The sequence below is a fragment of the Sphingomonas rosea genome, assembly GCF_039538065.1.
Classification (GTDB): Bacteria; Pseudomonadota; Alphaproteobacteria; order Sphingomonadales; family Sphingomonadaceae; genus Sphingomicrobium; species Sphingomicrobium rosea.
The window spans coordinates 1443379-1498851 of sequence record NZ_BAABBR010000001.1 but is presented as its reverse complement, the minus strand read 5'-3'; the positions used below and the strand labels follow the sequence as shown (position 1 = coordinate 1498851).

At 67.4% G+C, this 55473-nt stretch carries 55 protein-coding genes, 1 tRNA gene and 3 pseudogenes (2 of these 59 cut by a window edge); 30 read left to right on the top strand and 29 right to left on the bottom strand.

Going from position 1 to position 55473, the window contains the following annotated elements:
- A pseudogene (traA, locus tag ABD693_RS07545) lies at positions 1-506 on the bottom strand (Ti-type conjugative transfer relaxase TraA); it reaches 2341 nt to the left of the window's first position.
- A 174-nt stretch (positions 507-680) separates the two neighbouring features.
- Between traA and traD the strand changes: the two are divergent.
- Entirely contained in the window at positions 681-1004 is a 324-nt protein-coding gene (traD, locus tag ABD693_RS07540; protein WP_344696414.1) for a conjugal transfer protein TraD, read from the top strand.
- Between the two features lie 16 nt (positions 1005-1020).
- On the top strand, positions 1021-1242 hold the full coding sequence (locus ABD693_RS07535) for a conjugal transfer protein TraD (protein WP_344696413.1): 222 nt from the start codon (positions 1021-1023) through the stop codon (positions 1240-1242).
- On the opposite strand, the gene ABD693_RS07530 is transcribed toward ABD693_RS07535, so the two are convergent.
- The 3 genes from ABD693_RS07530 to ABD693_RS07520 form a co-directional block, all read right to left on the bottom strand.
- Complete coding sequence (locus tag ABD693_RS07530; protein ID WP_344696412.1) at positions 1232-1546, bottom strand: hypothetical protein; 315 nt, start codon at positions 1544-1546, stop codon at positions 1232-1234. The two genes, ABD693_RS07535 and ABD693_RS07530, sit on opposite strands and share 11 nt — an antisense overlap.
- 64 nt (positions 1547-1610) lie before the next feature.
- Entirely contained in the window at positions 1611-2534 is a 924-nt protein-coding gene (locus tag ABD693_RS07525) for a HEPN domain-containing protein (RefSeq protein WP_344696411.1), read from the bottom strand.
- A 70-nt stretch (positions 2535-2604) separates the two neighbouring features.
- On the bottom strand, positions 2605-2877 hold the full coding sequence (locus ABD693_RS07520; protein WP_344696410.1) for an RNA polymerase sigma factor: 273 nt from the start codon (positions 2875-2877) through the stop codon (positions 2605-2607).
- Between the two features lie 545 nt (positions 2878-3422).
- Between ABD693_RS07520 and ABD693_RS07515 the strand changes: the two genes are divergently transcribed.
- Positions 3423-3614, top strand: a complete 192-nt coding sequence (locus ABD693_RS07515; protein WP_344697593.1) for a helix-turn-helix transcriptional regulator — start codon at positions 3423-3425, stop codon at positions 3612-3614.
- A gap of 102 nt (positions 3615-3716) precedes the next feature.
- On the opposite strand, the gene ABD693_RS07510 is transcribed toward ABD693_RS07515, so the two are convergent.
- Positions 3717-4043 carry a hypothetical protein gene (locus ABD693_RS07510; protein WP_344696409.1) on the bottom strand — a complete coding sequence of 109 codons (327 nt, stop codon included), beginning with the start codon at positions 4041-4043 and terminating at the stop codon, positions 3717-3719.
- A 279-nt stretch (positions 4044-4322) separates the two neighbouring features.
- Between ABD693_RS07510 and ABD693_RS07505 the strand changes: the two genes are divergently transcribed.
- Positions 4323-5660, top strand: a complete 1338-nt coding sequence (locus ABD693_RS07505; RefSeq protein ID WP_344696408.1) for a Shedu immune nuclease family protein — start codon at positions 4323-4325, stop codon at positions 5658-5660.
- Positions 5661-5704: 44 nt separating this feature from the next.
- Here the strand turns inward: ABD693_RS07505 and ABD693_RS13220 are convergent, their stop codons facing one another.
- From ABD693_RS13220 to ABD693_RS07490, 4 genes are all read right to left on the bottom strand, one after another.
- Complete coding sequence (locus ABD693_RS13220) at positions 5705-6079, bottom strand: TIGR02391 family protein (RefSeq protein WP_486387607.1); 375 nt, start codon at positions 6077-6079, stop codon at positions 5705-5707.
- A 701-nt stretch (positions 6080-6780) separates the two neighbouring features.
- Positions 6781-7950, bottom strand: a complete 1170-nt coding sequence (locus ABD693_RS07500; RefSeq protein WP_344696407.1) for a tyrosine-type recombinase/integrase — start codon at positions 7948-7950, stop codon at positions 6781-6783.
- A 216-nt stretch (positions 7951-8166) separates the two neighbouring features.
- Positions 8167-8643 carry a hypothetical protein gene (locus ABD693_RS07495; protein WP_344696406.1) on the bottom strand — a complete coding sequence of 159 codons (477 nt, stop codon included), beginning with the start codon at positions 8641-8643 and terminating at the stop codon, positions 8167-8169.
- A gap of 120 nt (positions 8644-8763) precedes the next feature.
- On the bottom strand, positions 8764-9090 hold the full coding sequence (locus tag ABD693_RS07490) for a TIGR02300 family protein (RefSeq protein WP_344696405.1): 327 nt from the start codon (positions 9088-9090) through the stop codon (positions 8764-8766).
- 100 nt (positions 9091-9190) lie between these two features.
- Between ABD693_RS07490 and cmk the strand changes: the two genes are divergently transcribed.
- The 3 genes from cmk to ABD693_RS07475 are packed head-to-tail and all read left to right on the top strand — an operon-like array spanning position 9191 to position 11932.
- Positions 9191-9829: a (d)CMP kinase gene (gene cmk, locus ABD693_RS07485; protein ID WP_344696404.1), complete on the top strand. Its 639-nt coding sequence runs from the start codon at positions 9191-9193 to the stop codon at positions 9827-9829.
- Between the two features lie 10 nt (positions 9830-9839).
- The gene (locus tag ABD693_RS07480; RefSeq protein WP_344696403.1) at positions 9840-11510 is read left to right on the top strand and encodes a thiamine pyrophosphate-binding protein; all 1671 of its coding nucleotides are present in this window, start codon (positions 9840-9842) and stop codon (positions 11508-11510) included.
- Between the two features lie 5 nt (positions 11511-11515).
- Entirely contained in the window at positions 11516-11932 is a 417-nt protein-coding gene (locus ABD693_RS07475; RefSeq protein ID WP_344696402.1) for a hypothetical protein, read from the top strand.
- Here the strand turns inward: ABD693_RS07475 and thiS are convergent.
- A pseudogene (gene thiS, locus ABD693_RS07470) lies at positions 11929-12939 on the bottom strand (sulfur carrier protein ThiS). The gene ABD693_RS07475 and the pseudogene thiS sit on opposite strands and share 4 nt — an antisense overlap.
- A 93-nt stretch (positions 12940-13032) precedes the next feature.
- Between thiS and aroQ the strand changes: the two are divergent.
- From aroQ to aat, 4 genes are all read left to right on the top strand, one after another.
- On the top strand, positions 13033-13464 hold the full coding sequence (gene aroQ / locus ABD693_RS07465) for a type II 3-dehydroquinate dehydratase (protein WP_344696401.1): 432 nt from the start codon (positions 13033-13035) through the stop codon (positions 13462-13464).
- Positions 13465-13497: 33 nt separating this feature from the next.
- Positions 13498-13971, top strand: a complete 474-nt coding sequence (gene accB, locus ABD693_RS07460) for an acetyl-CoA carboxylase biotin carboxyl carrier protein (RefSeq protein ID WP_344696399.1) — start codon at positions 13498-13500, stop codon at positions 13969-13971.
- Entirely contained in the window at positions 13971-15326 is a 1356-nt protein-coding gene (gene accC / locus ABD693_RS07455; RefSeq protein WP_344696397.1) for an acetyl-CoA carboxylase biotin carboxylase subunit, read from the top strand. The genes accB and accC overlap by 1 nt, the downstream gene beginning before the upstream one ends.
- A gap of 121 nt (positions 15327-15447) precedes the next feature.
- Complete coding sequence (aat, locus tag ABD693_RS07450; RefSeq protein WP_344696395.1) at positions 15448-16137, top strand: leucyl/phenylalanyl-tRNA--protein transferase; 690 nt, start codon at positions 15448-15450, stop codon at positions 16135-16137.
- A 35-nt stretch (positions 16138-16172) separates the two neighbouring features.
- Here aat and ABD693_RS07445 read toward each other — a convergent pair.
- The 5 genes and pseudogenes from ABD693_RS07445 to ABD693_RS07425 all read right to left on the bottom strand — a co-directional run.
- Positions 16173-16406: pseudogene (locus ABD693_RS07445) on the bottom strand (DUF2155 domain-containing protein); the annotation flags it as partial.
- A 151-nt stretch (positions 16407-16557) separates the two neighbouring features.
- The gene (locus ABD693_RS07440) at positions 16558-16941 is read right to left on the bottom strand and encodes an NADH:ubiquinone oxidoreductase subunit NDUFA12 (protein ID WP_344696393.1); all 384 of its coding nucleotides are present in this window, start codon (positions 16939-16941) and stop codon (positions 16558-16560) included.
- 67 nt (positions 16942-17008) lie between these two features.
- Positions 17009-17464, bottom strand: a complete 456-nt coding sequence (locus ABD693_RS07435) for a DUF192 domain-containing protein (protein ID WP_344696391.1) — start codon at positions 17462-17464, stop codon at positions 17009-17011.
- 20 nt (positions 17465-17484) lie between these two features.
- Positions 17485-18084, bottom strand: a complete 600-nt coding sequence (locus ABD693_RS07430) for a cold-shock protein (protein WP_344696390.1) — start codon at positions 18082-18084, stop codon at positions 17485-17487.
- 35 nt (positions 18085-18119) lie between these two features.
- Positions 18120-18647: a regulatory protein RecX gene (locus ABD693_RS07425; protein WP_344696389.1), complete on the bottom strand. Its 528-nt coding sequence runs from the start codon at positions 18645-18647 to the stop codon at positions 18120-18122.
- 143 nt (positions 18648-18790) lie between these two features.
- Between ABD693_RS07425 and ABD693_RS07420 the strand changes: the two genes are divergently transcribed.
- Positions 18791-20566 (top strand): fatty acyl-AMP ligase, encoded by a 1776-nt coding sequence (locus ABD693_RS07420; RefSeq protein WP_344696388.1) that lies wholly within the window; start codon positions 18791-18793, stop codon positions 20564-20566.
- 52 nt (positions 20567-20618) lie between these two features.
- Here the strand turns inward: ABD693_RS07420 and ABD693_RS07415 are convergent, their stop codons facing one another.
- A complete protein-coding gene (locus tag ABD693_RS07415; RefSeq protein ID WP_344696387.1) occupies positions 20619-21146 on the bottom strand; it encodes a hypothetical protein in 528 nt (175 codons plus the stop codon).
- A 221-nt stretch (positions 21147-21367) separates the two neighbouring features.
- Here ABD693_RS07415 and ABD693_RS07410 point away from each other — a divergent pair, with 221 nt between their 5' ends.
- From ABD693_RS07410 to nusG, 4 genes are all read left to right on the top strand, one after another.
- Positions 21368-21517: a hypothetical protein gene (locus tag ABD693_RS07410; protein WP_344696386.1), complete on the top strand. Its 150-nt coding sequence runs from the start codon at positions 21368-21370 to the stop codon at positions 21515-21517.
- A 47-nt stretch (positions 21518-21564) separates the two neighbouring features.
- A tRNA-Trp gene (locus ABD693_RS07405) sits at positions 21565-21640 on the top strand.
- Positions 21641-21825: 185 nt separating this feature from the next.
- Positions 21826-22023, top strand: coding sequence for a preprotein translocase subunit SecE (gene secE, locus ABD693_RS07400; RefSeq protein ID WP_344696385.1), 198 nt, complete (start codon positions 21826-21828; stop codon positions 22021-22023).
- Positions 22024-22034: 11 nt separating this feature from the next.
- A complete protein-coding gene (gene nusG, locus ABD693_RS07395) occupies positions 22035-22574 on the top strand; it encodes a transcription termination/antitermination protein NusG (protein ID WP_344696384.1) in 540 nt (179 codons plus the stop codon).
- 82 nt (positions 22575-22656) lie between these two features.
- Here the strand turns inward: nusG and msrA are convergent, their stop codons facing one another.
- The 7 genes from msrA to ABD693_RS07360 form a co-directional block, all read right to left on the bottom strand.
- Complete coding sequence (gene msrA / locus ABD693_RS07390) at positions 22657-23250, bottom strand: peptide-methionine (S)-S-oxide reductase MsrA (RefSeq protein ID WP_344696383.1); 594 nt, start codon at positions 23248-23250, stop codon at positions 22657-22659.
- Positions 23250-23741 carry a peptide-methionine (R)-S-oxide reductase MsrB gene (msrB, locus tag ABD693_RS07385; protein ID WP_344696382.1) on the bottom strand — a complete coding sequence of 164 codons (492 nt, stop codon included), beginning with the start codon at positions 23739-23741 and terminating at the stop codon, positions 23250-23252. Before msrB ends, msrA begins: the two co-directional genes overlap by 1 nt.
- A 54-nt stretch (positions 23742-23795) precedes the next feature.
- Positions 23796-24509: an anti-sigma factor gene (locus tag ABD693_RS07380; RefSeq protein WP_344696381.1), complete on the bottom strand. Its 714-nt coding sequence runs from the start codon at positions 24507-24509 to the stop codon at positions 23796-23798.
- The gene (locus tag ABD693_RS07375) at positions 24506-25072 is read right to left on the bottom strand and encodes a sigma-70 family RNA polymerase sigma factor (RefSeq protein WP_344696379.1); all 567 of its coding nucleotides are present in this window, start codon (positions 25070-25072) and stop codon (positions 24506-24508) included. Before ABD693_RS07375 ends, ABD693_RS07380 begins: the two co-directional genes overlap by 4 nt.
- Positions 25073-25225: 153 nt before the next feature.
- Positions 25226-25771 (bottom strand): fasciclin domain-containing protein, encoded by a 546-nt coding sequence (locus ABD693_RS07370; RefSeq protein ID WP_344696377.1) that lies wholly within the window; start codon positions 25769-25771, stop codon positions 25226-25228.
- Positions 25772-25860: 89 nt separating this feature from the next.
- Positions 25861-26424 carry a class GN sortase gene (locus ABD693_RS07365; protein WP_344696375.1) on the bottom strand — a complete coding sequence of 188 codons (564 nt, stop codon included), beginning with the start codon at positions 26422-26424 and terminating at the stop codon, positions 25861-25863.
- Complete coding sequence (locus ABD693_RS07360) at positions 26424-28541, bottom strand: marine proteobacterial sortase target protein (RefSeq protein WP_344696374.1); 2118 nt, start codon at positions 28539-28541, stop codon at positions 26424-26426. Before ABD693_RS07360 ends, ABD693_RS07365 begins: the two co-directional genes overlap by 1 nt.
- Before the next feature lie 157 nt (positions 28542-28698).
- Here ABD693_RS07360 and ABD693_RS07355 point away from each other — a divergent pair, with 157 nt between their 5' ends.
- Positions 28699-29436 (top strand): helix-turn-helix domain-containing protein, encoded by a 738-nt coding sequence (locus ABD693_RS07355; RefSeq protein ID WP_344696373.1) that lies wholly within the window; start codon positions 28699-28701, stop codon positions 29434-29436.
- Between the two features lie 10 nt (positions 29437-29446).
- Here ABD693_RS07355 and ABD693_RS07350 read toward each other — a convergent pair whose 3' ends face one another.
- From ABD693_RS07350 to ABD693_RS07340, 3 genes are read right to left on the bottom strand one after another with little or no spacing between them, the layout of a single operon-like run.
- Positions 29447-30127 carry a class I SAM-dependent methyltransferase gene (locus ABD693_RS07350; RefSeq protein WP_344696372.1) on the bottom strand — a complete coding sequence of 227 codons (681 nt, stop codon included), beginning with the start codon at positions 30125-30127 and terminating at the stop codon, positions 29447-29449.
- On the bottom strand, positions 30124-31257 hold the full coding sequence (locus ABD693_RS07345; protein WP_344696371.1) for a glycosyltransferase family 4 protein: 1134 nt from the start codon (positions 31255-31257) through the stop codon (positions 30124-30126). Before ABD693_RS07345 ends, ABD693_RS07350 begins: the two co-directional genes overlap by 4 nt.
- Positions 31254-32687, bottom strand: a complete 1434-nt coding sequence (locus ABD693_RS07340) for a glucosamine inositolphosphorylceramide transferase family protein (protein ID WP_344696370.1) — start codon at positions 32685-32687, stop codon at positions 31254-31256. The genes ABD693_RS07345 and ABD693_RS07340 overlap by 4 nt, the downstream gene beginning before the upstream one ends.
- Positions 32688-32974: 287 nt before the next feature.
- On the opposite strand from ABD693_RS07340, the gene rplK reads away from it, so the two are divergent.
- The 4 genes from rplK (at position 32975) to ABD693_RS07320 (ending at position 35630) form a co-directional block, all read left to right on the top strand.
- Positions 32975-33406, top strand: a complete 432-nt coding sequence (rplK, locus tag ABD693_RS07335; protein ID WP_168068142.1) for a 50S ribosomal protein L11 — start codon at positions 32975-32977, stop codon at positions 33404-33406.
- Positions 33407-33410: 4 nt separating this feature from the next.
- On the top strand, positions 33411-34106 hold the full coding sequence (rplA, locus tag ABD693_RS07330) for a 50S ribosomal protein L1 (protein WP_344696368.1): 696 nt from the start codon (positions 33411-33413) through the stop codon (positions 34104-34106).
- Positions 34107-34194: 88 nt separating this feature from the next.
- On the top strand, positions 34195-34425 hold the full coding sequence (locus ABD693_RS07325) for a hypothetical protein (RefSeq protein WP_344696367.1): 231 nt from the start codon (positions 34195-34197) through the stop codon (positions 34423-34425).
- Positions 34426-34448: 23 nt separating this feature from the next.
- The gene (locus ABD693_RS07320) at positions 34449-35630 is read left to right on the top strand and encodes a BaiN/RdsA family NAD(P)/FAD-dependent oxidoreductase (RefSeq protein WP_344696366.1); all 1182 of its coding nucleotides are present in this window, start codon (positions 34449-34451) and stop codon (positions 35628-35630) included.
- A gap of 6 nt (positions 35631-35636) precedes the next feature.
- Here ABD693_RS07320 and ABD693_RS07315 read toward each other — a convergent pair whose 3' ends face one another.
- The gene (locus ABD693_RS07315; RefSeq protein ID WP_344696364.1) at positions 35637-38459 is read right to left on the bottom strand and encodes a M16 family metallopeptidase; all 2823 of its coding nucleotides are present in this window, start codon (positions 38457-38459) and stop codon (positions 35637-35639) included.
- A gap of 319 nt (positions 38460-38778) precedes the next feature.
- Between ABD693_RS07315 and ABD693_RS07310 the strand changes: the two genes are divergently transcribed.
- From ABD693_RS07310 to ABD693_RS07295, 4 genes are all read left to right on the top strand, one after another.
- Positions 38779-39192, top strand: coding sequence for a UrcA family protein (locus ABD693_RS07310; protein WP_344696363.1), 414 nt, complete (start codon positions 38779-38781; stop codon positions 39190-39192).
- Between the two features lie 298 nt (positions 39193-39490).
- Complete coding sequence (gene aroF / locus ABD693_RS07305) at positions 39491-40504, top strand: 3-deoxy-7-phosphoheptulonate synthase (protein WP_344696362.1); 1014 nt, start codon at positions 39491-39493, stop codon at positions 40502-40504.
- A 5-nt stretch (positions 40505-40509) separates the two neighbouring features.
- A complete protein-coding gene (locus ABD693_RS07300; RefSeq protein ID WP_344696361.1) occupies positions 40510-42003 on the top strand; it encodes a chorismate-binding protein in 1494 nt (497 codons plus the stop codon).
- Positions 42000-42572: an anthranilate synthase component II gene (locus ABD693_RS07295; RefSeq protein ID WP_344696360.1), complete on the top strand. Its 573-nt coding sequence runs from the start codon at positions 42000-42002 to the stop codon at positions 42570-42572. Before ABD693_RS07300 ends, ABD693_RS07295 begins: the two co-directional genes overlap by 4 nt.
- Here ABD693_RS07295 and ABD693_RS07290 read toward each other — a convergent pair.
- Complete coding sequence (locus tag ABD693_RS07290; RefSeq protein ID WP_344696359.1) at positions 42569-42928, bottom strand: hypothetical protein; 360 nt, start codon at positions 42926-42928, stop codon at positions 42569-42571. The genes ABD693_RS07295 and ABD693_RS07290 overlap by 4 nt on opposite strands.
- 354 nt (positions 42929-43282) lie before the next feature.
- Between ABD693_RS07290 and rplJ the strand changes: the two genes are divergently transcribed.
- Positions 43283-43798, top strand: coding sequence for a 50S ribosomal protein L10 (rplJ, locus tag ABD693_RS07285; RefSeq protein ID WP_344697592.1), 516 nt, complete (start codon positions 43283-43285; stop codon positions 43796-43798).
- A gap of 69 nt (positions 43799-43867) precedes the next feature.
- Positions 43868-44239, top strand: coding sequence for a 50S ribosomal protein L7/L12 (rplL, locus tag ABD693_RS07280; RefSeq protein WP_344696358.1), 372 nt, complete (start codon positions 43868-43870; stop codon positions 44237-44239).
- Positions 44240-44330: 91 nt separating this feature from the next.
- Here rplL and ABD693_RS07275 read toward each other — a convergent pair whose 3' ends face one another.
- Positions 44331-45800 (bottom strand): hypothetical protein, encoded by a 1470-nt coding sequence (locus tag ABD693_RS07275; protein ID WP_344696357.1) that lies wholly within the window; start codon positions 45798-45800, stop codon positions 44331-44333.
- Between the two features lie 389 nt (positions 45801-46189).
- Here ABD693_RS07275 and rpoB point away from each other — a divergent pair, with 389 nt between their 5' ends.
- The 3 genes from rpoB to ABD693_RS07260 form a co-directional block, all read left to right on the top strand.
- Positions 46190-50359, top strand: coding sequence for a DNA-directed RNA polymerase subunit beta (gene rpoB / locus ABD693_RS07270; RefSeq protein WP_344696356.1), 4170 nt, complete (start codon positions 46190-46192; stop codon positions 50357-50359).
- 68 nt (positions 50360-50427) lie between these two features.
- Complete coding sequence (rpoC, locus tag ABD693_RS07265) at positions 50428-54699, top strand: DNA-directed RNA polymerase subunit beta' (RefSeq protein ID WP_344696355.1); 4272 nt, start codon at positions 50428-50430, stop codon at positions 54697-54699.
- A 130-nt stretch (positions 54700-54829) separates the two neighbouring features.
- A protein-coding gene (locus tag ABD693_RS07260; protein ID WP_344696354.1) for a DUF5691 domain-containing protein crosses the window boundary here: on the top strand, positions 54830-55473 show its 5' portion. The gene runs 640 nt beyond the window's last position; only the first 644 of its 1284 coding nucleotides appear in the window; its start codon is at positions 54830-54832; its stop codon lies beyond the right edge, outside the window.

The following is a 55473-nucleotide window of genomic DNA, read 5'->3' as shown; positions in this document are numbered from 1 at the left end:
CGCCATCGCTCGAGCAGTTCGGTCCGGTTCCACTCACGGACCTTCTTGCCGAAGCCGTCCTCGCCAATCTCGCGCATGGTGAGCATGACATGGGCGTGCGGCTTCGGCTCGCCGTCCGGGCCGATGTCGCGATGAACATTGAGGTCGGCGACCATGCCGACACCGACGAACTCGCGTGCCACGAACTCTCGGGCAAGCTCTATCCCGATTTCTGGGGATAGCTCGCGCGGCAAAGCAAACTCCACCTCGCGCGCGAGCTGCGCGTCGACCCTCTTCTCGGCCGCGTCGACCTCGTTCCACAGGCGCTCGCGGTCTGAGAGATGCTGCGGCGCTCCGTCGGGCAGCATGACTTCCGAATGGATGACTCCGGCCTTGCTGGTGAAATCGTGATGACGCCCGAGCCGCTTGTCATGGAGCCGTGAAGCGGAGCGATAGGCCGCGGCAGCAAGTGCGCTGGCCCCGGTCGCGCGGGAGATTACTTTGGCCGAGAAGTGATAGATCGCCATGAGCGACAGACCACTTACGCTTTAAGCAGCCACGTCGGTACGACGTATAAGCGCGCCCTCGACGCAACTTCGTGCATCTCGGGACCGGGCCTGTCCCATACGATGCCAGGCTGTTGGCCGGCGGCGATCCCGGCGATAGCTGGAGTGCCGTCACCAGCAAAGGACGGCGAACACATGCGCAAACCCAAGGACTACGATGCCGAGCTGAAGGCGCTAGATGAGCGTGCTCGGGAGCTCAGGTCACGCAAGCTCCAGCAGCTCGGCGAGCTAGTGCTTGCGACCAGTGCCGACGCCCTGTCAATCGAGCTACTCGCCGGAGCCCTGCTTGCCGCCGCTGCAAGCAAGGACGCCGCGGAACGGGAGGGCTGGCACGCGAAGGGCGCGGCCTTCTTTCAGCGCGCATCGAGGGCTCGCGGACGCGCTGGCCAAAGTGCGAGCGGCGCTACGCCGAGCAGCGACGGCACGCTGCCATTTGCTGGCGGCGCGGGCTCGCGCTGACACGCGGGATTGGGTGGTGAACCGGCGCGAACGGACGAAACAGCTGATCGAGCTTGGCGGCCTGGTCGCCAAGGCCAAACTTGTCGACCTGACGGATGACGATCGCGCGGTGATCTATGGAGCTCTGCTCAATGTCGCTGCGAAATTGCGAGGCGAAGAACGCGACCAGGCACTGACGCTGTGGCGTCGGAGCGGCAAGCGCGCGTTCGCCAACGACACGGACGAGCCTAGCCGATGATACCCCAGAGGCGCTTGGGGCTCAGCCCTTGCTCAGCCCTGCACACCCGGCCGGCGAGCTTCGTCATCTCACGATAAGCGACCCTGGACCTTGGGAATGGAAGCAGGTTCTCGAGCAGCCATGGGTCGGTGAGCCCAAGTGTATCGGCCCTGATGCGCTTGAGGTTTTTGGCCTCCCGCTTTGCGCCCTGGGAAATCGCAAGCGCTTCCCACAAGGAGTCGGAATAACGGTCGAAAAGCGCCGCCTCTTTCTCGTTTCCATCTGCTTCGTGAAGGGCGCGTCGCTGCTGAACGGCAAAGATCACCTCCCGTATGACTTCGACGCTAAGCACTCTTATCCCAATCGTCTCGTTGTCGTTGATGCGTAGCTCAGGCAGCGGCGCTTCGTTCCAGCAGCCGGATGCGGTCTTCGCAGATCGCCTGCACGACCTGACCGAGCTGCTCCACCCGCTCCCCAAGCCAGACCAACTCTTCGTCGGTTATGCGGTAGTGCTTGGAGTAGCGCGCCTTCACATAGGCTTCCTTGAGCTTCTCAAAGCGTGCACGCTCTGCCTTGGTCTCGCGCGGCCACACCTCAATCAGGCGCGGATCGATCCGCTCCGCCTGTGTGCGCAGGAAGCCAAGATTGTGCACGTGCGGCGTGTAGAAGGTGCAGACCAGAAGGACGCAGTGATAGTAGCGTTCAGCTGCTTGGTGGAAATCGAACGCCGCGTCCTTCAAGAAGCCACGTGAGAGATCGAAACGAGCGATCTCTAACCGCTTCTCAGCGCTGGGAAGCCACTCTTCAAAGTACTCCTGAGCCATCGCTAGCGCCTGACCCGGCGTTTTAGGCTGCGGCTCCGGCAGGTCGGTGGCATCGCTCTGGTAGAGGGCGATGCCGTCACGAGCGATGTCGATGAAGAAGTAGCGGCCTTCCGTTAGGCCTTGGTTCACCTCGGCAAGCGTGTGGACGATGAAGTTGACCGGCGTCCGCAGCGTTCGGGTGATCGCCAGTTCGCGGTTCAAGCGGTCCTCGGCCGATGACCAGAACTCCACCCGATCGGTCAGCTTTTCGTGGTTGGCGATGATCAGCAGGTCGAAGTCGGATTGGTAGCCCTTGGCAGTGTGTGGCTCGTCGACCCATCCACCGCGGGCATAGCTGCCGTAGAGGATGACCTTGAGAATGCGCGCCTGCTTCTTCCAGGTCGACGTTGCGATCGCCGTCGCGTCCTTGAACTCCTCGAACAGGATCTGCACGACGCGCTCCAGCTCGCGCTGCTTAGCCGGCGGCAGATGATCGAGGTCGGTGCGCATCGCTAACGAACCTTAAGAGCCAAGAGCCGCGCTGGCGAGAGCAGCGCATAGCGGTCGCGAATGTGGCCAATCAGAACCAGCGCTCCCACCAGCGCAGCCGCTCGCCGTCCATATGCTTGACGAGCTTGTAGAGGGCCTTCGCCATGACCCGCTCCACCTGCCGAACCGACCGGCCCGTGCGCTTTCCGATCTCTCGATAGCTTAGTCCATCGAGCCGGTGGGCGAGGAAGACCTCACGCTGAAGCCTCGGAAGATTGCCAACGGCAGCCTCCACCCGCTGCAACAACAGATTATCTTGCGGCTCCGCGCTGACTGGGCCGACTTCTTCGCTCTCCTGGGCCATGCCTTTTGCTCCTTCACAACCGCAACCCAGGCCGGAATGGCGGGGTGGGCGGCAGGAGCGGACCGGCAGTCCCGCTGAAGCGGTGGGCAGCACCGGCACGGCCGCAACGAAGTGGAGGACCCCGAGCGTCAAGCGAGGGGTTGCGACCGCCGCGGCGGGACTAAAGGGAAGCGACGCCCACCCCGCCAGGCCGAAGGCCGGTGTTCAACGTCATCGCGTGTTCGCGATGGCTGCGTGCCGGAGGCTCCGCCGGTGACGCGTCAGCCGGTCGTTACGGCCTTTAGCCGACGAGGTGACAAGGACGGCTCGGTAGAGCGCAGCGGCATAGGACGCTGTCGTATCGTCGGCGTGAGACGCCATGAATGGGCTGACAAATCCTCGAGCGGCTTGTCGAAGCTTGTCCCATTGCGCCTCCAGCTACGTCTTCGGAGCAAGGAAGCGCAGCTGGTGCATAGCCGCCTTGCGCGTCCGACCGCCTCTCACAAACCTGTGGCGGATCACTTCATCCCAACAGGAGCACTCCTCATGGCTGACAAGAGGACCGTATTCTCAGGATTAAGACCGTGCTTGATCGAACCGGACTTACCCGCTCGACCTTATACCGCAGGATTGCCAAGGGGAGCTTCCCCAAGCAGATTGCAATCAGTGAGAGATGTTCCGGATGGCGCGAGTCTGCCGTAACGGAGTGGCTGAAAAACCCGATGTCCTACAGCGTAGATGATCCTCCCACTTTATGATTGCTTTGCGGCCACGGCCCGTTCGCAAGACACAGGGTGACTTCTTAGTGGATGGTCGCGCATTCCCTTAGGCGGCCATAAACAGGGCCGAACGGACCCTGCTCACCAGAGGCTTACGATCGAACCGGCGGGGACCTGAGTGTAGCCAAAGTCTCGCTTGTATTCGCGTGCGGCGATCTCGGCATTGTTCCTAGCGAGACCGCCCGGCACGGAGCAGTTGATGCGTCGCTTGCCACCCTCCTGCGCGTCAACAACCGGCTTCGACCACGGGTTGTCGTCTACCATCGGCCCCTCCACCGAGAAGGTATGTTTGTCGTGATCGGCGACAATCAGAACGAACGGTTTAAGAGGTATGATGTACTCCGTGGGAAAACGGCTGCGACTACCAAACAAGGATGTGGGTTGTGCCAGCCCTTGTGCGATCTGCAAGCGCTCGAGCGATCTAAGTCGGCCCGCGTCCAAACGGACCGTTGCACCTCGACCGACCATCGGTAGGCTGCTGCTATGAGCCCAGATGATAAGCCTAGCGATGCAGACCTCTTTCTCCGCGATCCTCTCACCGCATCGCCGGTGGTTGGCCAAGAAGCTAGATTTGTCGTTGAGGGCACCGGACCTCACGTAAACGTCAAGATAGAGGCGCCGGAAGGCTTAGTCCGAGGCGTCGCAGAGACCTTCCTAGAGGGCGAGCGGCCAGAGCCTCGCGTCGTCATGACGCTGAACTTCGTCGATCAGGAAATCGCCATCTTTCCGCAGCTGATTGGCTTCTCGGAACGCCTTTATAGGCCGAAGTACCGTCGCCTCCGAGAAATCGTGATCGATTATGACCTGACTGACGACCCTCCGACGAGCCACTATGAAGTGGTTGATCTCCTATCGAACATGCCGAACGGGTTCTTGCGTGACCCGAGCTTTGGACTCGGTGTTGTGAAGGAAATGCGTCCGCTCATCGAGGCCATTGAGAGTGTTGAGGGTGTGACCCGCTTGGTGATCGGTGAGTTCGAGTCGACGCGGGTTGAGCGTGGGAGCTTCTACCTTAACGCTGGCGAGTACCGCCTTCTGCAGCAGGGCATCAGTCGCACGACACGCATGTACCAGGAAGAAAGCCTTGCAGATCGTCGTCTGATGGCCTTCAACGCCTCGCTGCACCGTGCTGATCCGACCAAGTATCCGCTGAGAGAACGGCCCTACAAAGCAGGCACAGTATTCAAGCTACTCGGCGGATCGAAGATCTCGGCTGTCACACTTCGTGGGCAGGACCGTGTTGGCCTTCTTCAGGCGCTCGCCAGCAACGCAAGTGCGATAGCCGACCGCGACCCAGCTGAATTCGTTCAGCTCCAGAAGGATATTGAGATTGTTAGCCTCGACAAGCTGATCGATGCCGTGAGGAGGCGCATCAATCGGAACAGCGCGGAGAGTGCCTGGCAATCGCTATTAGAGATTAATCCCTTTCTTCTGTCGATGCTGTTCGGCCAGCCAGTGGTGCTACTTCAAGCCGGCGCCTCAGTCGGAGGGCAGCGCTTGACCGGTCACGGCACAAAGATCGCTGATTTCCTCACAAGTAACGCGCTTACTCACAACGCGGCTCTTGTAGAGATCAAGCGGCCCAAGACGCCGCTGCTAAACAAGACGGAATATCGGGGTGGTGTCCTTGGCCCATCGCGCGAGTTGATGGGAGCCGTCGCCCAGGTGCTTGATCAGCGGTACAAGCTCATGACGGGCATCATGGGGACGAAGTGGAACAATCGGCAGATCGAGCTGGAGGTGCCCGCTGTCGAGTGCGTGGTCGTGGCAGGGGTAATCCCGAAGGGTGAGGCGGAGATCGCCTCGTTTGAGTTGATCCGCCACTCGTTCAAGGACGTGCAAATCGTCACCTTCGATGAGTTGCTGGAGCGGCTTCAACTCCTCCGCACTCTCCTCGCTGGAGATCGCTATGTCTCGCCGGTCGAGGACGACGCCAGGGCATGGGATGACATATACGAGGCGAGCGACCACGACCGCGATGACCTAGGCCGTCCAGACGATGAAGACCTGGACCCCACTGACTAACGGTTAACGCTACTCACCCTCAGACATTGACGTTGGCCGACGCCTCACCCGGGCGTGATTTCGACTGGTGAGACCGGCTCACGTACCTCCGCCTCAGCCTCAAGACGGAATAGGTGATTGATAAGGAGTAGCTCCCGCAGGGCAGCATCCGGCTGATCATCAAGCTCGCGATGTGCGCGCGGGTTGCGGTAGGCCGACACCGTGCCAGTAAAGAGACTAGCGCGGCCGATCTGCTCCGATGGACTCAAATTGGGCCAGTGCAGACGGCCCGGGGGATTGAAAGCGATGGCGTAGACGCGGGCCGGTCCACTGTTCGCCTCGTCCTGAGTTACCATTGCCTTGCGCTTGACTACCTCTTCTAATGCTCGGTGCGCACGGGTCAGTACTCGATCAGGGTCCTCCCAGAAGGTGCATGCCATGGAGGCGAGGCGGTCATCGAGGATGCCGAAAGGGATGACGAGTTCGCGACGCCTCCATGGATTGCATGGGCGGGCCCAATCTGGTGCTCTCTCAATATGTAGTCCCAAAGCCTTTGCGGCCGAATTGGAGAGGCTGACCGCACCGCTTCAAGGTCGGACAACGTCAAAGAAGACGCTTCGACACGTCGCATAACGCTTTCGTCGACTTGGACTTCGTCGAGTTCAACGCCGTGCCAGTCGAGCAGCGCCAGTGTCTCAGAGAGGCCCTTCGGACCCGCGCCGCCGTACCCGGACGTAAAGCCCGACTTGATGATTGCTTGGTCGCCGTCAGCATCGACCAGTAACAGAGCGTGGCAGGGATGATGGTCCGTGTAGCAAGTCAGGATCACGCAGCTGACCAGCTCGCGTCGGGAATGGAGAATGCGCTCGACCGCTTGCGCGCAGGATGCGGTGGTCCCTAGGGCTCCATGATACTCAAGGGCCGTCGGGTACTGATCTTCCTCTACGAGCATGTATCATTCCAATGGGCGCGCAAGGGTTTCAAGCACCAGTAGATATCCACCGGCCGGTGAGATCACCAGGCGACTGCCAGCCGAGTGCGGCCTAAGCAATCAAAGATGCTCGTTTTCATGCCAGGATCGCCCCTTAGCAAGCCGGCACAAACATAGGCGTATGCATGGTTGCCCTCTGTCATTTGCGCGTCAGTGATCACAGGCGCGACTGCCGCACAGGAATGCTGCCCACCTCGACATCAGTTCCCGCCGTCGCTCAAAGAAGTCCGTCCGGCGGTAAGCGGCTTCCACCCGATCGACGAGCTTTTGGGCGAGCGCCTTGTCTACGACCTCCTTGGCGAAGTCCGTACGCTCGGCCGCCCAGTCGGTGAAGCTGCTCCGAAATCCGTGCATAGTCACTTCTTTGGATCCAAGATCCCGCATGACCTTGGTCATCGTCATATCGCTGAGCGGCCGTAGACCATGCGTCGAGAAGACAAGCCCTTCATCGTGAGCACGTAGAGCCCACCGCCTCCGGAGCAGCGCTACGGACTGCTTCGATAACGGCACCACGTGCGCTTTGCGCATTTTCATGCGATGTGCCGGGATAGACCAGACTGCGGCATCGAGGTCGATCTCCGGCCAGGTTGCGAGCCGAGTCTCTCCGGACCTAACCGCATTCAGAATTGTGAAGAGCAGCGCGTCGCGACCGGCGCTGTGCGGCGGCTCGCTAAGCTGCGCCACGAGTGTCGGCACCTCCTCATAGGGCATGGCAGCAAAGTGGCTCTCCACCTGCGGCTGCCTCGGCAGCCCCTTCGGCACCGTGCGAAGCGATGCCTCGTGCGGGCACCAGCCGGAGATGTGCGCGAAATCCAGCACCGTCCCGATCCGCTGGAGGATGCGTCGCGCCGTCTCCGGTATCGTCATCCAGATCGGCGCGATCGCATCGCGCACCATCGTAGCATTGACCTCGTCCACCGGCACGCTTCCGAGCCGCGGATAGATGTGGTTCTCGAGGCTGGCGATCCAGCTGTCCTGATGGCGCCTGTTGCGCCAGCCCTTCTTCATGGCCTCGTGGCAGGCGGCGGCCGCCTCGCGGAAGGTCGGGACCGTTGGAGCGCTCTCGACCTCTTCCGCCTCGGGAAGACGCGCCTCCTCGCCGGCCTTGAGGCGCCTGCGCATCTCGGCCGCCGCGGTCCGCGCCTGAGCGAGTGTGACCGCGCGGGCCGATCCCAGGCCAAGGTCCTGCCGCCGCCCGTCGACCTGCGTCCGCAGCACCCAGGACCGCGAGCTTCCCGAGCGGACCAGCAGGTACAGCCCGTTGCCATCGGCGTAGCGGCCGGGCGGGGCGTTGCGGACTTCGAGTGTCGTGAGCGCCATATAACCTCTCCTGTCCCACATTCCGTCCCACACTGCCCGCGAGCGGAGTGGGATTGAGGGGCATCTCGGGAGACGTTCAGTCGCTCTTCCGTACTCGGAAGCAAAGAGACTGGGTCGTCGTGAAATGCCCTGGGATTAGAGAGTTACAGTCCACGGCTCCACCATCCCTTTAAAAAGCCCGCGCCGGTCGCGGGCTTTTTCTTTGTGGTTTGCCCCTCAGCGTTGGGGCGGCGGCGCGGAGCCGGTGTCCGCCAGCTCCTTCTCGCGCTTGATCTCCTGGTAGAGCTCATATTCGCTCGGATCATGTTCGGTGACGAACATCTTGCCCACATTTTGCCCGCTCGCGAGCTTCTGGGCCATCGTTACCGCCGCGCCGAGCGCACTGAACACTTCGAAGCTCGACTGGCCGATGCAGCCCATCGGACCCACGGTCTTGCACGTCGTGTCCGCGAACTTCTCGCGCGGCCGAGGCCGCAGATTGTTGTGCAGCCGCTTGCGCGCCTCGAGCACCACCGGATCGATCCGGAAATCCTCCTGCTTGCCGCAGACGAGGATGACGCCAGGTTCGGCGGTCCGGTCGAGGCACGGATCGCTTGCCGCGCGCACCGCGGCCGGCTTCTTGATCGGCTTGGGAGTTTCGGGCCCATAGGTAGGGCTCGCCGCCGCAAGGCCAAGAACCAGGACCGGGATCATGCCGCGCGCACCATGGCGAGGAAAATCCGCCCCGCCGCCTGAACGCCAGCCGAACGCGCAACGAAAAAGGGGCAGGACCTTCCGGCCCCGCCCCCCATTCCTTCGCCAGCGAAAACCAGCTTATTGCTCGTCTTCGTCGCCCGCGGTCTCGACGCCCAGGTCGTCGTCGCCGGTCGACAGATCGACCTCGTCGTCGGCGCTGGGCTCCTCGTCCTCGTCCGGCAGCGCCAGATCCTCGGCCCCGAGATCGCTGTCGGCGGCCGCGGCCGGCGCGGCGGTCGTCGTGACCTGCTCGAACGGCATCGGCTGCTTGGACTTCAGGACCGGCTCGGGCACGAAGGTCGTGCCGCAGGCGATGCAGGTGACCGGATCGTCCTTGCCGAGGTCATAGAAACGGGTCGCGCATTTCGGGCAGGTGCGCTTGGCACCCCACTCGGGCTTCACCATGAGCCAGAACTCCAATAGACAATGAGGCCGGCGGCATCGCTGCCCCGGCCGGTTGCGGCGCGCCTTGCCATAGCGGGGGGTGGCTGTCAAAGCCCGGCCCATGGCCGACCACCCACTCGTCATCGCCGTCGACGGCCCCGCCGCGAGCGGCAAGGGGACGATCGCCAAGGGCCTCGCCCGTCACTTCGGCCTGCCCCACCTCGACACCGGCAAGCTCTACCGCGCCGCCGCGCTCGCCCTGCTCCGCCACGACGGCGACCCCGACAGCGAATTCTCCGCGATCCGCGCCGCGCAGGACATCGCCGGCCTGCTCGACGACCCCGAACTCAAGAGCGAGACCGTCGGCGGGATCGCCAGCCGGATCAGCGCCTATCCCGCGGTCCGCGCCGTCCTTCTCGAGCGCCAGCGCGACTTCGCGGCGCAGGAAAGCGGCGCGGTCCTCGACGGCCGCGACATCGGCACCGTCATCGCGCCGCACGCCACCGCGAAGCTGTTCGTCACCGCTTCCTCGGAAGAGCGCGCCCGCCGCCGCCACGCCGAGCTCGTCGCCAACGGCCTTCCCGTCCACCTCGCCGACGTGCTGATCGACATCCGCGCCCGCGACGAGCGCGATTCGCACCGCTCCGCCGCCCCGCTCGTCCAGGCGGAGGACGCGCTCCTTCTCGACACCACCGCCCTTGGTCCCGACGACGCGTTGGCCGAGGCGATCCGGCTGGTGGAAGGCTGCCTGCGCTCCTAAGGGAGCAGGCATGACCACCACCCCGACCCGCACCGGCGGCCAGATCCTCGTCGACCAGCTCCGGATTCAAGGCTGCGACCGCCTGTTCACCGTGCCGGGCGAGAGTTTCCTCGCCGTGCTGGACGCGCTCCACGATACGCCCGAGATCGAGACGATCGTCTGCCGGCAGGAGGGCGGGGTCGCCTACATGGCCGAGGCCGACGGCAAGATGACCGGCCGCCCGGGCGTCGCCTTCGTCACCCGCGGCCCCGGCGCCACCAACGCCTCGCCCGGCGTCCACGTCGCCTTCCAGGATTCGACCCCGATGATCCTGTTCGTCGGCGACCTCGACCGCCGTGACAAGGACCGCGAGGGCTTCCAGGAGATCGACTTCCCGGCCTTCTTCGGGCCGATCGCCAAATGGGCCGCGCGGATCGACGACGCCCGCCGCATCCCCGAATATGTCGCCCGCGCCTGGCGCGTCGCCACCGTCGGCCGCCCCGGCCCGGTCGTCCTCGCCATCCCCGAGGACATGCTCCGGGACGAGGTCGAGGCCCTCGACCGCCCGCCCGTCCCGCCGCTGGTCGAGCATCCCGACCCCGCCGCTATCGCCACCCTGCACGAGATGCTCAAGGACGCCTGCGCGCCCCTCGCGATCGTCGGCGGCGCCGACTGGAGCCCGGCCGCAGCCCATCACTTCGCCGCCTGGGCGAGCCGCATCGGCTTGCCCACCGCCGCCGCCTTCCGCCGCCAGGACGCCATTGCCAACGATTGCCCGGTCTATGCCGGCAACCTCGGCTACGGTCCCAATCCCAAGCTCCTGAGCCGAGTCCGCGACGCCGACCTGCTGCTGGTCGTCGGCGCCCGCCTCGGCGAGTCGACGACCGAGGGTTACACGCTCGTCACCCCCGACCATCCCGGCCAGACGATCGTCCACGTCCATCCCGACCCCAATGAGCTCGGCCGCGTCTATCACGCCGACCTCCCCATCTGCGCCGACATGGGCGAGTTCGCGCAGGCGCTCGACCATTGGGACGAGCCCGACCTGCTCCCCTTCGGCGCCGGCGCCGAGGCCCATGCCGACTATCTCGAATGGACCACGCCGGCCCCGCGCGACGGCGTGACGCTCGACCTCGGCCCCTGCGTCGCCCTGCTCCGCGACAAGCTCCCCGCCGACACCATCATCTGCAACGGCGCGGGCAATTTCTCGGGCTGGTTCCACCGTTACTGGCGCTACGCCGCCATGCCGACGCAGCTCGCCCCGACGAGTGGCACCATGGGCTACGGCCTCCCCGCCGCGGTCGCCGCCGCGATCCGCTTCAAGGATAGACAAGTGCTGTGCGTCGCGGGGGACGGCGACTTCCTGATGAACGGGCAGGAACTCGCCACCGCCGCCCAATATGGCGCGGACCTCATCGTCATCGTGATCGACAACGGCAGTTACGGCACCATCCGCATGCACCAGGAGCGCGACTATCCGGAGCGCCTGTCCGCCACCACCCTCGCCAACCCCGACTTCGCCGCCCTCGCCCGCGCCTTCGGCGGCTGGGCCGCGACGGTCGAGACGACGGAAGAGTTCGGCCCCGCCATCGACGAAGCGCTCACCCGCAAGGGCATCCGCCTCCTCCACTGCAAGACCGACGTCGAGGTGATCACCAACCAGACGACCATCTCGGCGCTGCGGGCGAAGGCGAAGGGTTGAGCCACGTGAGCGATGACCGCTTGAGTGACGACTATGCCGCAGCGCTCGGGCGGGCAATCCACGGCTTCGCCCGTCTGGAATGGATGGCGGTCCGATGCTGTGAGCGCCTGCGGCCCGGCGCGCTCGACGAGCTTTCGGATCGCACCGCGGGCCGGATCGCCGACACTTTGATTCACCTCCTTGGCCGCCCCGATGCGCCCGCCGTTTCCGAGCCGGTCCGCAAGGCCGCGCGCGACTTCGAATTTCTCGTCGGAACCCGGAACAACCTCGTCCACGCCCGGCCGGGGCTTGCCCCCGACGGGACCGAGGCGCTGTTCCGTGACGGCGACCAGTGGACGCTGGACGAGTTCACGCGCGTGACAGCCACCTTCGCCGCCTGCGAGCAGGTGCTTGCCGACGCCCTCGCAGGCCCGCTGGCCTAGATCAGCCCCGCAAGCGGGCTGCTCGGGTCGGCATACATCCGCTTGCCCATCCGCCCCGCGCGATAGGCGAGCCGCCCCGCTTCCACCGCCGCCTTCATCGCCCGCGCCATCAGGATCGGGTCCTTGGCCTCGGCGATGGCGGTGTTCATCAGCACCCCGTCGCAGCCCAGCTCCATCGCCGCCGCCGCGTCGCTCGCGGTGCCCACCCCGGCATCGACCAGCACCGGCACCTTGGCGCCCTCGACGATCAGCCGGATCGTCACCGGGTTCTGGACGCCCAAGCCCGACCCGATCGGCGCGCCCAGCGGCATGATCGCCACCGCGCCCGCCTCCTCGCAGCGCCGCGCCATGATCGGGTCGTCGGTGCAATAGACCATCACCTCGAACCCCTCCTTGGTCAGGAGTTCAGTCGCGCGCACGGTCTCGATCATGTCGGGATAGAGCGTCTTGGCCTCGGCCAGCACTTCGAGCTTCACGAGCTTCCACCCGCCCGCCTCGCGCGCCAGCCGGAGCGTCCGGATCGCCTCCTCGGCGGTGAAGCAGCCCGCCGTGTTGGGCAGATAGGTCGTGACCTTGGGATCGATATAGTCGGTGAGCTTGGGCGCATTGGGGTCGGTCAGGTTCACCCGACGCACCGCCACCGTGACGATCTCCGCCCCGCTCGCCGCCACCGCCGCCGCATTCTGCTCGAGGCTCTTGTACTTGCCCGTGCCGACGATCAGCCGCGAATTGAACGTGCGACCGGCAACGGTCCAGCTGTCACCTTCGATCTGCGCGTGCGCGTTCACTCAACCACCTCCAACGAAATGCACGATCTCGTAATCATCGCCATCCTCGACCGCGACCTGGCCGAGCGTCGACTTGGGCACGATCTCGAGATTGCGCTCGACCGCTACCCGCGCCGGATCGAGCCCCAGTTCCTGCACGAGGCCCGCGACCGTGGTCCCCGCGGCCACCCGCCGGTGCTCGCCATTGACGCTGATGGAGTGGGTCTCGGTCTCGCTCATGGTGCCGCTCCCCTACCCGTTCGCCCCGAGCGAAGTCGAGGGGCCTCAGGCCCTGCCTCGACTTCAAGTCGCCGAAGCGGTTACAGAAGCGGGGTGAAGCGCATCCTTGTCCTGAACGGCCCCAACCTCAATCGCCTCGGCACCCGCGAACCCGAGGTGTATGGGTCCGACAGCCTCGACGACATCGCCGCCCGCCTCCACGACCAGGCGTCCGCGCTCGGCGTCGACATCGACCTGCGCCAGTCGAACCACGAGGGACACCTCATCGACTGGCTGCACGAGGCCGCCGACTCCGGCGCCCACGCCGTCATCCTCAACGCCGGCGGGTTGACCCACACCTCGGTCGCCCTGCGCGACGCGATCGCCGCGGTCCCGACCCCGGTGATCGAGGTCCACCTCTCCAACCCCGCCGCCCGCGAATCCTTTCGCCGCCGAAGCCTGATTTCAGGCGTTTGCACCGGATCCATCAGCGGCTTCGGCGCCTCGTCCTACGTGCTTGCGCTGGACGCCGCCGCCCGGCTCTGACAAAGCGCGCGGCGACCAAACCAGGGAATGTCCATGTCCGAAGAACATAAGCAGATGCGGATCGACGCCGGCCTCGTGCGCGAACTGGCCGAACTGCTGAGCGCCAACGAGCTGTCCGAGATCGAGGTCGAGGACGGCGATCGCAAGATCAAGGTGAAGCGCGAACTGACCGTCGCCGCCGCTCCGGTGAGCCATGTCGTCGCCGCCGCTCCGGCTGCCGCGCCCGCCGCCGCGCCGGTCGCCGACGCCCCTGCCGAGCCGGCCGCGCCGGCAGGCGAAGCCGTCCGCTCGCCGATGGTCGGGACCTGCTATCTCGCCGCCGATCCCAATTCGCCCTCCTTCGTGTCGGTCGGCGACACGGTGAAGGCCGGCGACACGCTCCTCATCGTCGAGGCGATGAAGGTCATGAACCCGATCCTGGCGCCCAAGGCCGGCAAGGTGACGCAGATCCTCGTCGCCAACGCCCAGCCGGTCGAGTTCGACCAGCCGCTGGTGGTCATCGACTAGTGAGCAAGATCAACAAGCTGCTGATCGCCAACCGCGGCGAGATCGCGCTGCGCATCCTCCGCGCGGCCAAGGAACTGGGCATCAAGACCGTGGCGGTCCACTCGACCGCCGACGCCGACGCGATGCACGTCCGCCTTGCCGATGAGGCCGTCTGCATCGGCCCGCCCGCGGCGCGCGACAGCTATCTCAACATCCCCAACATCATCTCGGCCGCCGAGATCGTCCACGCCGACGCGATCCACCCGGGCTACGGCTTCCTCTCCGAGAATGCCCAGTTCGCCGAGATCGTCGAGCTCCACAACATCATCTGGGTCGGCCCCAAGCCCGAGCACATTCGCGTGATGGGCGACAAGGTCGAGGCCAAGCGCACCGCCGCCGCCCTCGGCCTGCCGCTCGTCCCCGGCTCGCCCGGCCCCATCTCCAATCTCGACGAGGCCAAGGCGATTGCCGACGAGATCGGCTATCCGGTCCTGATCAAGGCCGCCTCGGGCGGCGGCGGGCGCGGCATGAAGGTCGTCCCCGACGCCGACAGCCTCGAGACGCTGATGGCGCAGGCCTCGAGCGAGGCCGATGCCGCGTTCGGCGACCCGACCGTCTACATGGAAAAATATCTCGGCGACCCGAAGCATATCGAGTTCCAGATCTTCGGCGACGGCGACGGCCAGGCGATCCACCTCGGCGAGCGCGACTGTTCGGTCCAGCGCCGCCACCAGAAGGTGATCGAGGAAGCCCCCTCCCCCGTCATCTCGGCCGAGCAGCGGGCGGCGATGGGCGAGCGGGTCCGCAAGGCGATGGCCGACATGGGCTATCGCGGCGCCGGCACGATCGAGTTCCTCTACGAGAACGGCGAATTCTACTTCATCGAGATGAACACCCGGCTCCAGGTCGAGCATCCGGTGACCGAGATGATCAGCGGCATGGACCTCGTCGCCGAGCAGCTCCGCATCGCCGAAGGACGCGGGCTGAGCGTCACGCAGGACCAGGTCAAACTGTCGGGCCACTCGATCGAGTGCCGCATCAACGCCGAGGACCCCGAGACCTTCGCCCCCTCGCCGGGCCTGGTGAAGAACTACGTCGCGGCGGGCGGTCTCCAGACCCGCGTCGATAGCGGCCTCTATTCGGGCTACAAGGTCCCGCCTTACTACGACAGCATGATCGGCAAGCTGATCGTCTGGGGCAAGGACCGCGACGAAGCCATCTGCCGCCTCCGCCGCGCGCTCGAGGAATTCATCGTCGACGGCCCGAAGACGAACATTCCGCTCCACCAGCGAATCCTCAAGGAGGAGGCGTTCAAGGACGGCGGCTACACCATCAAGTGGCTCGAGCGCTGGCTCGAGGATCAGAAGACCGCCTGACACGTCATCCCGGCCTCGAGCCGGGATCCACCTGCCTTCGCCTCACCGCGATGAAAGAAAAAGCTGGACCCCGGGTCAGGCCCGGGGTGACGAAGACGGTATCCGCGCGTTACCACGGCGCATGAGCGCGTTGCTCGACCTCGACCTTCTCCTTCGCGGCTATGCGAGCGGCGTCTTTCCGATGGCTGACAGCCGCGATTGCGACGAGCTCTTCTGGGTCGAGCCCCGCCACCGCGCGATCATCCCACTCGACGGCTTCCACCTCTCGCGAAGCCTCGCCAGGCGGCTCCGCTCGGGCCGCTACGCCATCACCGCCGACCGCGACTTCCGCGGCGTCCTGCTGGGCTGCGCTGACCGGCCCGAGACCTGGATCAACCGCCCGATCGAAGAGGCCATGATCGCGCTCCATGAGCGCGGCACGGCCCATTCGGTCGAAGTTTGGGAAGGCGAAGCGCTGGTCGGCGGCGTCTACGGCGTCGCGCTCGGCCGCGCCTTCTTCGGCGAAAGCATGTTCAGCCGCCGCCGCGATGCCTCCAAGGTCGCCCTCGCCGCGCTCGTCGCGCGGCTGCGGCTCGGCCACTTCGCCTTGCTCGACTGCCAGTTCATGACCGACCACTTGGCCTCGCTCGGCGCGGTCGAGATCCCGCGGATCCGCTACGTCGGGTTGCTGGGCGAAGCGCTCCGCTCGTCCGCCGCGCCGCCGCGGCCCGACTGGGGCGCGCTCGACGACGCATTGTCGTCGCTCACCGCGCCGGCCGATTCAGCCGCCGCAGGGAAGTTCATCTCACAGGCCTTGGGCCAGACGTCATAGACCCGGTGCTCGACCACGTTGAGTGACGGGCTTTCCTTGTAGAGCCAGCCCGAGAAGACCCGGTCGAAGCTCCCGTCGGTCTGCTGGACGTCGACCTGCACGAACGCGCCGGTCAGCTGGTCGAACTCCCACGGCGGGGTCTTTTCGCACGCCCGCAGCCGGACGATCACGTCCTTGAAGCGGATCGCCTGCCCCGGGCGAAGCTTGAAGTCGCGCGAGATGCCGTTGCGCTTGTTGAGGATTCCGAGCGTCGCCACCCGCTCGTTCATCGGCGTGGTGCCGGGCGCCTGCGGGATCGGCTTGTCGGCGCCCGCATCATTCGCTGCCGCCGCCGGCTCCTGCTGCTTGGCGCCGGGCAGCCGGTCGCAGCCGGCCATGAGTAGGCCGAGCGGCACCAGGGCGAGCGCGCGCCGCTTCACCTCAGTCCGGGGTCCAGGCCTGATAATCGCCGGTCGCCGCGGCACGCTTGCCGCCGCGCGCGAGCGAACCCGCCGGACGATAGGTCTCGCCCGTGCCCGAGAGGTTGGGAAGGCCCGGCTTCTCGAACGCGCGCGCCGGCGGCATCGCCTTGTCCGGCACGTCGTCGATCTGCCCGCGCAGCCAGCTCTGCCACTGCGGCGGCGCCCGGCTCGCGTCGTTGGCGCCGTTGTAGATCACCCAGCGACGCTTCGGATCGTCCTTGTGCTGATAATAAAGGTTGCCGGCCGCGTCGCGCCCGACCTCGCGGCCGTGCCGCTTGGTAAAGCGCCGGGTCGTGAACCCTGCGCCGTTCCACCAGGTGAAGATGTTCGCCAGCAATCCCATGGCCGAGCGCCCTAGCGGGAGAGCGCGGGGCGGGGCAAGCGTTTCGGCACGCCCCGCGCCCGGCGCGTCAGTGGACCCACTCGACCTTGTCGCCGGCCTTGATCCCGAGCTCGCTGCTGCGCCCGCCCGGAATTTCGAGCACCGCCCCCACCGTCTCGAGGCTGGTGACCGGCTCGAGGCTCAGCGGCACCGTATTTTCGGCGATGCTGCTGATCGTCCCGTCGGGACGGACGAAGATCATGTCGAGCGGGATCAGCGTGTTCTTCATCCAGAAGCTCGCCGGCCGCGGCGGATCGTGCGGGAAGATCATGCCATGGTCGGGCGCCAGCGTCTGGCGGTTCATCAAGCCCATCTCCTGCTCGGCCGGGCTCTTGGCCACCTCGACGGTGAACTTGTGCTCCTTGCCGGCCGCCGTGCGGATGGTGAGCGGCACCTGCTGCAGGCCCGCGGCCGAACGCTCCAGCGTTGGACTTCCATCGTTGCTCGGCTGGCAGGCCGCGGCGGTCAGCGCCAGCGGAAGCACCGCCAGCAGCGCGATCCGGCTCAGTCGTCCTGCAGATCGACCGCGGTGAGCCCCTTGCGACCTTGCGCGATCCGGGCCTGCATCCGGTCCCCCGGCTGCAAATCCCCGAGCCCCGCCCGGCGCACCGTCTCCATGTGCAGGAAGATGTCCTGATCCGGCGCCTCGACGCGATTGACGAAGCCATAGCCTTTGACGCGATTGAACCACTTGACCTCCACCGGCTCGAACGGCCCAGCGCCGTCCAGCAGCTCGGAGCGGTCCGACCGGTCCTCGGCGCTGGTGGCGGGCGCCCTTGCGACCGCTGCCTCGCTGAGATCGATCGACAGCACCCGGGCCGCCTGCATGCCCCGATCCTGCCGCACTGCGTCGCAAGTCACAACCGCTCCTTCGGGCAATGACCGCCGGCCATGCTCGCGAAGGAGGGAAAAATGGATCAGGATGTCGCCGTCGATCTGGTCGCTGACGAGGAAACCGAAGCCGCGGGTGGCGTCGAACCACTTTACCCGGCCTTCGACGCGCACACCCGAGTCGGGCCCGCCGTCCGCCGCTGCCGGCGTGGGGCCCGTCTGGTCGTCGACCGCCGAGCTGGACGCATACTCCCGTTTCACAGTGCCACGCATAACACAGCATTGTTCATCGAGAAAGTTACGTCGGCTTAATGACATTCATCAAGTTTTGTGACCAGATCCTCGAGGTCGTCGGGGCTGGCGGACACGATCCGACGGGCCAGCGTGAAGGAATGCCCCGCTCGGATCATGGCCGCGATCGCCTTCTCGCGGGCGGCCGGATCCTGCTCCTTGACCGCGTAGGGACCGATCCGCTTCCGCTCGGCAAAACGCAGCGCCGCCGCGACCCCGCCGCTGTCCGCGCTCTCCAGCGCCTCGGCGCCATCCTCTTCCCCGATCCCGCTCGCGGCGAGCGCGGTGCGCACCCGGCCCTTGCCGTAGCCGCGGCGGAGCAGGCTTGCCGCCTTCATTCCCGCATAGGCCCTGTCGTCGAGGAACCCGAGGCCCGCAATCTTGTCGGCCAGCGCCTCGATGTCGGGCTCGCCCTCGCCCGCCCAGCCGCGCTCGCGCAGCTTGCGCCGACAATAGGTGACGAGCTTGGCCCGGCTGGTCGCGAAGCGCGCCACATAGGCCAGCGCCAGCTCCTGCAGCGACGCCGCATCGAGCGGCCTCGGCACGCGCTTGCGCCGCTCGCGTCCCCCGTTTCGCTCCTGATCAAGGCCCCCCACGCCTTGATTGTGCCACACTCCCCCGCGAACAACCACGGTTAAGAAAAGGTGGCGCAAGGAGTGCGTCACGCCCCGATGAAACAAGACAGGACATGATCCGCGTGATCGACGTCAGCGAGAAGATCAACACGCTCAGCCCCCCGGGCGCCACCCCGACGCTGGACGACCAGCCCCGCCGAACCGCCGATTTCGGCACGCTCGGCGAAGCGCTCGACTATGCCGCCGAGGGCGTTCGCGGGCTCAACTTCCACGATCCGCGCGGCACGCTGACCCGCGCCTATCCTTATTCGGAGCTGCGCGAGGACGCGCTCGCCCACGCCCGTCGCTATGTCGCCATGGGCCTCGTCAAGGGTGATCGCGTCGCGATCGTCGCCGAGACCGGCGCCGAATTCGCCGCCGCCTTCTTCGGCGCGGTCTATGCCGCGCTGTGGCCGGTCCCGCTTCCGCTCCCGACCAGCTTCGGCGGGCGCGAGGCCTATATCGAGCAGCTGACCGTCATGCTGACGAGCTCGGACCCGCAGCTCTTCCTCTATCCTGCCGAACTCGCCGACTTCTGCGGCGAGGCCGGCAAGCGCCGCTCGATCGAGTCGATGAGCTGGGAGAGCTTCGCCGCCCTTCCCTTCGACTCCGCCGCCGTGCTGCCCGAGGCCAGCCCCGACGATATCGGCTACCTCCAATATTCGAGCGGCTCGACCCGTTTCCCCCACGGCGTCGCGGTGACCCACCGCTCGCTCCTCCACAATCTTCGCGGGCACGCGCTCGGCCTCCAGATGGAGCCGAAGGACCGCGTCATCAGCTGGCTTCCCTGGTACCATGACATGGGCCTCGTCGGCTGCCTCTTGTCGCCGGTCGCGAACCAGATCAGCGCCGACTACATGAAGACCGAGGACTTCGCCCGGCGTCCGCTCGCCTGGCTCGACCTCGTGTCGCGCAACCCCGGCAACTCGATCAGCTACTCGCCGACCTTCGGCTACGACATCTGCGCGCGCCGCATCTCGTCGCAGACCAGGACCGGCGAGCGGTTCGACCTGTCGCGCTGGCGGATCGCTGGCAATGGCGCGGACATGATCCGTCCCGACGTCATGCAGGCTTTCGTGGACTCGTTCAGCGACGCCGGCTTCAAGGCCAACGCCTTCTGCCCTTCCTACGGCCTTGCCGAAGCGACCCTCGCGGTCAGCCTGATGCCGCCGGGCGAGGGCATCCGCCTTGAGCTCGTCGAGGAAAGCCAGCTCTCCGGCGCCGCCGCCGAGGATGGCGAGGACCGGCCCAAGCGCTACCGCGCGATCGTCAATTGCGGTCGCCCGCTCGAAGGCATGGAAATCGAGGTCCGCGACGGCGCGGGCAACATCCTGCCCGACCGCGAGATCGGCAAGGTCTGGACCCGCGGCCAGAGCGTCATGGTCGGCTATTACCGCGATCCTGAATCGACCGACGCCTGCATGGTCGGCGGCTGGCTCGACACCGGCGACATGGGCTATCTCTCGGGCGGCTACATCTTCATCGTCGGCCGCGCCAAGGACATGATCATCATCAACGGCCGCAACCACTGGCCGCAGGACATCGAGTGGGCGGTCGAACAGCTCCCCGGCTTCAAGTCGGGCGACATCGCCGCCTTCGCGATCACCGGTCCCAGTGGCGAGGAGCAGCCGGCCGTGCTCGTCCACTGCCGCGTGTCCGACCTCCAGGAGCGCAGCCGCCTCAAGGACGACATCAAGGAGCGCGTCCGCGCGATCATCGGCATGAGCCCGGTGGTCGAGCTGATCCCCCCGCGCAGCCTCCCGCGCACCAGCTCGGGCAAGCTCAGCCGCACCAAGGCGCGCAACCTCTACCTTTCGGGCGAGATCGTCCCGCTCGACATCGCCGCCTGACACGAGAGCCGGCGGCGCTCCCGCTCGGGGTGGCGCCGCCCTTTCGCTCGACTTAGCTGGCCATCCCGGTCTTGATCAGCCCGACGAAATAGTCGGTCATCATCCGCGAGCCCTTGTCGCTGAGGCTGACGAAGAACTTGCGCCGGTCGTGCTCGCACTGGGTGCGGACGATCATCCGCTGGCTTTCGAGATAATCGAGCCACCGGATCGCGGTCGTCAGCGGCGACTGGCTGAATTCGGCAAGCTTGCTCACCGAGGTGCGGTCGCCGCGCCCGCCATAGATGAACAGCACCAGCAGCATGTCCCAGGCCGGCTCGCTGAACAGCGCGGGCCCGAAATGCTCGGCGCGTCGCCGCCGGCTCTGATAGACCGAGCGCGCCAGCGCGATCGCCTGCTGTTCCTCGGTCTGAGTGACCGTCGCCGGTGCCGCCGTAGTCGCCGCCATATCCCCCAGCGTCGCCGGTTCGGCCGCGCCGAGCAGCTTGGCCAGTAACTCGTGCGCCAGCGCCGCTTCCTCGGCGGAGAGGGTGACGCTTTCGGCGGCCGTCGCCCGCGCGAACAGCCCGTTTTCCTTGATCACCGGATGCATGACAGTCCCACTAAAGGTGCGTGCGATTCGCCCCATCTTCCTCGTCGTTTACCCGACACAATTCCCATCCTTCCCCGATGGTTATCGTTTCGCATGAACTACAGAGACATATGGATCGCTCCCGTCAAATCCTTGACGGGGCTGTTAAATTTCAAATCGGTTATATTAATCGGGTTGTCCCTACGCAGCGCGCATGGGACGATCCTCCAATGGTGATCTTTCCCCCTGTGCGCAAGAAGTGGACCGGTTCGCGGCTGCGGAAATTCGTCCCCGATGCCGACCTCGTCCGCCAGGTGTGTGACGCCAACGGCGTGGCCGAGATCCCGCCGGGATTGCGACATCTGGTCGGCGAGAAAGCCTAGCGCCCCTTGCGCCCCGCCCCCAAGCGGGGTACCCGCGCCGCCGGCCTAGGGGTATAGCTCAGTTGGTAGAGCATCGGTCTCCAAAACCGAGGGTCGTGGGTTCGAGTCCCTCTGCCCCTGCCAGGCCGCCGCGCGGCGCGGCGCGAAGCGCGCAATAGCCGCTTGCGCTTTCGGATAGGCGGATCGACGTCACTTGGGTGACGGCCCGCTTGAAGGAAGCGCTGTACCACGCTACATGCGGCATCAACCGAGGTCCGGCGGAGCCATCCGCGGACCTCGTTTTTCTATCTGCTTGAAGAGGCGTGAACGTGGCCAAGACTTCTCCCGGCGAATTCATCCGCCAGGTCCGCGTGGAGGCCGGCAAGGTCGTCTGGCCGACCGGCAAGGAAACCTGGGTCACCGCCGTCATGGTGTTCATCCTGACGTCGATCCTCGCGATCTTCTTCTTCGCGGTCGACAGCGCCTTCGCGGCCATCGTCCAGTTCCTTCTCGGCCTCCTGAAGTAAAGAGACCTCCAATGTCCCGCTGGTACATCATCCACGCCTATTCGGGCTTCGAGAACAAGGTTCGCGAGTCGATCGTGAGCGAGGCCAAGCGTCTCGGCCTCGAACAGCTCGTCGAGTCGGTCGAAGTGCCGACCGAAAAGGTCACCGAGATTCGCCGCGGCAAGAAGGTCACGAGCGACCGCAAGTTCTTCCCGGGCTACGTGCTCGCCAAGCTCGGCATGAACGACGACGTCTACCACCTCGTCAAGAACACGCCCAAGGTCACCGGCTTCCTTGGGCCCAACGGCAAGCCGCAGGCGATCAGCGAGGCCGAGGCCGCGCGCATCCTGAACACCAAGGAAGAAGCCGCCGCCGCCGCGCCCAAGGCCAAGATCAGCGTCGACTATGAGATCGGCGACAGCGTCAAGGTCCTCGACGGCCCGTTTGCGAGCTTCAACGGTGTGGTCGAGGAACTCGATTTCGACCGTGGCCGGGTCAAGGTCGGCGTCTCGATCTTCGGTCGTGCGACCCCGGTCGAGCTCGAGTTCGAGCAGGTCGAGCTGGTCAAGTAAGCCTTCGCTTCGACACGAACACGAAAAGGCCCGCCGGCGACGAACCGGCGGGCCTTTTCATGTTCGGCCGTCCTGAGCCGCCTCAGCTCTTGTAGAGCGCCGGATAGCGCCGCTTGAGCGCCGCCACCTTGGGCGCGTCGTTGACGACGATGTAGGGATAGGTCGGGTTCTTGCGCATGAAGTCCTGATGATAGGCTTCGGCCGGATAGAAGCCGCCGCGCTCGAGCTTGGTCACGATCGGCCGACGATAGGCGCCCGACTTGGACAGCGAGGCCATGAACGCCCGCGCCTGCGCCAGTTGCTGCGGCGTCTGCGGGAAGATTGCCGAACGATAGCTGGGCCCCTCGTCGGGCCCCTGCCGGTTCAGTTCGGTCGGATCGTGCGCGACGGTGAAATAGACCTGCAGCAGCTGACCGTAGCTGACCTTGTCGGGATCGAAGCGGATCTTGACCGCCTCGGCATGCCCGGTCCGCTCGGTGCTGACCTTGGCATAGGTCGCGTCCGCCGCCGAGCCGCCGGCATAGCCGCTGGTGACGTCGGTCACGCCCTTCACATGCTCGAACACGCCCTCAAGGCCCCAGAAGCAGCCCCCGGCGAGCACCGCGGTTTCCTCGCGGGCCGCGGCGGGGGAGGCCGTCGCGACCAGCGCCGCGGCGAATATCGCAAGCTTCTTCATCACGCGGCTCCCGGCTTGAAGGTCATCGCCAGCCCGTTCATGCAATAGCGCAGGCCCGTCGGCGGCGGTCCGTCGTCGAACACGTGGCCGAGGTGCCCGCCGCAGCGCTTGCACAGCACTTCGGTGCGCTTCATCCCCAGCGTGAAATCGGACTTGGTCACGATTGCATTGGGAAGCGCCCGATAGAAGCTCGGCCAGCCGGTGCCGCTGTCGAACTTGGTGGTCGAGGAATAGAGCGGCAGCGCGCAGCCCGCGCAGGCGAACACGCCCTTGCGGTGCTCCTTGTTGAGCGCGCTCGAATAAGGCCGTTCGGTCGAGGCCTCGCGCAGGATCGCATAACGCTGGGGCCCGAGCTGGGCCTTCCACTGCGCCGGGGTCTTCTGGACGGGAAAGGCCGCCGTCGCGGTTCCGCCGAGGCCGCCCGCGAGGAACGCCACGCCCACCGCGCCGAGGCCCGCACCTGCCAGTACCGTTCGCCGATCGATCGTCATTGCCGCAAACTCCTTGTCTCACCAGCTACGCACGAAGCGCGCCCGCGGATGCACTCAGGTCGTCTCGAGCTTGCCCGCTGCCACCACCGGCCCCGTCGGAAGGCCCGTGGTCGAGCCGCCGAGCGGTTCGACCGACAGCGCGAGGCTCGCGCCCTCCTCGAGCAACCGCGCCTGCTCGGGCGTCAGCTCGCCATGCATCTTGCCCGTCCCCGGCATGACTCCGAGTGAACGGGGCTTGCCGTCGGCCGGAATGACCCACAGTTCGTGGCTGTGCGGGCCGGGATCGCCGACCGCGGTCGCCGCTGCGACGACCAAGCTGCGGTGTGCCGGGTCCCAGGTCGCGACCAGCCGGAGCGGGCTTCCGTCGGCGCTCATCGCCGCGACCATCGGCGCCGCCGCGGCCACCACCGGGGGCTGCACGATGACCTGCTCGGTCGGCCGCACCGCGATGAACAGGGCCAGCGCTGCCGCGACTGCGGTCGAGGCCGCCGACCAGCCCTGCCAGAAGCGCAGCCGTCCGCCGCCCGCATTGTCGTTCGCCGCGCGGCCTTCGAGCCCGATAGTGTCGATCAGCCCGGCGGGCGCCGGCACCTCCTCGACCTCGTCGAGCAGCGGCGCCAGGCGTTCTCCCCACCCGCGCACCTCGGCGGCGAAGGCGGGATCGGTGCGCAGCAGCCGTTCGGCCTCGCGCCGCTCGTCGCCGACGAGCAGACCCATCGCCAGCTCGGCGGCCAGCGCGTCGCGATCGATGTGTTCCTCGCCGGTCATTGCTCCATGCACCCCTTGAGGCGGATCAGGCCGCGCCGGACCCAGCTCTTCATCGTGCCCAGCGGCACGCCTTCGCGCGCCGCCAATTCGGGATAGCTCAACCCGTCGAGAAAGGCCGAGCGGATCGCGCCGCGGGCCCGGTCGTCGAGCGTCTCGAGGCAGCCGTGAAGCCGCCCCTGTTCGTCGGCGCGCACCGCCAGCGCCTCGGCGCCCTCGCGCTCGTCGGCGATGTCGGCGGCCTGCTCGATCGGTTCGGCGGAAGCCCCGCGCCGCCGCTTGAGGTCGATCGCCCGGCTGTGCGCGATGAGCGCGAGCCAGGTGATCGGGCTCGCCCGGCCCGCCTCGAAGGTCGCGGCACGGCGCCAGACGGTCACGAACGTGTCCTGGAGCGCATCCTGCGCCTCCGCCTCGCTGCCGAGCACGCGCAGGCAGATGCCGTATAATTTGGCGCTGGTACGCTCATAGACCGCCTTGAGCGCAGTCCGTTCGCCGGCGCCCACCCGGGCGAGCAGCCGGACCAGCTCGGCCCTTGCAAGGCTCGACGTTGACGCGGGACGATCCATCCCGCCCGTCATGGCCCAAGCCGGGGCGGCTGAAAAGGGGAGCCCGGCGGGGCTCGGGCTGACGACGCACGGGCTGGTCATCTGCGTTCAAACTCCGCCGGGCGGCGCGCGGGGTTACAGGGGGAAGCCCCCGCGCGCCATTCGGTTCAAGGCTTACGGCAGCAGGACGCTGTCGATGACATGGACGACGCCGTTCTTCTGATAGACGTTGGCGGTCGTGACGTGGCTCATGCCGCCCTTGGCGTCGGTCAGCATGATACGGCTGCCCATCATCCGGGCGGTCAGCGTGCCGCCGGCGACGGTCTTGAGCGTGGCCTTGCCGCCGCCCGCCTTGATCTTGGCCATCAGCTGCGCGGCGGTGACCCGGCCGGGCACGACGTGATAGGTCAGCACGCCTTGGAGCTGCGCCTTGTTCTCGGGCTTCAGGAGCGTGTCGACCGTGCCGGCCGGAAGCTTGGCGAAGGCGTCGTTGGTCGGCGCGAAGACCGTGAACGGACCGGTGCCGCTCAGCGTGTCGACGAGGTCGGCGGCCTTCACCGCAGCGACGAGTGTCGTCAGGTTCGGCGCGGTCGCGGCGTTCTGGACGATCGTCTTGTTGGGATACATGGGCGCGCCGCCGACGGTCGGGGTCTTGGCGGTGGCGACGGCGGGAACGGCGGCGGCAACGAGGATCGCGGCGCTCAGTCGGATGAATTTCATGGATTAACTCCCTTGTCTCGAACAACCTGTTCGGCTGCGGGAGGAGTTACGGACGGGGGATGCAATCGGATGCAGCCCCGGCCCAAAGGTCAGGTCACGGGCTCGGCGGTGACGATGAAGCGGTCGGGCCCGCGCACCTCGCTGTCGAACGGGAAGCAGGTCACCAGCACCAGCATCGGGCGCGCGCGCTGGGGCGAGACCGCGAACCGGTCCCAGCGCACCACCCCGGTCGCGGTCACCCGGAAGTGGCTGGTCCGTCCGGCCACATCCTCGACCCCGACCAAATCCCCGACCCGAATGCCCCTGAGCGCCCGGAAGTGGGTGTCGCGGTGGGCGGCGACGACCGAGGTCCCCCTGGTCCCCGGCACCGCCGTCCCCGCCACCACCGTCGGCCCGAAAGCCATCGCCTGGCCCGATCCCTTGTCGAGGATGATGGTTCGGAACCCCAGCCGCGGGATGGTGAGGCGAGCAACCGGCGCCATGTCCGCCCAGCCCCACGGCTTGACCGGCCGGTGCCCGGCGAGGCTCCGCTCGAATGCCCGCTCGAGAAGCACTTCCGCGACCACCGCCTTGACCGGGATCACCGCCGCCTGCCCCGCCTGGAAGAGGCCGAGCGCGGTGAGCCCGGCCAGCGCGATGGTCGCGGGGCGCATCACCGGGCGACCTTGCGGCGGCGGCTGACGACCAGCCCGATTAGGCCCAGCAGCGCGATGCCCAGCCCGCCCCGCATCGGCGCCCACCAGTTGGCCGCGGTCTGCGGCAGCTCGACCGCCGCGCCGGCCTCGCCCACCGCGGCCGCGCCCGCCGGGCTCGCCAGCGCCGCCTTGGCCGCCTCTCCGCCGAACAGTTCGTCCCAATCCCAGCCCGCGGGCAGGTTGATCGGCAATTCCTCACGGGTCAGCGGCTGGTCGTCGGGACGGCTCCTTTTCTCCTCCTCGGCGACGAGGCTGGTGCGCGCGGTGACGATCGAATGCGCCAGCCCCAGCGCCTCGATCTGGGCGTCGGCCTTCTCGTCATCGAGGTCGCCCAGCGTCCGCGCGGTCTCGACATCGTCGATCTTCTGCCGTGCCCAGAGCTTCGCCACCGCCTGGCTCGGCACTGCCGCCGACAGGTCGACCGTCGAGGACCACGGCCGGTCGCCGATCCGTCCGGTCACCACCAGCTTGCCCGGCATCGCCTTTCCCTTGCCGAGCAGCACCAGCGACTGGCCGGCGTAGAGGTCGGGCAGCATCGCCGGCGTGAGCGCCATCGCGCCGCCCTCGGTCCGGACCTTGAGATCGGCCACCGCCGGATAGCGCAAGCTGTCGAGCAGCGCCGACATCTTGGGCGTGACCTCGGCCGCATTGCCGATGTTGGTGTAGGTGCCGCGCCCCATCCCCGCCATCCGCGCCATCAGGTAGGAGTTGGGCGCCGAGCCGATCCCGACCGGGAAGACGTGGCTCCGCCCCCCGTCCGCGGCGATCGCTTTGGCCATCTCGGCCTCGTTCGAAATGTCGCCGTCGGTGAGAAAGATGATCTGCCGGACGGTCGACGCATCCCCCACCGCCGCCGCGTCGGCCAGCGCCGCCTGGAGCGCGGGCAGCATCTCGGTCCCCCCCTCCGCCTCGAGCCCGCGGGCGAAGCGGATCGCCGTCGCGACCTGGTCGGGGGTCGCCTTGACGCTCGAATCGAACAGCTTGGTCATCGTGTCGTCGAAGCGGATGACGTTGAAATGGTCCTGCGGCCGAAGCGTCTTCAGCGCATGCTCGAGGCTGGCCTTGGCCTCGTCCATCGACGAGCCGCCCATCGAGCCCGAATTGTCGATCACGAACACCATCTCGCGCGGCCGCACCGAGAGCGCCTGCGTCACCGGCGGGACGATCGTCGCCATCAGATATTTCTCGCCGCCGAGGTCCTGCGTGAAGGTGCCGACGCTCGGCTCGCTCGCCGCCGCCTTCCAGCTCAATTCGAAGTCGCGGTCCGCCGCGACCGGCCCGGTGGCGAGCGACACGCGCCGCACCGCCCCGTCCCCGGCGACCGAGATCTTGTGATAGGGGCTCGTCACCCAGGTGGGCGTGAACCCCGGCGCGAGGCTCACTCCGATCGACACCGGATTGAGCATCTTGCCCGCTTCCCGGCGGGCGATCGGCGCGGACGTCACCGCCACCGCATCGTCCACCGCCTTGGCCGAGGTCAGCGTGTGCGGCGGCACGTAGCGCGGCCCCGCCACCAAGGGCAGCCGCAGCGAATAGGTCCCGCCGACCTGCCGGACGGGCGCCTGATACTCGATCTCGACCACGATCGTCTGGCCGGGCCCGACATTCGCCACCTTGTTGGTGAAGAGGTTCGGTCGCTGCTGCTCGACGAGGCTCGCCGCGCGGCCTTCTTCCTTGGCCTTGTCGTAGGTCGCGCTCGCATCCTCGCGGGTCTTGATCTTGCCGATGATGACGCGCTTGCCGACGACCATCCGCAGGCTGTCGACCGCCCCATTCTCGGGCAGCGGGTAGAGGTAGCTCGCCTCGACCCACCGGTCGGAGGTGTTGCGGAAGGCCTGCGTCACCTTGACCCTCGCGATCGTCCCGCTGACCGCGACCTGCATGTCGGTGCCGAGCTGGATCGCGGGCGTGCTCGACCCGTCCTTCCCGCGCAGCAGCACCATGCCCGCGCCGGGGCCGTCGTCGGCCTCCTCCACGGCGTCCTGCGCGAGCAGCGGTCCGGACGCCGCCACGGTCAGCGCCACGGTGGCGAGGGCGGAAGCGGCGAGAAGCTTGGCGGCGGCGTTCATGGTCATGTCTCCTGTTCGTCGGGAGACACGTCACTAAGCGCGGGCCTTGCCGCACAGCCACGAGCAGTCCTGTCCGGCTTCTGCCTTGTTCCGCCATCATGTGCGGAACGGTTGACCCCTTGTGCGGAAATGTGCGGGTATGGCGGACGCCGACGGGGGACCCATGGACGACCAGTTGCTCAAGATCGCGGACTCGCAGGAGTTCGGCCGCCGCGTCCGCGAGGAGCTCGCCCGCCGCCGGATCTCGCGGCAGGCGCTCGCCGACATGGCCCGGATCAGCCTCTCGACGCTCGAAAAGGCGCTCGCCGGAACCCGCCCCTTCACCCTCGCCTCCAAGCTCCGGATCGAGGAAGCGCTCGGCCCCCCCTTCCGGCCCGCCGCCCCGCTCGACCAGCCCGCGCCCGCCGCCGCGCCCGAGCGCCTCGGCGCCTACGTCCGCGCCGCCGTCCGCTGGCTCGAGGGCAGCTTCCTCACGCTCCGCCCGAGCTTCAACACGCCGAACGCCATCTTCGCCTACGTCACCGACATTTCATGGGACGAGGGCCAGGGCCACCTCGTGTTCGCCGAGCGCCAGCGGCTCGACGCCGACTTCGCCCAGCGCGGCGAGGTCTCGCTCCCGCACCTCTCGGGCCACATCTACCTCACCACCAACGACTGCGGGCAGCACCGCATGGCCGTCCTGTCGCGCCCGACGATCAGCGGGGCGCTGTTCGGGATGCTCGCGACGCTCGAGGTCGGCAGCGGCTCGCAGCTCGTCCCCGCCTGCTGCCCGCTCGTTTTGTCCCCCCTCGCCCGCCATCCCGAGCCCCCGACCGGCGTCCTCAAGAGCGACGAGCATCCCCAGCTCCACGCCCTCCTCGCCCAGGCCACCGCCAAGGACTTCGCCCGCTTCCACCTTTAGGACGCCGCCCTCAGGCCTTGCGGGCGCGCAGTCCCAGGATCAGCGGAAAGAAGCTGTCCACCGGATCGAGCTCGGACGCACTGAACTCCTCGACGCTCAGCCCCGCGATGAACCCGCCGCAGGCGAGCGCATTGCCGAAGCTCGTCACACTCGCCCCGCCGCCGAACGGCCCCGCCAGCAGCCGCTCGCACGAGGCCGGCGTGAACCGCCAATAGTCGCTCGCGTACAGCTCGGGATCGACCCGCGCGGTCCCCGGCACCGTTGCCAGCAGGACCCCGCCCGGCCGCAGCATCCGGTGGCAATGGCGGATCGCCGCCCCCGCCTCGAAGATGAACTGCAGCGTCTGCGGCAGGAGGATGCAATCGAAGCTCTCGGCGGGAACATCGTCTGCCGCCGACAGATCCGCGACCACCGTCGCGTCCGGGTTCGCGGGATCGATGTCGAGCACGTGCCGCCCCGTGACCTCCCCCGCCGCGCCCTTCCCGTACAGCCACTCCTGCACCTCGAGGACGTCGCCGCGCATGTCCGCCGCATGGGCCGCGAAGAAGCGATCGATATAATAACGGTCGATCGGCCGCCCGCGGTCGAAGCCGTAGCTGTCGCTTGTCGGCCGGGTCGAGCGCGTCTGCGGCAGGCTCGCCGGCCGCAATCCCCGAACCAGCCTCTTCTTCGCCGTCCTGAGCAGGTTCACGAGGCCTTCCTTCCGACGACGAGCGAACGATAGATGTCGAGCAGCCGGCGCCCGTGGTCGGCGACGCGGTGACTGGCGAGCGCGGGCCGCGCGCGCCGGTGATGCGACGCAACCGTCTCGGCGAGCACGGCGCCTGCCGCCGTCTGGTCGCGCTCGCGGAACAGGGTGACGCCCTGCTCCTCGGCGAAGGGCCGGTGCGCGGGAATATCCGACAGCACCGCCGAGCAGCCCCGGCTCAGCGCCTCGAGCACCGACAGCGGCTGCCCCTCGCGATTGCTCGCGCTCAGCAGCACCCGCGTCCCGTCGAGCACGTTGCAGATCTCCTCGGGCTGGAGCTGGCCGGCGAAGGTCAGGCTCGGAAGCTTGAGCGCCCGCCGGCTCATCCGCATGAACCGGTCCCAGTGGCCGAGCGGGCCGATCCAGATCATCCGCAGCCCCGGCCGCCGGCGTTGCGCCTCGGCGAGGATCCGAAGCGCGCTGAGCGGGCTCTTGGCGCGGCTCGGACGGGCGAGGATCGCGACGTCGAAGCGTTCCTCGCCAGTCCCCGCAGGCCGGAAGAAGATGTCGTCGATCGGATTGCCGAGCACCACCGCGCTGCCGATGGGAAGCCCGATCGCCAGCATGTGGTCACGCACCGCCTCGCTCACGCAGATGACTCGCGCCGCGCCCGCCACCGCCGTGTCGATCTCCTGCCGGAGCCGCCGCCGCTTGCCGCCGAAGTCCGACGCGCGGCCGCCCCTCTCCCACCAATCCTCCTTCATGCTGTGGATGTGGACCACCAGCGCAGCCCCGCTCTCGCGCGCCAGCGCGGCGGCAAACGGCGCGCTCAGCGTGCAATGGCAATGGACGATGTCGAGCGCCCCCGTCCGCGCCGCCACCGCCATGGGCTCGCGCCGCGCGGGCGCATCGGCAATCAGCGCCAGTCCGGCCTTCTCGAAGCGCGCCTCGATCTCGGGCGCGGCCGGCCCGATCATCGTCACCTTGTGGCCGAGTTCGGCAAGGAAGCAGGCCTCGAGCTCGCTCACGCGGTCGCCCCCGCTGCCGACCATGCCCGTGTGCACATGGGCGATGGCCAGCCGGTCGCGGTCGTGCGCCAGCGGGAAGGGGGCCGGCGAAAAGCTCAGGCTCATGACCGCTTCGTCCGCCAGCGCCGCCGCTGGAGGTCGATCGCCGCCCAGCCGCCCGCCTGCGTATAGGTGTGCAGCCCGCGATAACCGCCACTCGGCTGCCACCGCTCGACCACCGTCTCGGCAAATTGCTCGGGATCGAGCGCGTCGATCCGGCACCAGGCGAGCCCGCTGCCATAGCCCCGCGTGCAATCCTGCGCCGGTCGCCACCAGGCGCCATCCTGTTCGACGATCGGCCCCGCCGGCCGCGAGCTCGCCGCATCGAGCTTCACGGGATTGAGCTTGTGCGCCGTCCACGGGCCCGTCAGCGCTTCGCTCCAGTAGATCGACAGCGTGTCATAGGTGCTGGCGCCCGGCTCGGCGACGCTCGCGAACATCCACCAGCGGCCGCTCTCGGCGTCCTGCCGAATCGTCGCATCGACCGCCTCGACCCCGTCGAGCAGGACCGCGCAGCGCTCCCAGCCGGTCGGGAAGTCGGTCGCCCGCCACAATTCGACTCGGCGGTCCGCGCTCGTTTCGGGAACCATGTACACCGTTCCCTCATGCGCGAAGACGAACGGGTAGGACAGGTGGCTTGTCCGCTCCATCACCGTCACCGGCGGGCGCGCGCGTCCATCCCCGCCGATCTGCACGCAGGACAAGCGTCCTAGCGCGCGAGCGTAATCGTAGTCCTCGAAGAACAGCCACGTCCGCTCCCCATGCGCGAACAGCATCGGGTCGGCGGCGAAGCGGTCATAGTCCATGGCGAGGAACTGGAGGTTCGCCGGGTCCGGCTCGGCCGGCCGCCCCGTTCGGGCCTGCTGCCAGCCGATCGTCCAGTCCCCCGTCCGCACCAGCGGCCCCGCCAGCCGGTGCGCCACGCTCTTGGCATAGCCCTTGAGCTTGGGCGCTGGGCGGTGCGGCTCGGCCGCGCCCGGCGCGGTGATCGGCAGCGACAGGCCCTCGACCAGATGCAGCACTGCCCGCTCGAGCAGCGTCACGAGCCGGGCGAGGATCGCATTGAGGCTGAGGGCCACCGATTCGCGCGACACCAGCGCAAGCTCGGTCGCGATCAGTTCGCGCGTCGGCCCGAGCCTCACGCTCAGCCGCGGCAGTCCGCTCGTCTGGACGCTCGCCGCCATCCCGGCCCGCCCGCGCTGCCCGTTGAACAGCGGCGTCAGCACGTGCTCGCCCGGCACCCCGCCTTCGGTGAGGTCGATCACGAGGGCATTGGCGGGAAGGTCCGACGTCGCCAGCGTCTCCCACGCCAGAAGATCGGGCCTCGGCGACCCGAACAGGCGCCGGTCGATCCGCTCGAAGGCAAGGGGCCGCTCGTCCTCCCCGCCGGCCGCATGCACCGCCACTGTTTGCCCGATCCGCTCCTCGAGCCGCCGTTTCAGCACGCCGACCCACGCCCGCTGGCGCTCGCCGCCGACCAGGATCGCGATGCTCATCACACTCTTATGTCGGGAAAATGGGGACGCCGGCACAGCCGCTCGAACGTTCCACCTCCGTTATCGATGCCCGAAATCGTAACCCGCTGTTTTTCCGGCCTTTTCTATTTCTCCACCACCCGCCATATGCGTGATGATCGAGAAGATCCGGCCCACCCTTTCCACCTCGCCCCTCCTCTGCTAGAGGCGCCGCCTTCCAGCACATCACTGGAGCCTCTGCGGGAGGGTGCCTCGGCGCCCGCTCGAACCGCTAAACTGAACCGGGCTCACGCCCAGAAGAGAGTGACATGGCCAAGAAGATTACCGGCTATATCAAGCTGCAGGTGCCGGCCGGCGCCGCCAACCCGTCCCCGCCGATCGGCCCCGCGCTGGGTCAGCGCGGCGTCAACATCATGGAATTCTGCAAGGCCTTCAACGCCTCGACGCAGGAAATGGAAAAGGGCATGCCGATCCCGACGGTCATCACCGTCTATGCGGATCGCAGCTTCTCGTTCGCCACCAAGACCCCGCCCGCCTCGTTCCTGATCAAGAAGGCCGCCGGCCTCAAGTCGGGCTCGAAGGAGCCGGGCAAGGTCTCCGCGGGCAAGATCAAGCGCAGCCAGCTGAGCGAGATCGCGGAACAGAAGATGAAGGATCTGAACGCCAACGACATCGAGGCGGCGACCAAGATCATCGAAGGCAGCGCCCGCGCGATGGGCCTCGAAGTGGTGGAGGGCTAAGAACATGGCCAAGCTGACCAAGAAGCAGAAGAGCCTCGCCAATTCGGTCGATCGCGAGAAGCTGTACGGCGTCGACGAGGCGATCAGCCTCGCCAAGACGCTCGCCACCGCCAAGTTCGACGAGTCGATCGAAGTCGCGCTCAACCTCGGCGTCGATCCGCGTCACGCCGACCAGATGGTTCGCGGCGTCGTCAACCTGCCCAAGGGCACCGGCAAGACCGTCCGCGTCGCCGTCTTCGCCAAGGGCGCCAAGGCCGACGAAGCCACTGCCGCCGGTGCCGACCGCGTCGGTGCCGACGACCTGATGGAAGAGATGCAGGCCGGCAAGCTCGACTATGACCGCGTCATTGCGACCCCGGACATGATGGGCGTCGTCGGTCGCCTCGGTAAGGTGCTCGGCCCCAAGGGCCTGATGCCGAACCCGAAGCTCGGCACCGTCACCATGGACGTGACCAAGGCCGTGACCGACGCCAAGGCGGGCCAGATCGAGTTCCGCGTCGAGAAGGCGGGCATCATCCACGCCGGCATCGGCAAGGCGAGCTTCACCGCCGAGGACCTGCGCGCCAACTATGACGCTTTCGTCGACGCCATCACCAAGGCCAAGCCGGCCGGTGCCAAGGGCAAGTACCTGAAGAAGGCGGCGATCAGCTCCTCGATGGGCCCGGGCATCAAGGTCCAGCTCGAAGAAGGCGTGGCGTAAGCCTCACCTGTTCGATGAAACAAGCGAGGGCCGCGGCGGAAACGTCGCGGCCCTTTCTCGTTGGGCTTCATGAAGGAGCCTTTCCACCATGATCGACCAGCCCCGCGACGACCAGACCGACCCCGCCCTCGAGGCCGAGGAGGAGCAGTTCAGCAACGACCACCCCCTCGCCTCGCCCAACGAACTTGCCGGTGACGCGCAAAGCGGGATCGAGCTCGAGTTCCTTGCCCGCGACGTCGCCGAGGCCGAAGCCGACGCCGAGGGCGCCGCGAGCGGGATCATGCTGGAGGAAGACACGCTCCCGCTCGACGGCGAGTAACCGGGCAAGCTAGGGGGGCGGCCATGCCCGCTCCCCGCCCCTTCGACGCCATCATCCTCGGAGCCGGGGGCGCCGGCCTGATGTGCGCCGCGATCGCCGGCCAGCGCGGCCGCCGCGTGCTGGTGATCGACCATGCTCCCGAGCCCGGCCGCAAGATCCTGATCTCGGGAGGCGGCCGCTGCAACTTCACCAATGTGCACACCGCGCCCGACCGCTACCTGTCGGCGAACCCGCACTTCGCCCGCTCGGCCCTCGCCCGCTACACCCCCCGCGACTTCCTCGACCTCGTCGAGAAGCACCGCATCGCCTGGCACGAAAAGACTCTCGGCCAGCTCTTCTGCGACGGCTCGGCCCGGCAGATCGTCGCCATGCTGCTCGAAGAATGCCGCGCCGGCGGGGTGACGCTCGGCCTCGACGCGCCGGTCCGCAACGTCACCCACGCCGACGCCCTCTTCCGGGTCGAGGCCGGGAGCTGGACCGCTGAAGCGCCCGCCCTCGTCATCGCCACTGGCGGCCCCTCCATCCCCAAGCTCGGCGCGACCGGCTTCGCTTATGACCTTGCCCGCCAGTTCGGCCTCAAGGTCGTCGAGCCGCGCCCCGCTTTGGTGCCGCTGACGCTGGGCGGCGACGAAGCACTCTTCCGCGAACTGTCGGGCGTCGCCGCACCGGTCGAGGCGCGCTGCGGCAAGGCGGCCTTCCGCGAGGCCGCGCTCTTCACCCACAAGGGGTTGAGCGGACCGGCGATCCTGCAGGTTTCGAGCTACTGGAAGCGCGGGCAAGCGGTCGCCATCGACTTCCTTCCGCAGGCGCCCGCCGGGTGGCTGCGCGAGGCCAAGCGCCAGCGGCCGAAGGCGAAGCTTGCGAGCGTGCTGGGCGAACAGCTTCCCTCACGCCTTGCCGACACGCTGGCCGAGCGGATCGCGCTGGCCGCCGAGCTCGGCAATGCCCCCGACAAGGCGCTCGACAGCGCCGAGCAGCGGCTGTCGGCCTGGGAGTTCCAGCCCAATGGCAGCGAGGGCTTCGCCAAAGCCGAGGTGACCGCCGGCGGGATCAGCACCGCCGAGCTGTCCCAGCAGACGATGGAAGCGAAGAAGCTGCCCGGCCTTCATGTCATCGGCGAGGCGGTCGATGTCACCGGCTGGCTCGGCGGCTACAATTTCCAGTGGGCCTGGGCGAGCGGAGTGGCCGCCGCCCAGGCCCTCTAGGTCGGCTCAGCGCACCGGCCCGGCGGTGGCGAGATCGAGCTTGTCGGCCGCCACCACTTCGACGTTTGGCCGAAGCGCGCGAAGCTGGTCGATGAACTTCGCCGAATCGCCGACGATGATCAGGCTGATCCGGCTCGGCTGCACGAGCCGGCCGATCGCCGACGTCGCCGCCGTCCCGCCCACCGCGCGCACCCGGTCGGCGTAAGCGAGCTGCTCGGCCGGCGAGACGCCGCGCAGCGCCGCGCCCGCCAGCGTCCCGTTGAAGCCCGCGCTGCTCTGGAGCTGGCGCTGGAAGCTGCCGACCATGAATGTCTTGCGGTTGTCGACGTCCGCCGCGACGAGGGGCTCGCTGCCGATGCGGGCATATTCGTCGAGGAACACCTTCGCGACCTCGGCCGCGCTCTCGTTCTTGGTCTGGGCATTGGCGAGGATCACGCCGCCGCCGAGCTGCGCCCCGAGCGAGCTGTAGGCGCCGTAGCTGAGCGCGCGCTTGACCCGGATTTCCTGGAACAGCCGCCCGGTCGACGAACCGCCGAGGATGCTGTTGGCGAGGAGCGCGTCGTAGTAGGCCGCGTCACCGCGCGACACGCCGCGCGCGACGGCATAGACCGCCGCCTGGCCCGCGCCCGGGAGATCGACGACGAGGGTCCGGCCCGGCGCCTCGGCACCGACGAGGTCGGTCGGCATGGCCGGAGCCGCGCCGGTCGCCCGCCAGCCGCCCAGCGCACGCTCGGCGATCGCCTTGGCCGCCGCCGGATCGATCCCGCCCGAGACGAAGGCGGTGGCAAGGTCCGGACGCCACCAAGTCTGGCGATATTGGGTGAGGTCCTCGCGGGTCAGGCTGCCGATGCTTGCCTGCGTGCCACCCGAGACCACGCCATAAGGCGCCGCGCCGAAGACCAGCGGATTGACCAGCCGCGCCGCGATCGTCGCGGGATCCTTCATCGACACCTGGAGGCCATCGAGGGTGCGCTTGCGCTCGCGCGCCACGTCCTCGGCGGGAAAACTGGCGTTGGCGAGGATGTCGCCGAGGATCGCCGCGGCCTCGGGCAGGGTCGCGGTCGGCGCGGTCACCGACAGCAGGGTGCCGTCGGGCGAAGCGGCGGCGCTGAGGTTGGCGCCGAGCTTCTCGAGGCCCGCCGCAATCTGGTCGGCCGAGCGGGTCGGAGTTCCCTTGCTGGCGATCTGCGCGACCATGTTGGCGAGTCCCGCCTTGGCGCGCGGCTCGACCGAACTGCCGCCGCGGATGGCAACGGTCAGCGTCGCGAGCGGCACGTTGCCGGTTCGCGCGGTGACGAGCTTCATGCCGTTCGACAGGGTCGTTTCCTGGAGCGCGGGCATGCGGAAGGCGGCCGGGGTCCCCGGCGCGGGCGGCGCCTGGCGCTGGCCTTCGGGCAGCAGCGCGAGCGGTGCCTGCGCGGCGGGCGGCGGGCTGGCGAAGGTCGGAAGCGGGGTCGGATTGGCCCAGCCCTTGGCGTCGCCGTCACCCTTCACATAATTGATCCGGAGGCGCCTGGCCGGCGACAGGATCGTCCGCGCGACCCGTTGGACGTCGGCGGCCGTGACCTGCGTGATCTGGGCGAGGCGCTTGTCGGCCGCGCGCGGATCGCCGGTGCGGACCAAGCCCTCGCCAAGGGTGAAGGCACGGTCGCTGGCGGTCTCGCGCTCCTGCAGCGCGTCGGACAGGAGCTCGTTCTTGGCTTCGGTCAGCTCGTCGGCGGTCGGTCCGCTGGCGCGAAGGCCGGCCAGCGTCTGGTCGAGCGCCGCTTCAGCCGCCGCCGGCTCCTTGCCTGACGCAACCACCGCCATCAGCGCGTAATAGCCCTGCTCCTCCGTATCGTTGAGAAGCGCGATCGGGCTGACCGCAAGGCCGGGCTTCACCAGCGCACTTTCGAAGCGGTTGCTGTCGCCCTTGGTGACGATCGCGTTCAGTACCTCGAGGACGGCCATGTCGGGGCTCGACGCGCCCGGCGTCTGCCACGCCGAGCCGACCGCGGGGAGCGAGACGGTCGGGGCGCTGCCGGTGACGCTGCGCGCGACGATCGGCTTGTCCTTGGCGGTGATGGCGAGCTTCGCCGGCCGCGCACGCTTGGGGATGGCGGCGAAATATTTGTTCACCAGCGCATCGAGTTCGGCCGGCTGGAAGTTGCCCGACACGATCAGGGTCGCGGTGTCGGGTCCGTAGAACGCCTCGTGGAAGGCGCGGGCGTCGGCGAGCGTTGCCGAATCGAGGTCGGAGATGCTGCCGATCGTCGGGCGACGGTGCGGGAGCGTGTTGTAGACGTTCTCGCCGATCACGAAGCTCGTCAAGCGGCCGTAGGGCGGCGCGAGGACGCGCTGGCGAAGCTCTTCCTTGACCACGTTGCGTTCGGTCTCGAACACTTCCTGGTCGATCACCGGGCGGGCCATGCGCTCGGCGTGAGTCCACAGCATCCGCTCGAGATATTGCGCGGGCACCGTCTCGTAATAGTTGGTCCGGTCGTACCAGGTGCTGGCGTTACGCGTGCCGCCGATGTCGTCCACCATCTTGTTGATGGTGTTGTAGGGCATGTTCACGGTCTTGCGGCTGAGGATGTGCTCGAACAGGTGGGCGAAGCCCGAGCGCCCGGCGGGGTCGTGCTTGGAGCCCACCTCATACCACATCGACACGGTGACGTCGGGGGTGCTGGTGTCGCGAATGGCGATGACGCGCAGCCCATTGGCAAGCTTGCGCTCGGTGAAGGGGATCGTCGGCGCGCTGAGCTTGGCGGGCGCGGCGGCGATGACGGGCGACACGGCGCTTCCGGCGAGGAGGGCGGCGGTCAGCAGGCGGCGAAGCGAAACGGTCAAGACATTCCCCCGGTAACAAGGTGATTAGCTGCGCCTACCTTCGGGGCTGCGCGACCGGGCGCAACCCCGCTTCGACCAACGACCGACGACAAGCGGCGGCGGTGCCATACCCCTCACAAACAAGCGGAAATGCCGCCCGCGATGGGCACGACCGGCCGCCTTTCCGCCGTTCGCCGTATTGTCCCCATAACACGCCGCTTTGCCGGAAGGTCGAAGCGGGTCGGTCAGGCGTCGAACGGCACGAGCGCTACTTTTGTGGCGGGGGTAAGCCCTTCGCGTGCCGCAGGGAATCGTCTCTCGGCCGCCAAGGGGAATGATCATGAAACATCGCTTGCAGAGTACCGGCCTCGCCGCCCTCGCCTTTTCGGTCTCGCTCGGCCTCGTCGGGGTCACCGTCGCCCAGCCGGCCTCGGCGCAAAGCCAGCCGATCAAGGTGACCGCGCCCGAGGAGGAGATTGTCACCCGCCGCGTGCCCGTCGGCGACCTCGACCTGTCGAAGCCGGCCGCATTCCGGACCCTTCACCACCGCATCCGCGCGGCGGCGCATCAGATCTGCGTCTCCTACGAAACCGGCGGACAGACCGCCGACGAAGCGCAATGCAACTGGGCGGCGATCCGCTCGACCGACACCCAGGTCGCCGCGCTCCGTGCCCGCGCCAGCCAGCTCGCCGAGGCCGGCCTCCCGGGCCGGATCGACGTTGCGCTCGCGATGACCGGGCCCGACGCCGAGTGAGGAGATGCCGTTGGGAGGCCATGCGCGTGCCGACAAAAAGCCGCCGCGCATGGCCTCGACTAAAGGAGAGGGCTTGATTTGTTGGACGAAGACAGCTTTTTAGACGGCGATGCTGAACGCACTCGCCTCGACCAACCTTCGCCTTTGGTGGCGCTGGCCGACCCATCTGCGGCGTGCCGGCCTTTAGTGCTATCCTCGTGAAGCGCTGACCTGACCGACCCGCCCTCACCCGGCGGGTTTTTTGTTGGTCGCATGAGACCTGCCGGATCCCGAACAGACCCAACCGACAGGATCCCACATGATCATCGTTTTGAAGCCCGAAGCCCCCGCCGACAGCGCCGAGCGGCTCATCGCCCGGATCAAGGACGCGGGCCTCAAGCCCCTCCACATGCCCGGCGCCGAGCGCGTCGTCCTCGGGGCGCTCGGCGACGAGCGCGTGCTCGCCGAACTGGCGCTCGACAGCGACCCCGCCGTCGAGAGCGTCAAGCCGATCCTCGCCCCCTACAAGCTCGTCAGCCGCGAACTGCAGGCGCATGACACCGTGGTCGATGTCGGCGGGGTCAGCGTCGGCGGCGACCGCCTGGCGGTGATCGCCGGCCCGTGCGCGGTCGAGAGCGTCGACCAGCTCCACGAGACCGCCAGCGCGGTGAAGGCGGCGGGCGCGACCATGCTGCGCGCCGGTGCCTACAAGCCGCGCACCTCGCCCTACGGTTTCTCGGGACACGGTCTCGAGGGCCTGCGCATCCTGCGCGAGGTCGGCGATGATCTCGGGCTGCCGGTGGTCACCGAGGTGATGGACACGGCCGATGTCGCCGTCGTCGCCGAGGCCGCCGACTGCCTCCAGATCGGCGCACGCAACATGCAGAATTTCGCGCTGCTCCGCGCGGTCGGCGCGGCCGGGCGCCCGGTGCTGCTGAAGCGCGGCCTCAGCGCGACGATCCAGGAGTGGCTGCTGGCGGCCGAATATCTGATGGCCGCGGGCAATGCCCAGGTCATCCTGTGCGAGCGCGGCATCCGCACGTTCGAGCCGGCGACCCGCAACACGCTCGACCTCAACGCCGTGCCCTACGTCAAGGGCAAGACCCACCTCCCGATCATCGTCGACCCCAGCCACGGCACCGGGATCCGCGACCTCGTTCCCCCGATGAGCCTCGCGGCGACCGCCGCCGGCGCCGACGGCCTGATCGTCGAGGTGCATCGCGACCCCGCGGTCGCCGTGTCCGACGGCGCGCAGTCGCTCTACCCCGCGCAGTTCGAGAAGCTGATGAGCGCGCTTGCCCCCGTCGCGGCCGCGGTCGGGCGGAGTCTGTAAACGACATGAAAGTCGAAGCGCGCGTCCTTGCGCGGCGATTGCCGGCCGGCCTCGATCCGCTTGCCGCCTATCGCCGGCTGGCGGACGGGGCGGCCGAGAGCGGGATCTTCGAGGCGCCCGACGGCCAGCGGCTGGTGATGGGTCGCGCCTGCGTCCGCGCCGAGGCACGTGACGGGACCGTCGAGCTCGTTGCGCTCAATCCCAATGGCGAGGCATTGCTCGCCGCGCTGGACAGCCCGGCGATGGCCGAGCGGCGGATCGACCGGCTGGTCCTCGCCTATTCCTTGCCCGAGAGCGAGGACGCGGCCGAGCGCCTGCTCGGCCCGCAGCCGCTCCATGCCCTGCGCGCGCTGCTCGACGCCGGCGCGGCGCCGCGCGGCGAGCCCTTTGGCGCGGTGCTGCTCGGAGTCGCCGGCTTTGACCTCGCCGCCTGGGGCGAGGAGATGCCGCGCGCGGCCGCGTCCGACTTTCCCGAATATGTCTTCTTCGTTCCCGACACCCTTCTGACGATCGCGCCCGGCGGCGCGGCGCGGCTGCTGTGCACCGCCTTCGGCCCCGACGAGCGCCACGTCCACGACGCCGCGCGCCGCCTGGAGGAAGGGCTCGCCGCTTTTTCCGAGACCTCCGCGGCCGTAGGTGGCCAGGGCGAACCGGCGTCGCGCACGATTGACGCGTTCGAGCCCGACCTCGACGACGAAGCCTTTTCCGCGCTCGTCACCCGCCTGAAGCAGGAGATTGCCGCGGGCGAAGTCTATCAGATCGTGCCGAGCCGCACCTTTACCGGCCCCTGTCCCGACCCGATTGGCGCCTATGCCCGGCTTCGCGAGGCCGAGCCGGCAAGCTACCGCTTCTTCCTCCGGACGCCCGGCTGGACCCTGCTCGGCGCCAGTCCCGAGACGAGCGTCCGCCTCTCCCCCGGCGGCCCCACCGGCCGCATCGTCGAAGTGAAGCCGATCGCCGGCACCCGCCCGCGCGGGACAAGTCCCGACAGCGACGACCGGCTCGAGGCAGAGATGCGCCTCGACGGCAAGGAACTGGCCGAGCACATGATGCTGGTCGACCTCGCCCGCAACGACGTCGCGCGGGTCTCGCTGCCCGGCACCCGGCGGGTGGCGAGGCTGCTGACGGTCGAGCGTTTCGCCCGTGTCATGCACCTCGTCTCCTCGGTCACCGGTACGCTCCGCCCCGGCTACGACGCCTTCGACGCGCTTGCCGCCTGCCTCAATGTCGGGACGCTGGTCGGCGCGCCCAAGATCCGCGCGATGCAGTTGCTCCGCGCCGCCGAGGCCACACGCCGGGGTCCCTATGGCGGCGCGATCGGCTGGATCGCAGGCGACGGGCGGATGGACACGGCGGTCGTGATCCGCTCGGCGCTGGTAAGGGACGGCATCGCCGCGGTCCGTTCGGGCGCGGGTGTGGTCCACGACAGCATCCCCGAAGCCGAAGCGGCGGAGACCCGCGCCAAGGCCTCGGCCCTGCTCGGAGTGCTCAGCGCGTGAGACCCGTCCTCCTGATCGACAACCTCGACAGCTTCACCTTCAACCTTGTCGAGAGCCTCGAGCGGCTCGGCGCAATGGTTCTAGTCCGCCGCAACCGCATCCCGGCCGAGGCCGCGCTCGCCGAAGCCGAGGCGACGGGCGCGCTGATCATGATCTCGCCCGGCCCGGGTTCGCCCACCCAGGCCGGTTGTTGCCTCGAGCTGATCGCGCTGGCCAAGGGCCGCGTGCCGCTGGTCGGCGTCTGCCTCGGGCACCAGGCGATCGTCGGGGAAGCGGGCGGCACCGTCACACGCGCGCCCGACCCCGTGCACGGCAAGTCGATGCAGCTCGAGCATGACGGCGCCGGCCCTTTCACCGGGATCGAGAGCCCTGCCCGCGTCGGCCGCTATCACAGCCTGTGCACCCGCGACCTGCCCGAACGATTCACCGTCCACGCCGAGGTCGACGGCATGGCCATGGCGTTCAGCGACCAGGAGGCGAAGCAGGCCGGGCTGCAATTTCATCCCGAGAGCATCCTCACCACGCATGGCGACCGGATGCTCGCGAACCTGCTGGCGATGTTCCCCTAGCGGCGCTGGCGGCGGGCGCGCGGCGGGGTCACCCCACCATCGCTGCCAGCGAGTTCATCGGCGGCAAGGTCGCTCGACACCGCCTCTTTGTCCCCCGGCTGGTTGCTGGCCTGCTGGCGGCGGCGCGAACGCCAGTCCTCGAAATCGCCGTGGAACTGCGCCTCGCGCTCGCGCCGCCACTCGTCATAATCCCGGTCGAGTTCGGCGAGGTGGTTCGACCGATAACGCGCATAAGCCTCGTCATGCCCGCCGTCGCGGTGCCGGTAGAAGGCCTCGGCAGCCTCATGCTCGGCCTTGCCGAACAGATTGCCATGCGCCGCGCCCTGCGCCGGACCCTCGTCTTCCCACCTCGCCATCGTCGGTCTCCTCGTCTGCTGTCAGCAAGAAAAACGCACCGGCCCTTTCCCTGCTCCGGCAGTCCGCCGCAGCCAGACGGTTGATCGGCGCGGCTTTTCTGCTATTGGGCGCCTCGTTCCCGGCTTGCCGGGACGCCGTCCGAGACAGTTGGTGCGCTCCCTTCGGGGCGCTTAATTCCCAGCCGAGACGGGGAAGAGAGTTTCAAGCGGGCCCCGCCCGCCTTGTCGTGCGCCACCTTTTGCGCACGTGCCTCCAGCCCCACGGACATGAGCTCCCGCCCGGTTTCGGCCGAGCGGGTCATGAAGCCGGTCGTTCGTCCCATCGGGACAGACGGCCATTTGTTTGGAGTTGGCATGGATCGCAACGAAAAGGCTGATCTGGTTGCCGAACTGAAGCAGGTTTTCGAAGAGACCAGCGTTGTGGTGATTACCCGCAACCTCGGTCTGACGGTGGCTCAGTCCACCGACCTTCGCCTGCGGATGCGCGACGCCGGAGCCCAGTTCAAGGTTGCGAAGAACCGCCTCGCCCTCATCGCGCTCGATGGCACCCGCTATCAGCCGCTGGGCGAGTTGCTCAAGGGCCCGACGGCCCTTGCCACGTCCATCGATCCGGTCGCTGCCGCCAAGGTTGCGATCGACTTCGCCAAGACCACCGACAAGTTCGAGGTCCTGGGCGGAGCGATGGGCGACACCGTCCTCGACCTCGCAGGGGTCACGGCGCTGGCCGAGCTTCCGAGCCTCGATCAGCTGCGTGCGACCCTCATCGGTCTGGTGCAGGCCCCGGCGAGCAAGATCGCCCGGACCGTCGCCGAGCCGGGCGCGATGCTGGCGCGGGTGTTCGGTGCATATGCGGCGCAGGACGCGGCATAGGTTCTTCGTTTTTCTTATCGTTTTCGCACGACAATTCAGGGGCCGAAGAGTCCCGCACAGGAGTAAGAAATGGCTGACATCAACAACATCGTCGACCAGCTGTCGGCGCTCACCGTCCTCGAGGCCGCCGAGCTGGCCAAGGCCCTCGAAGAGAAGTGGGGCGTTTCGGCCGCCGCTGCCGTCGCCGCTCCGGCTGCCGCCGCCGCTGCCGGCCCGGCCGCTGAAGAGAAGACCGAGTTCGACGTGATCCTCACCGGCGACGGTGGCAAGAAGATCAACGTCATCAAGGAAGTCCGCGCCATCACCGGCCTGGGCCTCGGCGAAGCCAAGGCGCTGGTCGAGGGTGCTCCGAAGCCCCTCAAGGAAGGCGTCAACAAGGACGAGGCCGAGAAGATCAAGAAGCAGATCGAGGAAGCCGGCGGCACCGTCGAGCTCAAGTAAGCTTCTGAACCAGTTTCGCCGGTGTCTTGAAGCGCCGGTGATCGGGAAGGGCGGCTCCGCAAGGGGTCGCCCTTTTCCGTGTGGGCGCCGGTCAGCGCGTCCGGACGAAGATGCTCGCGTGCCTGTCGCGGGCGAACAATCGCCAACCGGGCTCCTTCAGCAGCTTCTTCGTCAGCCCGTTCGTATTCTCGAGCACCGCCCAGCGGATTCCGAACCGCGTCACGTCCTCGCGGAATTTGCTAATATCGCCGGCGGTGATCGCCTTGGCGCGGAAGGTGAAGTCGTCGCCGTACATGTCGGCGCGGCCGTCGATGTAGGGCCGGACCCCGATCATGACGAGCGGACCGCCCTGGCTATATTCGTTATAGACCGGCTGGGCGCGGAGCTCGGCAGGCACCTTGGCGAGGAGCGTCAGCGGATAGCTGCTATGCTCTTTGAACTGATAGGGGATCGCCAGCCGCGCGGCGAATACCAGCAAGAGCAACGGCAGGAACCAGGCGGTGCGCGGCAGCGGGCGGCGCGGCGACGTCGCGGGATCGACCATCGGCATCAGGACCAGCAGCCCGACGATCGCGAAGAGCATCTGATGACGCGCATGAAGGAGCGCCATCGCGGCAAGCCCCGCGAGCAGCAGGAAGCGCAGCGGCGGCACGGTCCGCCAGCGCAGCGCGACCACGCCCACCATGACGACCAGCAAGGCGGTGAAGCCGATGTCGCGGGTCAGCACCGAGCGGCGCCATTCGGAGATGACCGCGAGCGCCTTCATGTTGCTGACTTCGAAGGGGTAGAGGAAGTGCTCGGGGCCGAAGGGCGTCGCGAAGACCGCGATCCCGAGCGCGAGCAGCCCGAACGCCGCCCAGCGCCCGAGCAGGCGCGTGTCGCGCGGATTCTCGATCAGGGATTCGAGCGCGAACAACCCGGCCAGGCCGAAGGCGACGATGTAGCTCGCATGAAGATTGGCCCAGATCGCCATCAGCAGGGCCGCCGCCAGCGGCGGGGCGCGGCGCTCCTCGCGGGCGCGAAGCAGGATCACGGTCCACAGCGCGAGCAGCGACCAGGCCAGCATGTGCGGGCGGGCCAGCGTGAAAGGAAAGAGGATGCCGGCGGCGAGCGCGACGGCGGTCACGGCATAGCGAGCCGGCAGGTGGCGGAAGGCCTCGCGCGCCAGCAACCAGAAGGTGAAGGCCGCCGAGGCGGCATAGAGGACGGTGATCGCCGCCCAGCCGCGCAGCCACTCGGCCCCAACCATCAGCACTTCGGCCAGCCACTCGTGCGCCATCCACGCCTTGCCAGGCATGGTGTGGCTGAAGGGATCGACGGTCGGGACGGCCCGATGTTCGACGACCCAGTGCCCGGCACCGAGGTGCCAGCCGGTGTCGCCGTCCATGAAGAGGTTCAGCGCGAAGGCGATGAGGAAGGCGAAGAACAGCGGCAGTGCCGACTGCAATTCGCGGGAATACGCGTCGAGGCGGTCGGGCGCGAAGCGATTCTCCGGGGTGTCCCCGGCCATGAGGGCGCCGCGGGCCCGCTGCCACCAGCCGTCTTGGGTCACGCTCGCCATTCATCCTCCCCGTGCCGCTCGTCGGCGGCGTGCGGCGGGTCTAGCGCAGGCCCGTCACGAGATGGTTAACGGCTGGGAGACCCACGACCCGCCAAGGGGGTCGGCAGCAATGCGCGAGGGCCGCTTTGGTTGCTTTGCCCCCTTGCGAAAACGGGCCGCGAAGCTATATGCAGACCTCATCCGACAAACATACCGGCTCCGCCGCATGGGTTCCCATGCGCCTGGGGCCTTTCCTGCCCTCTCCGGGACAGGGTCCGAATAGCGCGCGGGCCGAACGAAGTGGAGAGACCAGCGGGAGCAGCGCTCCACTACTTACCACCCCGGCGCCTCGCCGGGGGCAAAGCGGGAGCGCAGGTTTGCTGTGCTCGCGCCCAAGCGCAGGGACGACCATGGCCACCAAGTCGATCGAAATTCCGCACAACACCGCCGCCGGCCGCAACGGCAAGGCGCGCCGCATCCGCAAGATCTTCGGCAACATCCACGAGATCAGCGAGATGCCGAACCTCATCGAGGTTCAGCGCGAAAGCTACGAGCAGTTCCTGCGTTCCGATCCCTCGACCGGCTATGTGTCGGGCCTCGAGAAGACCCTGCGTTCGGTGTTCCCGATCCAGGACTTCGCCGGCACCGCGCACCTCGACTTCGACCATTACGTCCTTGAGGACCCCAAGTTCGACACTGACGAGTGCCGCCAGCGCGGGCTGACCTATGCCGCGCCGATGCGCGTGACGCTGCGCCTCACCTCCTTCGAGATCGATCCCGACACCGAGGCCAAGTCGGTAATCGATATCAAGGAGCAGGACGTCTACATGGGCGACATGCCGCTCATGACGGGCAACGGCACCTTCATCGTCAACGGCACCGAGCGCGTCATCGTCAGCCAGATGCACCGCTCGCCGGGCGTCCTGTTCGACCATGACCGCGGCAAGACCCACGCGTCGGGCAAGTTCCTGTTCGCCGCGCGCGTCATTCCGTATCGCGGCTCGTGGCTCGACTTCGAGTTCGACGCCAAGGACATCGTCAACGTCCGCATCGACCGCAAGCGCAAGCTGCCGGTCACCGCGCTGCTCCACGCGCTCGGCCTGACCAGCGAAGAGATCCTCAACGAATTCTACAACCGCGTGACCTATGTCCGCGGTCCCAACGGCTGGCAGATCCCCTACGTCGCCGAAAACTGGCGCGGCCAGAAGCCGATGTTCGACATCGTCAACGCCGACACCGGCGAAGTGGCGTTCAAGGCCGGCGAGAAGATCACCCCGCGCCGCGCCAACCAGGCCGGCAAGGAGGGCCTCGCCAACCTCATCATCCCGACCGAGACCATCTTCGGTCGCTTCTCGGCCTATGACCTCATCAACGAGGGCACCGGCGAGATCTACGTCGAGGCTGGTGACGAGATCAGCCCGGAGAACCTCGAAGCGCTCGACAAGGCGGGCGTCGACCGGCTTGAGCTGCTCGACATCGACTACGTCAACACGGGCCCTTGGATCCGCAACACCCTCAAGGCCGACAAGGCCGAGGACGGCGACCATGCGCTTTCCGACATCTACCGCGTCATGCGCCCTGGCGAGCCGCCGACGCGCGAGACCGCGGACGCGCTGTTCTACGGCCTGTTCTTCGATCCTGAGCGCTACGACCTCTCGGCCGTCGGCCGCGTCAAGCTCAACATGCGCCTCGGCCTCGACGCCGAGGACACGGTCACCACGCTGCGCCGCGAGGACATCCTGGCGGTCGTCAAGGAACTGGTGAACCTCAAGGACGGCAAGGGCGAGATCGACGACATCGACAACCTCGCCAACCGTCGCGTGCGTTCGGTCGGCGAGCTGCTCGAGAACCAGTATCGCGTCGGCCTCCTGCGCATGGAGCGCGCGGTCAAGGAGCGCATGAGCTCGGTCGACGTCTCAACCGTCATGCCGAACGACCTCATCAACGCGAAGCCCGCCGTGGCCGCGGTGCGCGAGTTCTTCGGCAGCTCGCAGCTCTCGCAGTTCATGGACCAGACCAACCCGCTCTCCGAAGTGACGCACAAGCGTCGCGTCTCGGCGCTCGGGCCGGGCGGCCTGACCCGCGAGCGCGCGGGCTTTGAAGTCCGCGACGTCCATCCGACCCACTATGGCCGCATCTGCCCGATCGAGACGCCGGAAGGCCCGAACATCGGCCTGATCAACAGCCTCGCCTCGTTCAGCCGCGTCAACAAGTACGGCTTCATCGAGACGCCGTACCGCAAGGTCGTCGACCACAAGGTGACCGACGAGGTCGTCTACCTGTCGGCGATGGAAGAGGCCAAGCACACGATCGCGCAGGCCAATGCCGAAATCGCCGAGGACGGCACCTTCGTCGAGGAGATCATCTCGTCGCGGCGCAACGGCGACTTCCTGATCGCTCCGCGCGACCAGATCACGTTGATGGACGTCAGCCCCAAGCAGCTCGTCTCGGTCGCCGCCTCGCTCATCCCGTTCCTCGAGAACGATGACGCCAACCGCGCGCTCATGGGCTCGAACATGCAGCGCCAGGCCGTTCCGCTCTTGCAGGCCGACGCGCCGCTGGTCGGCACCGGCATGGAAGAGACCGTCGCCCGCGACTCCGGCGCTGCCATCGCGGCCCGCCGCGCCGGCATCGTCGACCAGGTCGACGCGACCCGTGTCGTCATCCGCGTCACCTCCGAGCTTCGCCCGGGCGAGAGCGGCGTCGACATCTACAGCCTGATGAAGTTCCAGCGCTCGAACCAGTCGACCTGCATCAACCAGCGCCCGCTGGTGAAGGTCGGCGACGTGGTCGAGGCCGGCGAGATCATCGCCGACGGTCCCTCGACCCAGTTCGGCGAGCTCGCGCTCGGCCGCAACGTCCTCGTCGCGTTCATGCCGTGGAACGGCTACAACTATGAGGACTCGATCCTGATCTCCGAGCGGATCGTGAAGGACGACGTCTTCACCTCGATCCACATCGAGGAGTTCGAGGTCATGGCCCGCGACACCAAGCTCGGGCCGGAGGACATCACCCGCGATATCCCCAACGTCGGCGAGGAAGCGCTCCGCAACCTCGACGAGGCGGGCATCGTCTACATCGGCGCCGAGGTCGAGCCGGGCGATATCCTGGTCGGCAAGATCACGCCGAAGGGCGAGAGCCCGATGACGCCGGAAGAGAAGCTCCTCCGCGCCATCTTCGGTGAAAAGGCCTCGGACGTCCGCGACACCTCGCTGCGTCTGCCGCCGGGCGTTGCCGGCACGATCGTCGACGTTCGCGTCTTCAATCGTCACGGCATTGACATCGACGATCGAACCCGCGCCATCCAGGCCGAGGAAAAGGATCGCCTCAAGGGCGACGCCGAGTCCGAGCGCCGGATCCTCAACCGTGCGACCTTCGCGCGTCTGCAGGAAATGCTGGTCGGCCAGGTCGCGACCGCCGCGCCCAAGACGATCAAGAAGGGTGCGACCCTCGACGTCGAGATGCTCGAGGGTACCGACAAGCACGACTGGTGGAAGATCGCCGTCAAGGACGACAGCCGCCAGGCCGACATCGAGGCGCTCAAGGGCCAGTATGACGAAGCCGAAGCGGCCATCCGTCGCAAGCTCGAGGACCGCATCGGCAAGGTCGAGGCCGGCGACGAGCTGGCCCCGGGTGTCCTGAAGATGGTCAAGGTGTTCGTCGCGGTGAAGCGCAAGCTGCAGCCGGGCGACAAGATGGCCGGCCGGCACGGCAACAAGGGCGTCATCAGCCGCATCCTGCCGATCGAGGACATGCCGTTCCTCGAGGACGGGACGCATGCCGACATCGTGCTCAACCCGTTGGGCGTGCCGAGCCGCATGAACGTCGGGCAGATCTTCGAGACCCACCTTGGCTGGGCCGCCCGCGGCCTCGGCAAGCAGGTCGCCGACATGCTCGAGGACATGCACAACCGTGGCTCGGACTATGCCGGCAAGGACGCCGCCGCGATCCGCGAGAAGCTCAAGAGCCTCTACGGTCCGCAGTATGACGGCGACATCGACGCGCGGTCGGACGAGGGTGTCCTCGATCTCGCCCGCAACCTCGTCGGTGGTCTGCCGATGGGCACCCCGGTGTTCGACGGGGCGCGCGAGCCGGACGTGTCGGAGGCGCTGACCAAGGCGGGTCTCGACACCTCGGGCCAGTCGACCCTGTACGACGGCCGCACCGGCGAGCCGTTCGACCGCAAGGTGACCATGGGCATCATCTACATGCTCAAGCTTCACCACCTCGTGGACGACAAGATCCACGCGCGTTCGATCGGGCCGTACAGCCTCGTCACCCAGCAGCCGCTGGGCGGTAAGGCGCAGTTCGGCGGCCAGCGCTTCGGTGAGATGGAAGTCTGGGCCCTCCAGGCTTACGGCGCCGCCTACACGCTGCAGGAAATGCTGACCGTGAAGTCCGATGACGTCATCGGCCGGACCAAGGTCTACGAAGCGATCGTCAAGGGCGACGACACCTTCGAGGCCGGCATTCCGGAGAGCTTCAACGTGCTGGTCAAGGAAATGCGCTCGCTCGGCCTCAACGTCGAACTCGACAGCGTCGACAACCTCGACGAGCCGCCGGCGCTCGCGGCGGAGTGAGGGCTTCGGCCCTCCTCCTTCCGCCACAAGACATGACCTCGAAGCCCTCAGGGGCTCAGGAGTAAAGTATGAACGAGCTGACCAACTTCGCGAACCCGGTGGCCAAGCCGGAGACCTTCGACCAGATCAAGATCGGCATCGCCTCCCCGGACAAGATTCGTTCGTGGTCGTTCGGCGAGATCAAGAAGCCCGAGACGATCAACTATCGCACGTTCAAGCCCGAGCGTGACGGCCTGTTCTGCGCGCGCATCTTCGGTCCGATCAAGGACTACGAGTGCCTGTGCGGCAAGTACAAGCGCATGAAGTACAAGGGCATCGTCTGCGAGAAGTGCGGTGTCGAAGTCACCGTCTCGAAGGTCCGCCGCGAGCGTATGGGCCACATCGAGCTGGCCGCGCCGGTCGCGCACATCTGGTTCCTCAAGTCGCTGCCCTCGCGCATCGGCCTGCTGCTCGACATGCAGCTCAAGCAGCTCGAGCGGATCCTCTACTTCGAATCCTACGTGGTCATCGAGCCGGGCCTGACCCCGCTCGAAAAGTATCAGCTGCTGACCGAGGACGAGCTTCTCGAGGCGCAGGACGAGCATGGCGAGGACGCCTTCTCGGCCGGCATCGGCGCCGAAGCCGTCAAGATCATGCTGATGGACCTCGATCTCGAGGGTGAGAAGAAGCAGCTCCTCGAGGAGCTCGCGGTCACCAAGAGCGAGCTCAAGCCGAAGAAGATCATCAAGCGCCTGAAGGTCGTCGAATCCTTCCTCGAATCGGGCAACCGTCCCGAGTGGATGATCCTCGACGTCGTTCCGGTCATCCCGCCCGAGCTTCGCCCGCTGGTGCCGCTCGACGGCGGCCGCTTCGCGACGTCGGATCTCAACGATCTCTATCGCCGCGTCATCAACCGTAACAACCGTCTCAAGCGCCTGATCGAGCTGCGCGCGCCGGACATCATCGTCCGCAACGAAAAGCGCATGCTCCAGGAAGCCGTCGACGCGCTGTTCGACAACGGCCGCCGCGGCCGCACCATCACCGGTGCCAACAAGCGTCCGCTCAAGTCGCTGAGCGACATGCTCAAGGGCAAGCAGGGCCGCTTCCGCCAGAACCTCCTCGGCAAGCGCGTCGACTATTCGGGCCGTTCGGTCATCGTCACCGGTCCGGAGCTCAAGCTCCACCAGTGCGGCCTGCCGAAGAAGATGGCGCTCGAGCTGTTCAAGCCGTTCATCTACTCGCGCCTCGACGCCAAGGGTCTCTCGATGACCCTCAAGCAGGCCAAGAAGTGGGTCGAGAAGGAGCGCAAGGAAGTCTGGGACATCCTCGACGAAGTCATTCGCGAGCACCCGGTCCTCCTCAACCGCGCCCCGACGCTCCACCGCCTCGGCATCCAGGCGTTCGAGCCGGTCCTGATCGAGGGCAAGGCGATCCAGCTCCACCCGCTGGTCTGCGCCGCCTTCAACGCCGACTTCGACGGCGACCAGATGGCGGTCCACGTGCCGCTCTCGCTCGAAGCGCAGCTTGAGGCCCGCGTGCTCATGATGAGCACCAACAACATCCTCTCGCCCGCCAACGGCAAGCCGATCATCGTCCCGTCGCAGGACATGGTGCTGGGTCTCTACTATCTCTCGATGGAGAAGGACGGAGAGCCGGGCCAGGGTTCGCTGCTCGCCGACATGACCGAGGTCCACCAGGCCCTCGCCGCCGGCGTCGTGACCCTGCACACCAAGATCACCAGCCGCGTCCCGCAGACGGACGAGGCCGGCAAGACCTACATGAAGCGCTTCGAGACGACCCCGGGCCGCATGCTGCTCGGCGAAACGCTCCCGAAGAGCCACAAGGTGCCGTTCGAGACCGTCAACCGCCTTCTCACCAAGAAGGACATCGGCGACGTGATCGACGAGGTCTATCGTCACACCGGCCAGAAGGACACGGTCCTCTTCGCCGACGCGATCATGGGTCTCGGCTTCCGCCACGCGTTCAAGGCCGGCATCAGCTTCGGCAAGGACGACATGGTCATTCCGCAGGCGAAGGATCCTCTCGTCGAGGAAACCCGCGCCCTCGTGAAGGACTATGAGCAGCAGTATCAGGACGGCCTGATCACCCAGCAGGAAAAGTACAACAAGGTGATCGACGCCTGGTCGCGTTGCGGTGACCGCGTCGCGCAGGAGATGATGAAGGAAATCTCCGCCACGCCGAAGGGCGAGGACGGCCGCGAGCGTCCGGTGAATTCCATCTACATGATGGCTCACTCGGGTGCCCGTGGTAGCCAGGCGCAGATCAAGCAGCTCGCCGGCATGCGCGGCCTCATGGCCAAGCCGTCGGGCGAGATCATCGAAACGCCGATCATCTCGAACTTCAAGGAAGGCCTGACCGTCCTTGAATACTTCAACTCGACCCACGGCGCCCGCAAGGGTCTCGCCGACACCGCGCTCAAGACGGCGAACTCGGGTTACCTGACCCGTCGTCTGGTCGACGTGTCGCAGGACGCCGTGATCATCGAGGAGGATTGCGGCACCGACCAGGCACTGGAGATGCGCGCCATCGTCCAGGGCGGTTCGGTCATCGCCAGCCTTGCCGACCGCGTTCTGGGCCGCACCACGGCCGAGGACGTCGTCGATCCCAAGACCGGCGAGACGCTGATCGAGGAAGGCGTGCTGCTCGACGAGGCGATGGTCGCGAAGCTCGAGGCGGCCAGCCTCCAGGGCATCAAGATCCGCTCGCCGCTGGTCTGCGCCAGCCGCCAGGGTGTCTGCGGCAAGTGCTACGGGCGTGACCTCGCCCGCGGTACGCCGGTCAACATCGGCGAAGCGGTCGGCGTCATCGCCGCCCAGTCGATCGGCGAGCCGGGCACGCAGCTGACCATGCGTACCTTCCACATCGGTGGTGCGGCGCAGCTCAACGAGCAGTCGAACCTTGAGGCGCCGGTCGACGGCACCATCGAGTTCCGCGACATGCCGACGATCACCGACCCGCGCGGCCGGCACATCTCGCTGTCGCGCTCGGGCGAGCTCGCCATCCTCGACATGGACGGGCGCGAGCTCTCGACGCACCGCGTGCCTTACGGCGCGCACCTGCTGTGCGAGAACGGCCACATCGTCTCGAAGGGCGACCGCATCGCCGAGTGGGATCCGAGCTTCAGCCCGGTGATCACCGAGAAGGCCGGCTCGATCAAGTTCCAGGACCTGATCGAGAACCGCACCATGACCGAGCAGACCGACGAAGCGACCGGCATCAGCCAGCGCGTCGTCACTGAGGACATGGCCAAGTCGAAGAAGGAGGATCTGCGTCCGCGCCTGACCCTCCTTGGCGACAACTCGCAGGAAGCCGGCGTTTATCGCCTCGCGGCCGGCGCGATCGTCGCGGTCGAGGACGGTGCCACCGTGGAAGCCGGCGAAGTGCTCGCCCGCATGCCGCGCGAAGCCGCCAAGACCCGCGACATCACCGGCGGTCTGCCGCGCGTCGCCGAGCTCTTCGAGGCCCGCACGCCCAAGGACAAGGCGATCATCGCCCGCGTCTCGGGCCGCGTGCAGTTCCTCAAGGACTATAAGGCGAAGCGGAAGATCGCGATCGTTCCGGACGACGGCAGCGAGCCGCACGAGGAGCTGGTCCCCAAGAGCCGCGTCATCGACGTGCAGGAGGGCGACTATGTGAAGCGCGGAGACAATCTCGTCGGCGGTTCACCCGATCCGCACGACATCCTCGAGGCGCTCGGCGTCGTCGCGCTGGCCGAATATCTCGTCACCGAGATCCAGGAGGTCTATCGACTGCAGGGCGTGAAGATCAACGACAAGCACATCGAGGTGATCGTTCGCCAGATGCTGCAGAAGGTCGAGATCACTGACGACGGCGACACCACCCTCCTCAAGGGTGAGCAGGTCGATCGCGAGGAGATGGACGAGATCAACTCGAAGCTCGGCAAGGGTGAGCGTCCGGCCTCGGGCAAGCCGATCCTCCTCGGGATCACCAAGGCGTCGCTCCAGACCCGGTCGTTCATCTCGGCGGCCTCCTTCCAGGAGACCACCCGAGTGCTCACCGAGGCCTCGGTCCAGGGCAAGATCGATACGCTGAACGGTCTCAAGGAGAACGTCATCGTCGGTCGCCTCATCCCCGCCGGTACCGGCGCGGGCATGAACCGCCTCCGGGTCGCCGCGTCGAGCCGCGATGCCTCGCTTCGTGCGGCGCAGCGCAAGCTCGCCGACGCGCTGGTCGCGCCGAACAGCGCGGAAGAGCTTCGCGCCGCCGAGCTCGCCCAGTCGACCCGCGATGCTTCGGCCTCGGGCCACGACCCGCTCGGTGACGTCGTCGCCAGCGGCCACGGCACCGACGCCGACGCCGGCGACTATCTGCAGAGCTAGTCGCGGCCTACCGGCCCGGAAGACCTGACCAACGAAGACCCCGTCGGCCCAGTGCCGGCGGGGTTTTTCGCATGCGCGGGCTGGCATTGGCCACGAGCCCGGGGCGGTCTCGACATGGGGGGCGTGGCGCATGTCTTTGGGGTCATTTCAGACGGTCAAGCACCGCAGCACGGGCTTCGGCCCCGGGATCCACTATTTCGCGGACGAGGCGCTCGCCGCCCGGATGCCGCCGCTGGCCCTGCCGCCGATGCCGATGCGGGAAGAAGCGCGAGCGGCGTTCCGGGCCGCCATCGCCTTCCTTCGGCCGACCGGCAACGGCAGCCTCAAGGACCTGCTCAACCTGGCGCAGGCACGTGGCTATAGCGCCAATCCGCGCGACTGGGTGCCAGACGCCAAGCTCTTCGACCGCTCCCCACTCCTCTATCAGCCTTGGGTCGACTTCTTCTCGGAAGAGGGGCTGACGCCCTTCAATGAAGGGAATCGGCTTACCGGCGAAAATTGGAAGCGCTGGAAGCCGAAGCCAAGAAGCGTGGCCTTGTCGCGCATGGCGGCGTGGGACCCGGAGGCCTACACGCGGCTCGTGATCGACGTCGGGCCATCGCTGTCGGTCGCCGACCGGCTGAGCCTGCTCAACCACCTGAATGCAGGCGCGTCGCATCGCGGTATTCTCCCCTGGCAGGTGCCGCTCATGCGGCGCTTCCTCGACGATCCCGCGGCCAAGGTCCGGGAGCAGGCGCAGGCCAAGCTCGATTCGATGGGTGGCATCGAGACCGA

What these genes read in the sequence shown, in the direction of transcription:
- traD (WP_344696414.1), top strand. Translation starts at nt 681, where the DNA reads ATGCGCAAACCCAAGGACTACGATGCCGAGCTGAAGGCGCTAGATGAG.
- ABD693_RS07525 (WP_344696411.1), bottom strand. Translation starts at nt 2,534, where the DNA reads ATGCGCACCGACCTCGATCATCTGCCGCCGGCTAAGCAGCGCGAGCTG.
- ABD693_RS07520 (WP_344696410.1), bottom strand. Translation starts at nt 2,877, where the DNA reads ATGGCCCAGGAGAGCGAAGAAGTCGGCCCAGTCAGCGCGGAGCCGCAA.
- ABD693_RS07505 (WP_344696408.1), top strand. Translation starts at nt 4,323, where the DNA reads ATGACGCTGAACTTCGTCGATCAGGAAATCGCCATCTTTCCGCAGCTG.
- ABD693_RS13220 (WP_486387607.1), bottom strand. Translation starts at nt 6,079, where the DNA reads ATGGCATGCACCTTCTGGGAGGACCCTGATCGAGTACTGACCCGTGCG.
- ABD693_RS07500 (WP_344696407.1), bottom strand. Translation starts at nt 7,950, where the DNA reads ATGGCGCTCACGACACTCGAAGTCCGCAACGCCCCGCCCGGCCGCTAC.
- ABD693_RS07495 (WP_344696406.1), bottom strand. Translation starts at nt 8,643, where the DNA reads ATGATCCCGGTCCTGGTTCTTGGCCTTGCGGCGGCGAGCCCTACCTAT.
- ABD693_RS07490 (WP_344696405.1), bottom strand. Translation starts at nt 9,090, where the DNA reads ATGGTGAAGCCCGAGTGGGGTGCCAAGCGCACCTGCCCGAAATGCGCG.
- cmk (WP_344696404.1), top strand. Translation starts at nt 9,191, where the DNA reads ATGGCCGACCACCCACTCGTCATCGCCGTCGACGGCCCCGCCGCGAGC.
- ABD693_RS07480 (WP_344696403.1), top strand. Translation starts at nt 9,840, where the DNA reads ATGACCACCACCCCGACCCGCACCGGCGGCCAGATCCTCGTCGACCAG.
- accB (WP_344696399.1), top strand. Translation starts at nt 13,498, where the DNA reads ATGTCCGAAGAACATAAGCAGATGCGGATCGACGCCGGCCTCGTGCGC.
- aat (WP_344696395.1), top strand. Translation starts at nt 15,448, where the DNA reads ATGAGCGCGTTGCTCGACCTCGACCTTCTCCTTCGCGGCTATGCGAGC.
- ABD693_RS07440 (WP_344696393.1), bottom strand. Translation starts at nt 16,941, where the DNA reads ATGGGATTGCTGGCGAACATCTTCACCTGGTGGAACGGCGCAGGGTTC.
- ABD693_RS07430 (WP_344696390.1), bottom strand. Translation starts at nt 18,084, where the DNA reads ATGCGTGGCACTGTGAAACGGGAGTATGCGTCCAGCTCGGCGGTCGAC.
- ABD693_RS07420 (WP_344696388.1), top strand. Translation starts at nt 18,791, where the DNA reads ATGATCCGCGTGATCGACGTCAGCGAGAAGATCAACACGCTCAGCCCC.
- nusG (WP_344696384.1), top strand. Translation starts at nt 22,035, where the DNA reads ATGTCCCGCTGGTACATCATCCACGCCTATTCGGGCTTCGAGAACAAG.
- msrA (WP_344696383.1), bottom strand. Translation starts at nt 23,250, where the DNA reads ATGAAGAAGCTTGCGATATTCGCCGCGGCGCTGGTCGCGACGGCCTCC.
- msrB (WP_344696382.1), bottom strand. Translation starts at nt 23,741, where the DNA reads ATGACGATCGATCGGCGAACGGTACTGGCAGGTGCGGGCCTCGGCGCG.
- ABD693_RS07380 (WP_344696381.1), bottom strand. Translation starts at nt 24,509, where the DNA reads ATGACCGGCGAGGAACACATCGATCGCGACGCGCTGGCCGCCGAGCTG.
- ABD693_RS07375 (WP_344696379.1), bottom strand. Translation starts at nt 25,072, where the DNA reads ATGGATCGTCCCGCGTCAACGTCGAGCCTTGCAAGGGCCGAGCTGGTC.
- ABD693_RS07370 (WP_344696377.1), bottom strand. Translation starts at nt 25,771, where the DNA reads ATGAAATTCATCCGACTGAGCGCCGCGATCCTCGTTGCCGCCGCCGTT.
- ABD693_RS07365 (WP_344696375.1), bottom strand. Translation starts at nt 26,424, where the DNA reads ATGCGCCCCGCGACCATCGCGCTGGCCGGGCTCACCGCGCTCGGCCTC.
- ABD693_RS07360 (WP_344696374.1), bottom strand. Translation starts at nt 28,541, where the DNA reads ATGACCATGAACGCCGCCGCCAAGCTTCTCGCCGCTTCCGCCCTCGCC.
- ABD693_RS07355 (WP_344696373.1), top strand. Translation starts at nt 28,699, where the DNA reads ATGGACGACCAGTTGCTCAAGATCGCGGACTCGCAGGAGTTCGGCCGC.
- ABD693_RS07345 (WP_344696371.1), bottom strand. Translation starts at nt 31,257, where the DNA reads ATGAGCCTGAGCTTTTCGCCGGCCCCCTTCCCGCTGGCGCACGACCGC.
- ABD693_RS07340 (WP_344696370.1), bottom strand. Translation starts at nt 32,687, where the DNA reads ATGAGCATCGCGATCCTGGTCGGCGGCGAGCGCCAGCGGGCGTGGGTC.
- rplK (WP_168068142.1), top strand. Translation starts at nt 32,975, where the DNA reads ATGGCCAAGAAGATTACCGGCTATATCAAGCTGCAGGTGCCGGCCGGC.
- rplA (WP_344696368.1), top strand. Translation starts at nt 33,411, where the DNA reads ATGGCCAAGCTGACCAAGAAGCAGAAGAGCCTCGCCAATTCGGTCGAT.
- ABD693_RS07325 (WP_344696367.1), top strand. Translation starts at nt 34,195, where the DNA reads ATGATCGACCAGCCCCGCGACGACCAGACCGACCCCGCCCTCGAGGCC.
- ABD693_RS07320 (WP_344696366.1), top strand. Translation starts at nt 34,449, where the DNA reads ATGCCCGCTCCCCGCCCCTTCGACGCCATCATCCTCGGAGCCGGGGGC.
- ABD693_RS07310 (WP_344696363.1), top strand. Translation starts at nt 38,779, where the DNA reads ATGAAACATCGCTTGCAGAGTACCGGCCTCGCCGCCCTCGCCTTTTCG.
- aroF (WP_344696362.1), top strand. Translation starts at nt 39,491, where the DNA reads ATGATCATCGTTTTGAAGCCCGAAGCCCCCGCCGACAGCGCCGAGCGG.
- ABD693_RS07300 (WP_344696361.1), top strand. Translation starts at nt 40,510, where the DNA reads ATGAAAGTCGAAGCGCGCGTCCTTGCGCGGCGATTGCCGGCCGGCCTC.
- ABD693_RS07290 (WP_344696359.1), bottom strand. Translation starts at nt 42,928, where the DNA reads ATGGCGAGGTGGGAAGACGAGGGTCCGGCGCAGGGCGCGGCGCATGGC.
- rplJ (WP_344697592.1), top strand. Translation starts at nt 43,283, where the DNA reads ATGGATCGCAACGAAAAGGCTGATCTGGTTGCCGAACTGAAGCAGGTT.
- rplL (WP_344696358.1), top strand. Translation starts at nt 43,868, where the DNA reads ATGGCTGACATCAACAACATCGTCGACCAGCTGTCGGCGCTCACCGTC.
- ABD693_RS07275 (WP_344696357.1), bottom strand. Translation starts at nt 45,800, where the DNA reads ATGGCGAGCGTGACCCAAGACGGCTGGTGGCAGCGGGCCCGCGGCGCC.
- rpoB (WP_344696356.1), top strand. Translation starts at nt 46,190, where the DNA reads ATGGCCACCAAGTCGATCGAAATTCCGCACAACACCGCCGCCGGCCGC.
- rpoC (WP_344696355.1), top strand. Translation starts at nt 50,428, where the DNA reads ATGAACGAGCTGACCAACTTCGCGAACCCGGTGGCCAAGCCGGAGACC.